This window comes from Pseudomonas sp. I2 (assembly GCF_040984075.1).
Classification (GTDB): Bacteria; Pseudomonadota; Gammaproteobacteria; order Pseudomonadales; family Pseudomonadaceae; genus Aquipseudomonas; species Aquipseudomonas guariconensis_B.
Genome location: NZ_JBCGFQ010000008.1, coordinates 1 through 56,275 on the forward strand (window position 1 = coordinate 1; position 56,275 = coordinate 56,275).

Annotated in this window: 55 protein-coding genes (1 of these 55 cut by a window edge); 9 read left to right on the forward strand and 46 right to left on the reverse strand. The window is 63.3% G+C overall.

Features of this window, described 5'->3' with window-relative positions:
• Nucleotides 1-33: 33 nt before the first annotated feature.
• Entirely contained in the window at nt 34-744 is a 711-nt protein-coding gene (locus WCE05_RS05770; protein WP_368815584.1) for a tRNA-uridine aminocarboxypropyltransferase, read from the reverse strand.
• A gap of 204 nt (nt 745-948) precedes the next feature.
• Between WCE05_RS05770 and WCE05_RS05775 the strand changes: the two genes are divergently transcribed.
• A complete protein-coding gene (locus WCE05_RS05775; RefSeq protein WP_225787372.1) occupies nt 949-1,371 on the forward strand; it encodes a quorum-sensing-regulated virulence factor family protein in 423 nt (140 codons plus the stop codon).
• Between the two features lies 1 nt (nt 1,372).
• Here WCE05_RS05775 and WCE05_RS05780 read toward each other — a convergent pair whose 3' ends face one another.
• Entirely contained in the window at nt 1,373-1,579 is a 207-nt protein-coding gene (locus tag WCE05_RS05780; RefSeq protein WP_225787371.1) for a hypothetical protein, read from the reverse strand.
• A gap of 400 nt (nt 1,580-1,979) precedes the next feature.
• Between WCE05_RS05780 and WCE05_RS05785 the strand changes: the two genes are divergently transcribed.
• Nucleotides 1,980-3,098 (forward strand): LOG family protein, encoded by a 1,119-nt coding sequence (locus WCE05_RS05785; protein WP_225787370.1) that lies wholly within the window; start codon nt 1,980-1,982, stop codon nt 3,096-3,098.
• A 9-nt stretch (nt 3,099-3,107) separates the two neighbouring features.
• On the opposite strand, the gene recX is transcribed toward WCE05_RS05785, so the two are convergent.
• From recX to WCE05_RS05810, 5 genes are all read right to left on the reverse strand, one after another.
• Nucleotides 3,108-3,575 carry a recombination regulator RecX gene (recX, locus tag WCE05_RS05790; protein ID WP_253090633.1) on the reverse strand — a complete coding sequence of 156 codons (468 nt, stop codon included), beginning with the start codon at nt 3,573-3,575 and terminating at the stop codon, nt 3,108-3,110.
• A gap of 8 nt (nt 3,576-3,583) precedes the next feature.
• Nucleotides 3,584-4,651 (reverse strand): recombinase RecA, encoded by a 1,068-nt coding sequence (recA, locus tag WCE05_RS05795; RefSeq protein WP_225787368.1) that lies wholly within the window; start codon nt 4,649-4,651, stop codon nt 3,584-3,586.
• Between the two features lie 103 nt (nt 4,652-4,754).
• The gene (locus WCE05_RS05800; protein WP_225787367.1) at nt 4,755-5,237 is read right to left on the reverse strand and encodes a CinA family protein; all 483 of its coding nucleotides are present in this window, start codon (nt 5,235-5,237) and stop codon (nt 4,755-4,757) included.
• Between the two features lie 123 nt (nt 5,238-5,360).
• Nucleotides 5,361-5,699: a phage holin family protein gene (locus WCE05_RS05805; protein ID WP_225787366.1), complete on the reverse strand. Its 339-nt coding sequence runs from the start codon at nt 5,697-5,699 to the stop codon at nt 5,361-5,363.
• 262 nt (nt 5,700-5,961) lie between these two features.
• A complete protein-coding gene (locus tag WCE05_RS05810) occupies nt 5,962-6,708 on the reverse strand; it encodes an XRE family transcriptional regulator (protein ID WP_225787365.1) in 747 nt (248 codons plus the stop codon).
• A gap of 125 nt (nt 6,709-6,833) precedes the next feature.
• Between WCE05_RS05810 and WCE05_RS05815 the strand changes: the two genes are divergently transcribed.
• Nucleotides 6,834-7,730: a LysR substrate-binding domain-containing protein gene (locus tag WCE05_RS05815; RefSeq protein WP_225787364.1), complete on the forward strand. Its 897-nt coding sequence runs from the start codon at nt 6,834-6,836 to the stop codon at nt 7,728-7,730.
• Nucleotides 7,731-7,763: 33 nt separating this feature from the next.
• Here the strand turns inward: WCE05_RS05815 and WCE05_RS05820 are convergent, their stop codons facing one another.
• On the reverse strand, nt 7,764-9,149 hold the full coding sequence (locus WCE05_RS05820; RefSeq protein ID WP_225787363.1) for an amino acid permease: 1,386 nt from the start codon (nt 9,147-9,149) through the stop codon (nt 7,764-7,766).
• A gap of 197 nt (nt 9,150-9,346) precedes the next feature.
• Here WCE05_RS05820 and WCE05_RS05825 point away from each other — a divergent pair, with 197 nt between their 5' ends.
• Nucleotides 9,347-10,183 (forward strand): phytanoyl-CoA dioxygenase family protein, encoded by an 837-nt coding sequence (locus tag WCE05_RS05825; protein WP_253108005.1) that lies wholly within the window; start codon nt 9,347-9,349, stop codon nt 10,181-10,183.
• A 623-nt stretch (nt 10,184-10,806) separates the two neighbouring features.
• Here the strand turns inward: WCE05_RS05825 and WCE05_RS05830 are convergent.
• The 8 genes from WCE05_RS05830 to WCE05_RS05865 all read right to left on the reverse strand — a co-directional run bounded on the left by WCE05_RS05830 (nt 10,807) and on the right by WCE05_RS05865 (nt 18,277).
• A complete protein-coding gene (locus WCE05_RS05830) occupies nt 10,807-10,995 on the reverse strand; it encodes a hypothetical protein (RefSeq protein ID WP_368815610.1) in 189 nt (62 codons plus the stop codon).
• A gap of 467 nt (nt 10,996-11,462) precedes the next feature.
• On the reverse strand, nt 11,463-13,133 hold the full coding sequence (locus tag WCE05_RS05835) for a hypothetical protein (protein WP_368815585.1): 1,671 nt from the start codon (nt 13,131-13,133) through the stop codon (nt 11,463-11,465).
• A 439-nt stretch (nt 13,134-13,572) separates the two neighbouring features.
• Nucleotides 13,573-14,079, reverse strand: a complete 507-nt coding sequence (locus WCE05_RS05840) for a glycoside hydrolase family 19 protein (RefSeq protein WP_368815586.1) — start codon at nt 14,077-14,079, stop codon at nt 13,573-13,575.
• 22 nt (nt 14,080-14,101) lie between these two features.
• A complete protein-coding gene (locus WCE05_RS05845; RefSeq protein WP_368815587.1) occupies nt 14,102-15,154 on the reverse strand; it encodes a phage late control D family protein in 1,053 nt (350 codons plus the stop codon).
• Nucleotides 15,155-15,208: 54 nt separating this feature from the next.
• The gene (locus WCE05_RS05850; RefSeq protein ID WP_368815588.1) at nt 15,209-15,415 is read right to left on the reverse strand and encodes a tail protein X; all 207 of its coding nucleotides are present in this window, start codon (nt 15,413-15,415) and stop codon (nt 15,209-15,211) included.
• Nucleotides 15,390-16,235, reverse strand: a complete 846-nt coding sequence (locus WCE05_RS05855) for a phage tail protein (RefSeq protein ID WP_368815589.1) — start codon at nt 16,233-16,235, stop codon at nt 15,390-15,392. Before WCE05_RS05855 ends, WCE05_RS05850 begins: the two co-directional genes overlap by 26 nt.
• 9 nt (nt 16,236-16,244) lie before the next feature.
• Entirely contained in the window at nt 16,245-17,171 is a 927-nt protein-coding gene (locus tag WCE05_RS05860) for a hypothetical protein (protein ID WP_368815590.1), read from the reverse strand.
• A gap of 758 nt (nt 17,172-17,929) precedes the next feature.
• Nucleotides 17,930-18,277 (reverse strand): phage holin family protein, encoded by a 348-nt coding sequence (locus WCE05_RS05865; protein ID WP_368815591.1) that lies wholly within the window; start codon nt 18,275-18,277, stop codon nt 17,930-17,932.
• Nucleotides 18,278-18,324: 47 nt separating this feature from the next.
• On the opposite strand from WCE05_RS05865, the gene WCE05_RS05870 reads away from it, so the two are divergent.
• The 4 genes from WCE05_RS05870 (at nt 18,325) to fdxA (ending at nt 22,813) form a co-directional block, all read left to right on the forward strand.
• A complete protein-coding gene (locus WCE05_RS05870) occupies nt 18,325-18,690 on the forward strand; it encodes a hypothetical protein (protein ID WP_368815592.1) in 366 nt (121 codons plus the stop codon).
• A 236-nt stretch (nt 18,691-18,926) separates the two neighbouring features.
• On the forward strand, nt 18,927-19,730 hold the full coding sequence (locus WCE05_RS05875; RefSeq protein WP_368815593.1) for a tyrosine-type recombinase/integrase: 804 nt from the start codon (nt 18,927-18,929) through the stop codon (nt 19,728-19,730).
• A gap of 50 nt (nt 19,731-19,780) precedes the next feature.
• A complete protein-coding gene (gene mutS, locus WCE05_RS05880; RefSeq protein WP_368815594.1) occupies nt 19,781-22,351 on the forward strand; it encodes a DNA mismatch repair protein MutS in 2,571 nt (856 codons plus the stop codon).
• A gap of 138 nt (nt 22,352-22,489) precedes the next feature.
• Nucleotides 22,490-22,813 (forward strand): ferredoxin FdxA, encoded by a 324-nt coding sequence (fdxA, locus tag WCE05_RS05885; protein ID WP_225787361.1) that lies wholly within the window; start codon nt 22,490-22,492, stop codon nt 22,811-22,813.
• A gap of 518 nt (nt 22,814-23,331) precedes the next feature.
• Here the strand turns inward: fdxA and rpoS are convergent.
• From rpoS to WCE05_RS05925, 8 genes are all read right to left on the reverse strand, one after another.
• Nucleotides 23,332-24,339: an RNA polymerase sigma factor RpoS gene (gene rpoS, locus WCE05_RS05890; protein ID WP_253102049.1), complete on the reverse strand. Its 1,008-nt coding sequence runs from the start codon at nt 24,337-24,339 to the stop codon at nt 23,332-23,334.
• A 107-nt stretch (nt 24,340-24,446) separates the two neighbouring features.
• On the reverse strand, nt 24,447-25,301 hold the full coding sequence (locus WCE05_RS05895; protein WP_253090653.1) for a peptidoglycan DD-metalloendopeptidase family protein: 855 nt from the start codon (nt 25,299-25,301) through the stop codon (nt 24,447-24,449).
• Nucleotides 25,302-25,482: 181 nt separating this feature from the next.
• Complete coding sequence (locus WCE05_RS05900) at nt 25,483-26,121, reverse strand: protein-L-isoaspartate(D-aspartate) O-methyltransferase (RefSeq protein ID WP_225787463.1); 639 nt, start codon at nt 26,119-26,121, stop codon at nt 25,483-25,485.
• A 38-nt stretch (nt 26,122-26,159) separates the two neighbouring features.
• The gene (gene surE / locus WCE05_RS05905; RefSeq protein ID WP_225787359.1) at nt 26,160-26,909 is read right to left on the reverse strand and encodes a 5'/3'-nucleotidase SurE; all 750 of its coding nucleotides are present in this window, start codon (nt 26,907-26,909) and stop codon (nt 26,160-26,162) included.
• Nucleotides 26,897-27,955, reverse strand: coding sequence for a tRNA pseudouridine(13) synthase TruD (gene truD, locus WCE05_RS05910; protein WP_253079942.1), 1,059 nt, complete (start codon nt 27,953-27,955; stop codon nt 26,897-26,899). The genes surE and truD overlap by 13 nt, the downstream gene beginning before the upstream one ends.
• Nucleotides 27,952-28,425: a 2-C-methyl-D-erythritol 2,4-cyclodiphosphate synthase gene (ispF, locus tag WCE05_RS05915; protein ID WP_368815595.1), complete on the reverse strand. Its 474-nt coding sequence runs from the start codon at nt 28,423-28,425 to the stop codon at nt 27,952-27,954. Before ispF ends, truD begins: the two co-directional genes overlap by 4 nt.
• Before the next feature lie 131 nt (nt 28,426-28,556).
• A complete protein-coding gene (fghA, locus tag WCE05_RS05920; protein WP_225787356.1) occupies nt 28,557-29,411 on the reverse strand; it encodes an S-formylglutathione hydrolase in 855 nt (284 codons plus the stop codon).
• An 8-nt stretch (nt 29,412-29,419) separates the two neighbouring features.
• Nucleotides 29,420-30,532: an S-(hydroxymethyl)glutathione dehydrogenase/class III alcohol dehydrogenase gene (locus WCE05_RS05925; protein ID WP_368815596.1), complete on the reverse strand. Its 1,113-nt coding sequence runs from the start codon at nt 30,530-30,532 to the stop codon at nt 29,420-29,422.
• A gap of 108 nt (nt 30,533-30,640) precedes the next feature.
• Here WCE05_RS05925 and WCE05_RS05930 point away from each other — a divergent pair, with 108 nt between their 5' ends.
• Nucleotides 30,641-31,537 carry a LysR substrate-binding domain-containing protein gene (locus WCE05_RS05930; protein ID WP_225787354.1) on the forward strand — a complete coding sequence of 299 codons (897 nt, stop codon included), beginning with the start codon at nt 30,641-30,643 and terminating at the stop codon, nt 31,535-31,537.
• A 94-nt stretch (nt 31,538-31,631) separates the two neighbouring features.
• Here WCE05_RS05930 and ispD read toward each other — a convergent pair whose 3' ends face one another.
• The 22 genes from ispD to tsf all read right to left on the reverse strand — a co-directional run.
• Nucleotides 31,632-32,339: a 2-C-methyl-D-erythritol 4-phosphate cytidylyltransferase gene (gene ispD / locus WCE05_RS05935; protein WP_225787353.1), complete on the reverse strand. Its 708-nt coding sequence runs from the start codon at nt 32,337-32,339 to the stop codon at nt 31,632-31,634.
• A complete protein-coding gene (ftsB, locus tag WCE05_RS05940; protein ID WP_225787352.1) occupies nt 32,336-32,617 on the reverse strand; it encodes a cell division protein FtsB in 282 nt (93 codons plus the stop codon). Before ftsB ends, ispD begins: the two co-directional genes overlap by 4 nt.
• 157 nt (nt 32,618-32,774) lie before the next feature.
• On the reverse strand, nt 32,775-34,064 hold the full coding sequence (gene eno / locus WCE05_RS05945) for a phosphopyruvate hydratase (RefSeq protein WP_225787351.1): 1,290 nt from the start codon (nt 34,062-34,064) through the stop codon (nt 32,775-32,777).
• A 152-nt stretch (nt 34,065-34,216) separates the two neighbouring features.
• On the reverse strand, nt 34,217-35,062 hold the full coding sequence (gene kdsA, locus WCE05_RS05950) for a 3-deoxy-8-phosphooctulonate synthase (RefSeq protein ID WP_225787350.1): 846 nt from the start codon (nt 35,060-35,062) through the stop codon (nt 34,217-34,219).
• Nucleotides 35,063-35,065: 3 nt separating this feature from the next.
• Nucleotides 35,066-36,694: a CTP synthase gene (locus WCE05_RS05955; protein WP_225787349.1), complete on the reverse strand. Its 1,629-nt coding sequence runs from the start codon at nt 36,692-36,694 to the stop codon at nt 35,066-35,068.
• A gap of 269 nt (nt 36,695-36,963) precedes the next feature.
• Nucleotides 36,964-38,259, reverse strand: a complete 1,296-nt coding sequence (gene tilS / locus WCE05_RS05960; protein WP_368815597.1) for a tRNA lysidine(34) synthetase TilS — start codon at nt 38,257-38,259, stop codon at nt 36,964-36,966.
• A gap of 235 nt (nt 38,260-38,494) precedes the next feature.
• The gene (locus WCE05_RS05965) at nt 38,495-39,442 is read right to left on the reverse strand and encodes an acetyl-CoA carboxylase carboxyltransferase subunit alpha (protein ID WP_225787347.1); all 948 of its coding nucleotides are present in this window, start codon (nt 39,440-39,442) and stop codon (nt 38,495-38,497) included.
• Between the two features lie 105 nt (nt 39,443-39,547).
• Complete coding sequence (dnaE, locus tag WCE05_RS05970; RefSeq protein WP_225787346.1) at nt 39,548-43,072, reverse strand: DNA polymerase III subunit alpha; 3,525 nt, start codon at nt 43,070-43,072, stop codon at nt 39,548-39,550.
• Between the two features lie 129 nt (nt 43,073-43,201).
• Nucleotides 43,202-43,831 (reverse strand): ribonuclease HII, encoded by a 630-nt coding sequence (gene rnhB, locus WCE05_RS05975; protein ID WP_225787345.1) that lies wholly within the window; start codon nt 43,829-43,831, stop codon nt 43,202-43,204.
• A gap of 1 nt (nt 43,832) precedes the next feature.
• Nucleotides 43,833-44,960, reverse strand: a complete 1,128-nt coding sequence (lpxB, locus tag WCE05_RS05980) for a lipid-A-disaccharide synthase (RefSeq protein ID WP_225787344.1) — start codon at nt 44,958-44,960, stop codon at nt 43,833-43,835.
• Between the two features lies 1 nt (nt 44,961).
• The gene (lpxA, locus tag WCE05_RS05985) at nt 44,962-45,738 is read right to left on the reverse strand and encodes an acyl-ACP--UDP-N-acetylglucosamine O-acyltransferase (RefSeq protein WP_225787343.1); all 777 of its coding nucleotides are present in this window, start codon (nt 45,736-45,738) and stop codon (nt 44,962-44,964) included.
• A complete protein-coding gene (gene fabZ, locus WCE05_RS05990; protein ID WP_225787342.1) occupies nt 45,735-46,175 on the reverse strand; it encodes a 3-hydroxyacyl-ACP dehydratase FabZ in 441 nt (146 codons plus the stop codon). The genes lpxA and fabZ overlap by 4 nt, the downstream gene beginning before the upstream one ends.
• Before the next feature lie 113 nt (nt 46,176-46,288).
• Entirely contained in the window at nt 46,289-47,344 is a 1,056-nt protein-coding gene (gene lpxD, locus WCE05_RS05995) for a UDP-3-O-(3-hydroxymyristoyl)glucosamine N-acyltransferase (RefSeq protein WP_225787341.1), read from the reverse strand.
• 1 nt (nt 47,345) lies between these two features.
• A complete protein-coding gene (locus WCE05_RS06000; protein ID WP_225787340.1) occupies nt 47,346-47,849 on the reverse strand; it encodes an OmpH family outer membrane protein in 504 nt (167 codons plus the stop codon).
• 44 nt (nt 47,850-47,893) lie between these two features.
• Nucleotides 47,894-50,242 carry an outer membrane protein assembly factor BamA gene (bamA, locus tag WCE05_RS06005; protein ID WP_253079938.1) on the reverse strand — a complete coding sequence of 783 codons (2,349 nt, stop codon included), beginning with the start codon at nt 50,240-50,242 and terminating at the stop codon, nt 47,894-47,896.
• A gap of 76 nt (nt 50,243-50,318) precedes the next feature.
• Complete coding sequence (rseP, locus tag WCE05_RS06010) at nt 50,319-51,659, reverse strand: RIP metalloprotease RseP (RefSeq protein WP_225787338.1); 1,341 nt, start codon at nt 51,657-51,659, stop codon at nt 50,319-50,321.
• Nucleotides 51,660-51,743: 84 nt separating this feature from the next.
• Nucleotides 51,744-52,934, reverse strand: a complete 1,191-nt coding sequence (gene ispC, locus WCE05_RS06015) for a 1-deoxy-D-xylulose-5-phosphate reductoisomerase (RefSeq protein ID WP_368815598.1) — start codon at nt 52,932-52,934, stop codon at nt 51,744-51,746.
• Nucleotides 52,931-53,746, reverse strand: a complete 816-nt coding sequence (locus tag WCE05_RS06020) for a phosphatidate cytidylyltransferase (RefSeq protein WP_225787336.1) — start codon at nt 53,744-53,746, stop codon at nt 52,931-52,933. The genes ispC and WCE05_RS06020 overlap by 4 nt, the downstream gene beginning before the upstream one ends.
• Nucleotides 53,746-54,501, reverse strand: coding sequence for a polyprenyl diphosphate synthase (gene uppS, locus WCE05_RS06025; protein ID WP_225787335.1), 756 nt, complete (start codon nt 54,499-54,501; stop codon nt 53,746-53,748). Before uppS ends, WCE05_RS06020 begins: the two co-directional genes overlap by 1 nt.
• A gap of 15 nt (nt 54,502-54,516) precedes the next feature.
• Nucleotides 54,517-55,074, reverse strand: a complete 558-nt coding sequence (gene frr, locus WCE05_RS06030) for a ribosome recycling factor (RefSeq protein WP_253079936.1) — start codon at nt 55,072-55,074, stop codon at nt 54,517-54,519.
• The gene (gene pyrH, locus WCE05_RS06035; RefSeq protein ID WP_225787333.1) at nt 55,071-55,814 is read right to left on the reverse strand and encodes a UMP kinase; all 744 of its coding nucleotides are present in this window, start codon (nt 55,812-55,814) and stop codon (nt 55,071-55,073) included. The genes frr and pyrH overlap by 4 nt, the downstream gene beginning before the upstream one ends.
• A gap of 182 nt (nt 55,815-55,996) precedes the next feature.
• Nucleotides 55,997-56,275, reverse strand: the final stretch of a protein-coding gene (tsf, locus tag WCE05_RS06040; protein WP_225787332.1) for a translation elongation factor Ts. 588 nt of this gene lie beyond the right edge of the window; the window shows 279 of its 867 coding nt (coding positions 589-867); its start codon lies off the right edge, out of view; its stop codon occupies nt 55,997-55,999.

Consider the following 56,275-nt stretch of genomic DNA (forward strand, 5'->3'; position numbering starts at 1 on the left):
GTATGAACCAATCCGCCCCGCCTGCCCCTTGGACTATAGGAAGGTATGCAAACGCTGGTGGATGTCGTCCTGCAGGTCGAGCGGCAGGTGCCGCTTGGCGCTGAGGTAGTGCAGGCTGAACACGTCCAGATAGGCATCCAGCGCCTGGGCGGCGTGCTGATCGCCCGCCAGTTCCAGGCACATCGCCGCCACTTCGGCGGTGCAGAAATGGTCGTCGCGCTTGGAGCGGCGCAGGCGGTAGCGGGACATCTGCTCGGCCTGCAGGCTCAATACCGGGAAACGGTCCAGGTACGGACTCTTGCGAAACATCTTGCGCGCTTCGGTCCAAGTGGCGTCGAGCAGGATGAACAGCGGCCGCTTGCCCGGCTCGCACTGTACATCGCCCACTACCCGCTGCGGGGCGACAAACTCGCCCGGGAAGACAATATAGGGCTGCCACTGGGGCTGCTCGAGCAGCCCCAGCAAGCGTTGGTCGACCTCGGTGCGCTGCCAGCCGAACGCCGAGGTGTCCTCGACCAGGTCGGCGATCAGCCAGCCGGTATTGGTCGGCTTGAGCGGCTCGGTGTCGTGCATCAGCAGGCACACGCCCGAGTTGGCCTGCACCCTGGGCTTCAAGGCACACAGGCAGTGACTGGCGATGACCCGGCAATCCGGGCAGCGGACCGCACGCGAGCCGCGGGCGATGAAGGGTTTGTTGCTGCGGGCCAGGCGTTCGGCGCGCAAGCGCGCTACCGCATGGCTCATGCTTGCAAGCCTCTGGACAGGGAAGGAATGGACACTGCGACGACTCGGCGGGAAACAAAGCGCCAGTCTACCAGAGGCCGAGCCATTTGCCGTGCAGAGCGGCAATCCGGTCCCTTATAATCGCCACCTGGCACAGATGCGCCGTCATGGAACGCAGCCCGCCGGCGCAGGTCAAAGTGCCAGTTATCGAACCAGGAGAGATTCATGCCGCGCCTTATCATCCCGACACTGAGCCTGCTGCTCGCCCTGCCCTTGGCGGCCCAGGCGGCTTCCAAGCAGGAATACGAGCTGAACCAGATGCTGGAGAAGGTTGCCAAGGAAAGCAGTGTCGGCACACCGCGCGCGATCAACGAAGACATCCTCGACCAGGGTTACACCGTCGAGAAGGGCAAGGCGTTGATCAACCACCTGAGCGTGCGCGAAAGCCATGCTGCGCAGATGCGCGCCAATCCGGAGCAGGTGCGCAGCCAGCTGGGTGACAGCGTGTGCCGTAACACGGGGTTCCGCCAGTTGATGTCCAAGGGGGCGGTGATGGTCTACCGCTTCACCGTCTACAAGACCAACCAGCCGGTCATGGACCAGGCCTTCGATGCCGCCAGCTGCGTGGCCGGCAACAAGAGGAAGTAACTCAGGCGATCCGACCGTTGTCATTGGCGCGCCGCTGTTCTTCATCGGCGCGCAGCTCGGCCAGCAGGGCCTGGAGGTAGCGTGAATGTCGCTCTGCTCCTTCCAGCCTGCGCCGGCATTCGGCCTCCAGGCTCAGGTGATTGGCCCGGGCCGCATTCTCCAGCAGCTGGTACAGCCGCCCGTCCACCTCGATGACCAGCCGACGCATACTGCCACCTCCTGCATCGAGACCTTTTCGCACTCCCAGTTAACCAAAGCCCCACGGTAGTTGGATCCCTTCCGACCAGTGGTCAGGGCGACGCAGGTGCCGAAGGTAAGCGCCGTGGTGTCTTGCACACCTTCCCCGGCACGATCAGGTGCCAGGGTCTAGATTGATAGCGAATACCTGTACATTTTCCGGCGTGCGAGGAGACGTCGAGGACGCGGTATGCTGGCCCTGGAACAACGACAACATGATGGACTTCCTACCACTGCACCATGGCCTTGAAGGCCTACTGCAATGCTCGGGATGCACACTCGAGCCACAGCAGCCGGCGACACACGCAGTGTCGCGATCGGAGCACGCCATCGGCCCGGTCAAGAGGTGTTGCTGCAGAAGGAGACGTTGAATGCCTTACCAACCGAACGAACTCTTGTTCAACCATTTCAGGGACAACGGCATCGACCTGAGCAAGATCGAGGAGCAATTGCAACTGGTCGCGCCGAACAGCCCCAACCTGCCGCTTTACCGCGACATGATGCTGACCATCCTGCGCATGGCCCACGACGACAGCAATCGCTGGAACGCCAAGATCACCCTGCAGGCCCTGCGCGAACTGGACCATTCCTTCCGTACCCTGGAGCGCTACAAAGGCCGGCGCAAGGTCACCGTGTTCGGCTCGGCCCGTACGCCCCTGGAACATCCGATGTACGCCTTGGCACGGGAGCTGGGCGCAACCCTGGCGCGCTCCGACCTGATGGTCATCACCGGTGCCGGTGGCGGCATCATGGCGGCGGCCCACGAAGGCGCGGGCACAGAACACAGCCTGGGCTTCAACATCACCCTGCCGTTCGAGCAGCATGCCAATGCCACTGTCGACGGTACCGACAAGCTGCTGCCCTTCCATTTCTTCTTCATCCGCAAGCTGTTCTTCGTCAAGGAAGCCGATGCCCTGGTGCTCTGCCCAGGCGGCTTCGGCACCCTGGACGAGGCGCTGGAGGTGCTGACCCTGATCCAGACCGGCAAGAGCCCCCTGGTACCGGTGGTACTGCTGGATTCGCCGGGCGGCACCTTCTGGCGCGATGCACTGGATTTCATCAGCCGCCAGTTGGAAGAGAACCGCTACATCCTGCCCAGCGACCTGAAGCTGCTGCGCCTGGTGCACAGCGCCGACGAAGCGGTGGAGGAAATCAACCAATTCTACAGCAACTACCACTCCAGCCGCTGGCTGAAGAACCAGTTCGTGATCCGCATGCACCATCCGCTCAGCGAGGCTGCACTCTACGATATCCAGGAAGGCTTCGCCGACCTGCGCCTGAGCGGCAAATACCACCAGCAGCCTGACAGTGGGATCGAACACGAGGTGGGTAATTTCAGCCACCTGACGCGGCTGACCTTCGCCTTCAATGGCCGCGACCAGGGGCGCCTGCGTGAGCTGGTGGACTTCATCAATGTTCCGGAAAACTGGGCCAAACCCCAGCCGATGCATACGACCCAGCGCGCCAGGGAGGCCTTGAAGGTCAGTTGAGCCAGCAGGCTAATCGTCGAAACCTCGGCCGCTGAGCAGGCGGCCGATCATCTCCATGGAAAAGCCACGGTAGGCGAGGAATCGGGTCTGCTGGGCCCGGCTGCGGGGATCATGGGGACGCTGCCCGGCGAACTTGCGCTGCCAGACATCCTGCAACCGGGCTGCCCAGTCCACCCCACTTTCACGCAGGGCCTGGTCGATATCGCCACGGTTCAGGCCACGCTGGCCGAGTTCCTCGCGAATACGCGCGGGGCCATAGCCGGCATTGGAACGATGGGAAATGAAGCTCTCGAGGTAGCGGGCTTCACTGAGCAGCCCTTCTTCGGCAAGCCGATCGAGCGCCTGCTCGATCAGCTCATCCGATGCGCCACGCTGACGCAACTTGCGTGTCAGCTCGACGCGACCATGCTCGCGACGAGCGAGCAGGTCCATGGCGGTCCGCCGGACGGCGACGGGGGTGTCGAGTACGGCGGACATAGGGCCAATCAATAACCGGCGTCGGCGTCAGCCATGTCGTCGGCATCGGCTTCGGCAGCAGCGGCCTTGCCAGCAGCGGCGACGGCACCGGCGTTGAGCAGCTTCTCGCGGATCTGCTTCTCGATCTCGGCGGCGATGGCCGGATTCTCTTGCAGGTACTTGGCAGCGTTGGCCTTGCCCTGGCCGATCTTATTGCCCTGGTAGCTGTACCAGGCACCGGATTTTTCCACCAGGCCCTGGGACACGCCCAAGTCGATGATCTCGCCGTTGCGGTAGATGCCCTTGCCATAGAGGATCTGGAACTCGGCCTGACGGAACGGAGGCGAGACCTTGTTCTTGACGATCTTGACGCGGGTTTCGCTGCCCACCACTTCGTCGCCTTCCTTGACCGCACCGGTACGGCGGATGTCCAGGCGCACCGAGGCATAGAACTTCAGGGCGTTACCGCCGGTGGTGGTTTCCGGGCTACCGAACATCACGCCGATCTTCATGCGGATCTGGTTGATGAAGATGACCAGGCAGTTGGCGTTCTTGATGTTACCGGTGATCTTGCGCAGCGCCTGGGACATCAGGCGGGCCTGCAGGCCCACGTGCATGTCGCCCATCTCGCCTTCGATCTCGGCCTTGGGTACCAGGGCCGCCACGGAGTCGACGATGATCACGTCCACGGCGTTGGAACGCACCAGCATGTCGGTGATTTCCAGGGCCTGCTCGCCGGTGTCCGGCTGAGATACCAGCAGGTCGTCGACATTGACGCCCAGCTTGCCGGCGTACTCGGGGTCGAGGGCGTGTTCGGCGTCGACGAAGGCGCAAGTGGCGCCGTGCTTCTGGGCTTCGGCGATGACCGACAGGGTCAGGGTGGTTTTACCCGAGGATTCCGGACCGTAGATCTCGACGATACGGCCTTTCGGCAGACCGCCAATGCCCAGGGCGATGTCCAGGCCCAGGGAACCGGTGGAGATGGCCGGGATGGCCTGGCGCTCGTGGTCGCCCATGCGCATGACCGCGCCCTTGCCGAATTGGCGTTCGATCTGACCCAGGGCCGCAGCCAAGGCGCGCTTCTTGTTGTCGTCCATTGAAATCCTCACGTGATCGACTGGCCCTGATCGGCCGGAATAACTGTATAAGTAGCCAGTATTATTCCACAGCGGTGCGTTCGAGCAAACCCCCAGTCGACAATTACTCCGCGCCAAGCTGTAACAAGCCGTCTAACGCGGCGATCACCGTCTGTCGGCGTACCGCTTCGCGGTCGCCATCGAAGTGCCGGCGCTCGCTGGTCACGTGCTCACCATCGGCCCAGGCCAGCCACACGGTACCCACCGGCTTTGCCGGCGAGCCGCCGTCGGGCCCGGCCACACCACTGACCGCCACGGCGAAGCGCGCCCCACTGGCGGCCTGGGCGCCGCGGACCATGGCTTCGACCACTTCCTGGCTGACCGCCCCGACCTGGGCGAACAGCGCCTCGGGTACGCCCAGCTGGCGGGTCTTCTGGGCATTGGAATAGGTCACGTAGCCGGCCTCGAACCAGGCCGAACTGCCGGGAATACGGGTGATCGCCTCGGCGATGCCGCCGCCGGTGCAGGATTCGGCGGTGCTCACCTGGGCATTGAAGCGCCGCAGGTGTTCGCCCAGACGGGTGGAGAGAACGGTGATCGGGTCCATGGCGGGCTCCTTGAAGACTGCGCATTACCCTACCACCCTGGCCTCCCCAGGCAAGGGTTCGCCCCTCAGTGGGTAGCGGACGATCTCGCGCAAGCGTCACCTGCCGGCTCCATGGCCTTCCCTCTATGGTTCGTCAGCCTGGGACGCTTCACGCAACCCCAGCCGCCTGGCCACCCAGCGCTCGTAGAACCCAATGACTACATCGGCTCCCGACATGGCGGTCATGCAGCCGAAGGCGCAGGCGGTCCAGGTCGACACGCCGCTGGCGTAGAGCAACATCACCGCCGAAACCCCGCACACCATGCAAGCTCCAGAACGCAACGCCAACCGCCGCACCAGCGACCAGCCGCGCGCACCGGCCTTGTCGGCTCGCCACATCTCGCCGCAAAGACCACCCACCACCGCCAGGACGATTACCAGCCAGAGCGGGAGTTCCAGCAACACCTGCTGCTCGTTCGCCACTGTCCTGCCTCCTTTGCAAGGCCCATCGGCATTGCCCACGGGCCGGTTGTGTTTCGAACTCGGCGTAACGACGCCTGGCCTGTAGCCGAGGCAATTCCCCCAGCGGTCGAGCCCCATGTAACAACCGATGTCAGCTGATGCGAAACAAATCTATGCATTAACGCATATACAGTCAATGCATTTCATCATATTTCCAGGCGCGATATCGGCCCCCTGGAGACGAAAAACCCGCCGAGGCGGGTTTTCAGGAAGTGGGAGGGAGTCAGCGGGCGTACATGCCCCACCAGAATACATGGCCGAGCAGGCTGATCTGCTCCTCCTGCATCTGCTGGAAACTGTAGTCCTCGTCGGGGTGTTCGTCGCGGTTGAAGCTGCGCAGGCGGATGCCCGTTGGCAGGCGATAGACCTGCTTCACGCGCAACTGGCCGTTGTGGTTGATGGCATAGAGGTCGCCATCGATGATGTCGCCGATCGCGCACCTGCCGGTGTTGACCCCCACCGTGGCGCCATCACGCAACACCGGCAGCATGCTGTTGCCCCGCACCGTCACGCACTTGGCCTGGTCGAACTGCACGCCGTTGTGGCGCAGGCTGCGCTTGCCGAAGCGCAAGCGGGCCTTCTCGCTTTCCTCGATGACGAATCTCCCTGACCCTGCTGCCAACTCGACCTCACGAAGAAAAGGAACGGACACCTCGTCATCCTCGACAGGGGTCTCGTCGTCCCACAGGCGAATGTCGCTCAATTGCGCATGGCCATGGATCGGCAGCGCTGGCGCACGGGGCTCGCCCAGTTCGGCACGACCACGCAACTGATCGGTGCTCACGCCGAAGTAGCTGGCGATCTTCGACACATGCCTGTCGGACGGATCGACGATCTTCTCGCTGAGGATGCGCGACAAGGTGGATTGAGGGACGCCCGTGCGCCGGTGCAGCTCCGTCGGTGACAGGCCGTGGCGGTCGAGCAGTGCTCTGAGTACGGTGGCTACGTTGCGTTTTTGCATACCATGCATGATGGATGCGCTGCCGGGCAAATGCAATCCATGCAGGCGATTTCCCGTCTCGCACCCCACAACCGGAGAATTCCCTGTACGCTCGGTACCCGATGCCGTCCCGGGAAGAGAGGACAAGAACAACAATGATCGGCTTTACCTTCCGTCAACTCGAATACTTCGTGGCTACCGCCGAACAAGGCAGCGTCAGCGCCGCAGCGCGAGCCAAGCATATCTCGCAACCCTCGGTGTCGCTGGCGATCTCCCAGCTCGAGGCGCTCCTTGGCGAGAAGCTGTTCCTGCGCCAGGCCAGCCGTGGCCTGGAACTGAGCCCGGCGGGGCGCCAGTTGCTCGAGCAGGCCCGCGAGATCCTGGCCATGGCGGCAGGCATAGGTAGTGCCGGAGACGAGCCGCAAGTGCTGCGAGGCAACCTGAGCCTGATCTGCTTCCAGGACCTCGGCCCCTGGTACGCGCCGCGCCTGCTCAGCGGCTTTCGCCAGCGCCACCCGGACGTCGCCATCACCCTGCTCGAGACCGACCTGGCCGGGGTCAACCGGCGCCTGAACGATGGCAAGGCGGAATTGGCGCTGACCTACGACGTGGGCCTCGATCCACAGGTCGAGCGGCGAGTGCTGGCGCAAGTGGCGCCCTACGCCCTGCTACCGGCCGATCATCCCTTGGCCCGCCAGGAGCAGGTGTCGTTGGCCGACCTGGCCGAGGAATGCCTGATTCTCGAAGACATCGCCAGAACCCGCGAGTACTTCCTCTCGCTGTTCTGGGCCCATGACCTGCAACCACGCTCCCAGCAGTTGACCCAGACCTTCGAGATGCAGCGTGGGCTGGTCGCCCATGGCTATGGCGTGGCGTTGTCGTGCACCCGACCGGCGGGAGACCAGAGCTACGATGGCCGGCCACTGGCGTGCCGGCCCTTGCGCGAGGCGGTCAGCCCGCAGTCGGTGGTGCTGGCGCAATCCGGCGCCATGCGCCCCTCGCCTGCGGCCCAGGCATTCCTGCGCTGGGCCAGCGAGCTGTTCGCGATCTAAGGCCTGTATGGCTGATGCCTGCAGGCTACGCCTTCATGCGCTGGCTGGCGCCGGGCGTGGCTGGCGCGCACCCCACAGCCAGTAACCCAGGGACAACAGGGCCAGCCAGCCAAGGCCGACGTACATGGCCATGCGGGTGTCCGGGAACCAGCCCAGCACGACGAAGATGAACAGCATGAACACGATGGCGCAGGCCGGGCCGACCGGCCACAGCGGCACCGGGAAGTCCAGGGCGGCGACCTCTTCGCGGCTCATGCCACGGCGCATGGCCACCTGGGAAAGCAGGATCATCAGCCAGACCCAGACGATGGAGAAGGTCACCACGGCGGCGAGCACCAGGAACAGGTTCTCAGGCACCAGGTAGTTGAGCACCACCCCCAGCAGCAGGGCGACGCCCATCACCAGCACGGTCATCCAGGGCACGCCGAAGCGCGACAGACGGGCGAAACCAGCGGGTGCCTGGCCGTTCTGGGCCATGCCGTACATCATGCGTCCGGCGCTGAAGATATCGCTGTTGATCGCCGACACCGCCGCCGAGATCACCACGATGTTGAGCAGGGTCGCCGCCGACTCGATGCCCAGGCCGCTGAAGATCTGCACGAAGGGGCTGCCTTGGCTGCCGATGTTGGTCCAGGGATAGATGGCCATCAGCACCAGCAGGGTCAACACATAGAACAGCAGGATACGCAGCGGCACCGAATTGATCGCCTTGGGCAGCACACGCTTGGGGTCCTTGGCCTCGCCGGCGGTGATGCCGATCATCTCGACGCCACCGAAGGCGAACATCACCACGGTGAACGAGGCGATCATCCCGCCGACGCCATTGGGGAAGAACCCGCCATGGCTCCACAGGTTGGAAAACCCTGTCACCGCCTCGGCGCCATTGCCCAGCTGGATGCCGAACAGCAGTACCGCGCCGCCGGCCAGGATCATCGCGACGATGGCCGTGACCTTGAGCAACGACAGCCAGAACTCCATCTCGCCGAACACCTTGACGCTGCACAGGTTCAGCGCGCCGATGAAACAGACGATGCCCAGCACCCAGATCCAGCGCGGCGTATCGGGGAACCACAGGCCCATGTAGACACCGAAGGCCGTGACGTCGGCCAGGCACACCACCAGCATGGAGAACGCATAGCTCCAGCCGGTGAGAAAGCCCAGGTAGCGGCCCAGGTACTGGCTGGTGTACAGCCCGAAGGAACCGGACACCGGGTTGCGTACCGCCATTTCGCCGAGGGCACGCATCATCATGTAGATGGCCGCGCCACCGATCAGGTAGGCCAACAGTACCGATGGCCCGGCCAGCTTGATCGCCGACGCCGAGCCGTAGAACAGCCCGGTGCCGATCGCCGACCCCAACGCCATGAAGCGGATATGCCGGGTGCTCAGGCCCCGTCGCAGGTTGTTGTGCTCGTTCATCCCAGGAGCTCCTCATTGTTCTTGTTCTTGGCCGGCAGCGCGGGCTGCCGTGGAAGGCGTCACGCAAGGCCCGGAAACCGCAGGGCGCAGGGCTATTAACCGGCCAATCGGGAGGCAAGACAACAAGGCGGGGCATACAGAATAGCTATAGTGGCGAATAGGAATTCTGTGATTTACCCAGCCCTCTCCGGCACCCGATGCTGGTGCCACGACCACAACGAGAGGGTTGCCCCGTGAATCCCCATATCGAAGATTTCCAGCGTGATGGCGCAGTGATCCTGCGCGGTGTTTTCAAGGACTGGGTCGAACGCCTGCGCGAAGGCTTCGAGCAGAACCTGGCCGAACCCAGCGCCTTCGCCATCGAGAACGTCGACGCCGGCGAGGGCGGACGGTTCTTCGAGGACTACTGCAACTGGCAGCGCATTCCCGCCTTCACGGACTTCGTGATCAACTCCCCCGCGGCAGCGCTGGCCGGCGAACTGATGGGCGCGCAGCAGGTGCAGGTATTCCACGACCACATCCTGGTCAAGGAGCCCGGCACCGCCAAGCCCACCCCTTGGCACCAGGACCTGCCCTACTACTGCGTCGACGGCCTGCAGACCGCCAGTTACTGGATCCCCCTGGACCCGGTCACCCGGCAAAACACCCTGAGCGTGGTGCTCGGCTCGCATCGCTGGCCCAAGCCGGTGCGTCCCAAGCGCTGGGCCAGCAACCAGGACTTCTACGGCGCCACCGATGCCGACGGCCAGAACCTGTTCATGGACATGCCCGACGTGGAGAACGGCGAATACCAGATCCTCTCGCCGGAGCTGGAGCCTGGCGACGCCATCGTCTTCGACTTCCGCACCGTGCACGGCGCAGCGGGCAACGCCGGGACGGGCAGGCGACGGGCGTTCTCCACCCGCTTCCTGGGGGATGACGTGCGCTATGTACAGCGCCCGGGCCGCACCTCGCCGCCCTTCCCCGGTATCGGCCTTACCGATGGCGAGCGCATGCGCGAGGACTGGTTCCCGGTGGTATGGAAGCGAGGCTGAAGTCTGCTACGGGGTCAGGCTGCAGGTGGTGGATGCCAGGTCTGGCCCTACCTGGCGACGAGGATGCTTTTCTCGTTGCCATCCGCCGCCTGATCCTGATTAGGTGCATAAAAGAAATCCCTGTGCGATCGATGCCCCAGCCCAGGCTGAGGCATTCGCTTTCTTGCCAGGCAGATGGACGCACGCCTGGGTTTCCCGTGCTGAAATTGGCGCTCCCGTGGTAACCTCCCTACCCTGCAAGGCAGCGGAGATAATCCCTCCCGCCATCAGCATCATCGTTGCCTGATGAACCGGCTGAACCCATCATCGTGAAGGGCAATATCGCCTTCGATGCAAAGCCCCAAATTTGCCCCACACATTTGAGACAAGCTTCATAAGCCCTTGATGAACAAAGCAATTTCAGATTTTTCCGCACATACCCCGATGATGCAGCAGTAGCATTAAAATTCGAGTGCAGGCCGCCAGACATGCGGCCTACACTATTTCCACGTCTAATACTTTTTCTCAAGTTTCGTCCGTTTTCGCCCAGTAATGGCAAGGGCCGGCAGCGCTGTTTTAGACGCCTCCCCCGACACTCTGCCAACCTTCAATCCCGCCCCCTGAAAACAATGTCTAGCCACAATCTAGTGGCGAACCAAGTCCTGATGCCCGAGCGCGTACAACTGATAGTCCGTCACGGCCTGATACAGCGACTCAGCCAGCAGCCGTAGGCGCTCGACCTCCTCCGACGCCGCGCCAGAGTCCTCGGCTTCGTGATACCGACGCAACGCATCGATCGCCTGCTGCATTAGCGGTGCGCCGGCGAGAATCATTCCTTCCAAGGTGCGCTTCACGGGTGACTGCTCCGTCCAGACGGTCTGGAGAGTATAGGCTGCGGCATGCGCTCTCAGCGGCCTAAGCTGCTCTCATGCCCAATCAGCTACCGGTGCAACCAACCCCAACACCACCCGCCTCCTAGCGTCCTACGAAACCTCTCCCCCGTGATGGATTGGGCAGGTTCTTTCTAAAGGCATTATTCTGCGTGGCCTCTAGAGCCCCATTCCCTACTTCGTACCATTTTTGTACCACCTTCCCCGCGCCAGACCCCACAAGCAGTGGTTGGCATTGGCTCCTCCTAGAGATGGTCAACTAGCATTTATACCTTTCAGTCCAAGACCCTAGCTTTTGAACTTCAGTTACACACCACTCGGTTCGCTCACTGCTCCAGCATCCACCTGCGGTGGTCCTCACATTGGGACCATGCTCGCCATGGCATCATGGCCCCAATAGGGAAGAGCTATTAAATAGCCCCCTTCTCTGCGGCTCTACGCTTAAAGCGCCTCTTTCCTTTCCGGTGTGGCTTTTTGGGTTTTCTGGGCTCCATTGGGGCCTCCGGCTGATCTTTAAAGCGCTTTCCAATATCTAACGCCTTGGCAATCCCAGGGTTGATCATCAAGTCGTCAACTGGTTTTACTTTAGGCGCTATATTATTCAGCGAGCGCTCTCGATATGACCAATGGTAGTAAGTGCCCGATTGATCATCAGTATCCTCTCTATACCCAATGACATTGACATCGTAGAAGAATTGCAGCAATGACTCTGCGTCTCGCAAATACTGCCTATTGTAGATAGTCTCGCCTTTCGCCCACCGAGAAAAGCCATTAAAATAACTTGAAAACTCAGAGAAAGTAAAAGTAGACTTCCCATCTAAAAATTGGAAGAACTTCAAATAACATCCAAAATCTTCAGGCGTCATATAAAATGCAGCGTAATTTCTAACCTCCCCAAGAAGATAGTCAGAAGCATCATTAGTAAACCCTGGATCACTTATTAGCTTGGGTGAAAACTGAGTTTGCCCCCCTAGCCCCTTGCTCAGGTGTAGACCCCGTAATATTTTTATGAATGTCAAGAAATCCCGAGGCTTTTGAAAGGATCCTCGCAAAAACTTTTTAAATATCTCAAGCGCACCCGGCTGATCAGAAAAATAATTACACCACGCATCACTTGGTGACACATGAGAGCCGTTCTGGCTCGCAAGAAATTTACCGACAACCTCGAAAAGCGGCGATGAAGATGCATTTGCTTCCGTAGTATGCCAAGTGAGGAAGACTGTATTATCTTGTATTCTAGAATTGGAATTGTAGATATTCAAAGAATGGAACACGTCAGGACGAACCAGCAGCACAATTTTTATGCGCCCCTTAGAGTCTCGAATACCGTTAAAAAATTCTGTATTTAACTGCCATGCTGCCTCACCAAGCCCTTTGATGCAGTCCATGTATTCACGATACGTTACAGATGACGGCCTAAAATCGATACCATCGATAAATACGATATGATTATGGCTAAGCGACAAAGAGGCAATTGCTTCCTTTAGAGTCGTCTCATTTTCTAACAGGTGATGCTTTATCTCTTCAGTTCTCGATGAAAGCTCAAGACTACCCTCCGCTGTAACTTTTAGGGGATCAACACCCAGTTCACCGCTGGTCGTTATGCTTTTCAACGATTCAAGAGCGCTATCAATCTCCGGATTAAGCGAGCTGCGATTCCATTTTTTAAGTGCCTCCTCGACCGCCGCAAACTTTCCAGTCATTCTCTGAAGAACGCCCCTTGATTTATCGATAATAACTTGAGAGGTTGCAGACAAAAGTATAGATCGCCAAATATTGGCATAATCACTATAATGAAGTTTCCCATTCTTCTTTAAAGCAATGAATCTTTTATACTGCGTATCTGTTAGCGTTATGGTTTTGCAGTGGTTTTTCTCATATTTATTATTTTCCAAATATGTTGCATATGCTGTTTTTCCGGCACCCTTCTCCCCCATTAAATAATATATCGAGGGCGCCACAAGCCTATCTAACTCCTCTGTGCGCAAAAATAATTTATTAAAAAATTCCTTTTCAATCCGGCTACGGTAATTCACCGCATCGTTGAACGGATCCCTCAGCTCATTAATTTTTTTCCACATGCCCTTTCCCTTAAATGCATTTAGGCTCTCCGGCCGGAAGGTAGCATAAGGCCACTAAAGATTGTAGCGGCTCCTGTCAACACACTCCAATTGTGCTGGGATACTAACCAGAAAAAGCGCCCATGCCCCGTATTCAAAGGGCTTGAGCGCTTTTTCGTATCCACCTGCAAGACGCCTAAAGGGGCATAGAATGGCGCTCGGGTTGCTCCATTTTTGCCCCACGCCTTGCGAGGCATCCTCCAGCTTTGCCAGCGACACGCCACGACCTTACACTGTATGCACGCACAGTTATTTATCGTGAGTTCTCCATTGTCTACTGACGTAATCGATGCCGCCCCTCTTCGATTAGTCCTGGATGACGACCAGCTCGAGGCCATGGAATGGCTGATGGATCAATTGCCGCTTGGCTTCCTGCCCGGGCACCGCGCCAAAGCACGCACTATGCTCGGCTGGAGCGTAGAAGCCCTACCGGTGCAGGTTGGGGTCGCATGAAGTACAACGCGGCGCCGCCGGCGAAGACTTCGACATAGCATTCATGAGGGGGAAAGAGAGGGATCACCGGGTGCTCGAGCAGCTCCGGCGTGCTGAGCAGGCGACTGTCACCGAACAGCGCTTCGCTGCAGGCTTCGTAGTTGGCCCGCCCGGTGACCTGGATCAGGCCGCGACCGCGATACTTCTGGCCATCACCGTCGGCCTCGGGCGTGTTGCCCAGGCGCTGGGCCAGGCGGCCGGTGTCGTACTTCGACAGGTACTTGTCGTTGCCCAGCTCGCGCACGTAGCGAAGCTGGCCCGACTCATGGCCGACCTGGGCGATGAACGCTGCCGTACGCAGGCGGGTAACAATGCCGTACTTGCCCATCGCGGCGTTGAGGCCAGGAACAAAAACGCCGGCTTGGCGGCCGGCGTTGGGGAGGATCTGCTGCAGCTGTTTTTCAGTAATTGCCATGGGTATCTCCTGTGGTGGCCGCTCAGGCCGAATTCAGTTGCACCACTTTCAGTGGCTTGGTTTCTTTCTTCTTTTTGCCTTTGGCCTTGGCCTTGCCTTTCTTGCCGCCGTTGCACTCGACTGCGGTCGTCCAACCAGCCGGGGTGAACACCTGCTCGACTCCATCGACCAGGTACTGGCCATCCAGCCCAATCTTGAAGCCCTGGGCATCGATTACCCGTTCAGCAAACAGGTCGGTCCTACCCGCCATCTCCAGGCGCACTCCGGCGGTACTGCGGTTGAACGCAGCCAGACGAGCCTTGGCAGCGGCCTCGGCAGCGCTCTTGTTGGGGTAGATGTGGCGGTCTGTGTGGACCGCCGGCAGGCCGTCGGGAGCATCTTCGTTACCCAGCTCGATCACCTTCAGTTCGCCGGTCTTCTTGTCCTGGTGCTGGGTCTTCACGGACTTCTGCGTCGAGCGATCACCCAGGCGGAACTCGTAGCGAGCCACATCGGTTTTGTGGATGATCACCGCGCCAAAGGCCTTGCCCGTGGTGCTCACCTGAGCTTGGCGCGGCATGACAAGCAGCTTGCCGTCGGCGACCTTGGCGGTGCAGTCGTATTGCTTAGCCAGGCGGGTGATGAAGTTGAAATCCGACTCATTGCGCTGGTCGGCGCGCTCGACCTTGGTCTGGACTGGGCAGACCGGCTCCCAGCCATTGCGCTTGGCGATTTCGCTGACAATCTGGGAGAGCGGGACGTTTTCCCAACTGCCGCTGCGAATGGTCTTGCCGCTGCCACGCATGTCGCTGGCCTTGCCGCGAATGATCAGCGTGTCAGGCGGGCCAGACAGTTGAACCTGATCCACCAGGTACGAACCCATACGCGTCAGCACCTGGCCCTGGTATCCCATCAGAATCTCAACTTTGCTGCCGCGCCCCGGCAGCGCAACCGCTTGGTCGCGATCATCGATTCGCAGCTCGAATTCATCCGACTCCATCCCGGGCTTATCCGACAGCCGCAGCAACATCAGACGGTCGTTGATCAGCGCAGTGACGTCCTTGCCGTCGGCAATGATGCGATAGGTGGGTTGCATGGTTCCTCCAATAAAAAGCCTCGCACTGGGCGGGGCTCGTAACGTGAAGCGGAATCAGCCGAATATCTGCAGCAGTTCCACGGCCGGTGCGGACAGGTCTGGCAGATGGATGACCAGGCCGGCGCGGTAGGGTTGCGCCTCCCTGGCAAGATCCGGATTTGCCTCGAGCACCGCCTCAACCGTGCCGTTCAGGTGCCCGTAGTACTGCTGACAGATCACATCGAGCAGATCCCCGTCAGACGTTCTGCAGGTCGTTGCCATAGCTCACGAACTCCAACGAGAAGGCTTGTTTTCGAGGAATGCCGCCGGCGAGCAGGTTGCTCTGTTCTTCCTCGACACTGAGCAAGCACCAGTCCCCCAGCACCTCGCCATACCCCGTCACCAGGTTCAGCGGCTGCAGGCTCCGACCGATACTGCGAAGCGTATTGAGCTGGCCAATACCGCCCTTGTAACCCGGGAAGATCACCCCCTTGAGGGTAATCTTCTCCTCGCCCAGGCTGACCGCCTGCTGGGCTACAGTGCGTCGCAAGCGCTCCTGCCCCGCCCAGCGGAACGACGCTTGTCGACGAAGTTCGTCGAATGCCGCCGTGTCCAGGTTGAAGTAGTACGGCTGTGCGTCCGGCCGGTGGGGTTGAATAATCAACAGGTGTGGAAACGGCTTCACCGCCTCGGGCTGCGGCGTGACTTCGGCGGCGAGGCTGGCGGTCGGCACGACCGGGGCCAGCGTCGGGCTGATGGTGCCTGCCACCCGCCCCACTTCCGAGCGGACCTTGGCGGCCTGCTCCTTGAATGCCCCCAGGCGTTCCTGCACTTGGCTAGCCGCGGATACGGCCTGGCCGTACTTGGCAGCCACCTCACCGACGCGGGACTGTGCAACCCCAATACCACGCACTACCCTGCCCAGCTTCTCGCCGATCACCGGCCCCACGAACGGTACGTTTTCCAAGTCCGCCGCCGCGCCGGTGATGTCACTCACCGCTCCCGTCAACGGCCCCAACATGCCATCCAGGCTCTGCCTGCCCGCTTCCCCGGCCGCGACCAGCCATTTCAGCGCAGACTGCAATTGCTCCATGTATGCCATGGTACCTCCTTAAACGTGTGGGGCATCGAACAACTGGACCGCGCTCTGCCGACTCGCGACGTCGCGCAAGATCGCCTCCACCTGACGCCTGATGTGAGGCTCCAAGTCGCTGGCAAACCGAGCCGGATCCTTCATGTCGCCCTGCACTACCACCGGAATGCTCAGCGAGAGCTGAAACGACTGCTCTACTTTCGGCGGCGGCGCCTTCGCGGCCGGGGCCGGCTTGGCCACCTCCAACACCGGCGGCGCTGGTGGCACCGCCTTCACCAAGTCGCGGACCAGGTCTCCGGGAGCCAGCGGTGCCGGTTCTGGCTTGGCGCGCACGGTGTCACCGACAACCGGCGGGACCACCCTCGGCACCACGGGCAGCGCCGTGCGTGTCTCTCCCATCGAAGCGCCTGGTGGATCGGATCTGACCGGCTTGGCGGCTTCAGCAGGCGACTCTGGCTTGGGGCGCACAACATCACCGACCACCGGTGAAACCACCGTCGGTACTACAGCCTTCGTGGTGCGTGAAGCATCCCCCAACGCATTGGACGGATCCGACATGGGCGGCTTGCTGGAAGCCTCGGCACCCGGCAGGACATTGGTGCGCATCGCATCACCGATGGCCGGCGAAGCAGGTGCTTCCCGATCCCTGGCCGGGCCGGCTGGCTCAGCCTCACCGAACAGTTTCTTGCCCAGCCAGCCCCCGAGCGACTCACCTCCCATGCCGCCCAGGACTGCGCCAAGCGCACCGCCGACTGCCGTCCCCAACACCGGGACGACCGAGCCGATCGCCGCGCCTGCAGCTGCTCCCGCAAGCGTCCCCGCAAGACTGCCCGCTGCACCACCGTAGCCCTCGGCTTTTTCGTCCTGAGTCTCGGCATTCAGCGCAACATCAAGCGCTTCCGCACCAGCGTCCACGACGTTGCCGCCCGGCAGGCGCTTGGCCAACCGGGTGACACCCCTGATCGAGCGAGCCACCCGACCAAGATCTTCCGCCCCCGCTGCAGCAGGCACAGCGGCGAAGAGCCCTGCACGACTGAGGGCCGGTACTGCTGGCTTGGTCGACGGCGTGCTCAACGGCGCAGGCGTGCCCCTGGCTCGGGGGCGGACGGTACTGCCCACGGCACGTGCCTGGTGGCGTCGGCGCCGACGCGCCCGTCGGCTACCACCCGCCGCTGCAGGAGCGCGCCTGGCGAGACCAGCGCCCGTCCTGCTGATCGCATCCGCATTGACCACGAAGACGTTCTGCACCTTGGCACTGCGCCCAGCGCTGGGCTCCTTGGTGGCTTCTTCTGGTGACGCCTTCGCGCCCAACACCTGCCCAAGGACACCAATGCCGCTATCGACTACCGGGTTACACCTTCAATGAACAAATGGCGGGGGACCTCGCTAACGAACGAGGCGAGTTCTTCTTAGCCTGTGTCGAATGGCTGGCCGAAGCCGGCTACCTTTGCTTCAGAGATCAGTCGTACGGCAACGGGGTGCTGAATGCTGTGTTGACCGCCAAAGGCTTGGAGGCTCTGAAAGCGGTACCTGAAAGCCTCACCTCAGGCCCATCCTTAGGCGACCAACTCGTTGATGCCACCAAAAGCGGAACCAAGAGCATCCTTGGCAGCTTGGCGGGTGAAGTACTTTCGGTGGGCTCCCGCCTCGTAACCACCCACTTTGGTATACCGGGATAATTCACCACCATACTTACGGTCAGCTCATTGACCCGGTTCGCCACTGCGCGGCGGCATCTCGCAGACGCCCAGGCGCTTGGCGGCCCAGCGTTCGTACAAGCCGATGGCGACATCGGCACCCGCCATCGCAGTCAGGCAGCCGAATGCCGCCGAAGCCCAGATCGATGCGCCAACGGAGTACAGCAACATGATCGTTGCCATCCCGCAGACCACGCAGGCGCCAGACCGCAAGGCGATGCGTCGAACCAGCGCCCAGCCCCGGACGCCCGCTTTGTCCGCACGCCACATCTCACCGGATACCCCACCGACCAGGGCGAGGGTGATCACTAGCCAGACCGGCATCTCGGCAAGCGCTTGTTGCTCATTGGTCATGCGAGGCTCCAATATCCTTCTGATTACGATGATTTGGGGAAAGCAAAATGCAAATTTTCACTGTTGTGATGGCTCTACTTGGCATCATCGGCACTGCCTTTGGAATTTTGGTTGCCTGCATAGCCCTCACGCCCGATAAGCGGGCTGAGCTGAGAAGAATCCTGGGATCAATTTGGAAGCACCTGACCAAAACGGTAATCCCGGTGCTGATGGCATTGGTATGCGTTGTGGCTAACTGCTGGGAGATCTATCTGTTTAGCGTTCCTGACACTGCACCAAGCCGGGGAGAAATCCTGCTCATGTTGGTGAACATCTGGAACGCTGTCGCATACTTTTTCTTTGGCATGGTCCTATTTGTGTTCTGGCTCAAGGACATCATCAAAAAGGATTTCCCCTTTCAGGCGCAAACGTGAGCCATACAACTATGACAAGCCCCACCTGTGGTGGGGCTCGGTGCCTAAGGCACACTTTTCATATCGTGGCGCCTTTTTACCTGCCTCCGGAAAAACCGAAAAGGGGCTGTTTTCGGTTCGTCGCTTCGACGCTACTTCGGCGCATCCTCGGCGCACGCTCGGCGCATACTGACCCGACGAACGGTATGCAGCCGCACCCGCCCCGCACGTGCAGCAAGGATGGACAGCACCTGCAAGTGCAGCGCCTTGACCCAGTTGCGATAGGTACGGTCGCTGAGAACACCATCAAGCAATACGAGGCTGCCGCAGCAAAACTGAAGCACCACCTGGCCGAATTCGAGCCGCGCCAGGTACTTCCTCGGCATGTGGCGGCCCTCAAGCTGCATATGTCCGACACGCCGAACATGGCAAACCGGGTGATATCGTTCCTGCGGATGGTGTTCGCCTACGCCCTAGAGCAGCAGATCGTCGACTCGAACCCCTGCACCGGCATCAAGCGGCACGCAGAAAAGAAGCGGGACCGGTACATCACGGACGAGGAGTTCGCCGCGATCTGCGACGCATGCTCGCCGTACATTCGATCTATCCTGGAAATGTGCTACCTCACGGGGCAACGCATTGGCGATGTGCTGGCCATCAAGCTGTCGGACATCAGCGACAAGGGCATTGCTTTCAACCAGCAGAAGACCGGTGCAAAGCTCATCGTGGGCATGACCCCGGACTTGGAACAGCTAATCGCAAGGACCAAAGCCCTGCCCCGGAAGGTGCGCGGGCTCACGTTATTCTGCACCCGGGGCGGGGGCAAGCCGGTCTCCTACGAGACCGTGAAGGATGCCTTCAGGAAGGCTTGCAAAAAGGCAAAGGTCACCGACGCAACCATCCACGACCTGCGGGCCAAGTCGCTGACCGACACCGATAAGCAGGGCAACGATGCTCAGAAGCTCGGGGGGCACGCGGACGCACGGATGACAAAGCGGTACCTAAGACTCCGTGAAATTGACGTAGCACAGCCCCCAGCAATGCCGAAAAAAAGCCTGTAGTATTAGACGTTTCGCATTTGTCTAATAGACGTACAGCTTCAAGGCCTTGAATGTCTGACCTTTCCCAACATACCCCGATGATGCAGCAGTACTGGAAGCTGAAGAACCAGCACCCAGACCAGCTGATGTTCTACCGCATGGGCGATTTCTACGAGATCTTCTACGAAGACGCGAAGAAAGCCGCCAAATTGCTGGATATCACCCTGACTGCCCGCGGACAGTCCGCCGGCCAGTCGATCCCCATGTGCGGAATCCCGTTCCACTCGGTGGAGGGCTACCTGGCCAAGCTGGTCAAGCTCGGCGAGTCGGTGGTGATCTGCGAGCAGGTCGGCGACCCGGCCACCAGCAAGGGGCCGGTGGAGCGCCAGGTGGTGCGGATCATCACCCCCGGCACGGTCAGCGACGAGGCCCTGCTCGACGAGCGCCGCGACAACCTGATCGCCGCCCTGCTGGGCGACGAGCGGCTGTTCGGCCTGGCAGTGCTGGACATCACCAGCGGTAACTTCACCGTGCAGGAGATCAAGGGCTGGGAGAACCTGCTGGCCGAGCTCGAACGCATCAACCCGGTGGAACTGCTGATCCCCGACGACTGGCCCCAAGGCCTGCCGGCGGAAAAGCGCCCGGGCTGCCGTCGTCGCGCCCCGTGGGACTTCGACCGCGATTCGGCGCGCAAGAGCCTGTGCCAGCAGTTCGCGACCCAGGACCTCAAGGGCTTCGGTTGCGACAAGCTGACCCTGGCCATCGGCGCGGCCGGCTGCCTGCTGACCTACGCCAAGGAAACCCAGCGCACCACCCTGCCTCACCTGCGCAGCCTGCGCCACGAGCGCATGGACGACACGGTGATCCTCGACGGCGCCAGCCGCCGCAACCTGGAACTGGACGTCAACCTGGCCGGTGGTCGCGACAACACCCTGCAATCGGTCATCGACCGTTGCCAGACCGCCATGGCCAGCCGCCTGCTGACCCGCTGGCTGAACCGCCCGTTGCGCGACCTCAAGGTACTCAAGGCACGCCAGGACTCGATCCGCTGCCTGCTGGACGGCTACCGCTTCGAGAAACTGCAGCCGCAGCTCAAGGAAATCGGCGACATCGAGCGGATCCTCGCCCGCATCGGCCTGCGCAACGCCCGCCCACGCGACCTGGCGCGCCTGCGTGATGCCCTCGGTGCCTTGCCCGAGCTGCAGAACGCCATGGCCGAGCTGGAGGCCCCGCACCTGGCACGCCTGGCCGCGATCACCGGTACCTACCCGGAGCTGGCCAGCCTGCTGGAGCGAGCGATCATCGACAACCCGCCGGCGGTGATCCGCGACGGCGGCGTGCTCAAGACCGGCTACGACAGCGAGCTGGACGAGTTGCTGGCCATGAGCGAGAACGCCGGCCAATTCCTCATCGACCTGGAGGCCCGCGAAAAGGCGCGCACGGGCCTGGCCAACCTCAAGGTCGGCTACAACCGGGTGCATGGCTACTACATCGAGCTGCCGACCAAACAAGCCGAGCAGGCCCCGGCCGACTATATCCGCCGCCAGACCCTAAAGGGCGCCGAGCGCTTCATCACGCCGGAGCTCAAGGCCTTCGAAGACAAGGCGCTGTCGGCCAAGAGCCGCGCCCTGGCGCGAGAGAAGATGCTCTATGACGCCCTGCTCGAAACCCTGATCGGCCACCTGGCGCCGCTGCAGGACAGCGCCGCCGCCCTGGCCGAGCTGGACGTGCTGAGCAACCTGGCCGAGCGCGCCCTGAACCTGGACCTGAACTGCCCGACCTTCGTCGACGAGCCCTGCCTGCGTATCGAACAGGGCCGTCACCCGGTGGTCGAGCAGGTGCTGACCACGCCGTTCGTGGCCAACGACCTGGCGCTGGACAACAGCACACGCATGCTGATCATCACCGGTCCGAACATGGGCGGTAAGTCCACCTACATGCGCCAGACCGCACTGATCGTGCTGATGGCGCACATCGGCAGCTTCGTCCCCGCGGCGCGTTGCGAGCTGTCGCTGGTCGACCGCATCTTCACCCGCATCGGTTCCAGCGATGACCTGGCCGGCGGGCGCTCGACCTTCATGGTCGAGATGAGCGAGACAGCGAACATCCTGCACAACGCCACTGACCGCAGCCTGGTGCTGATGGACGAAGTCGGCCGAGGCACCAGTACCTTCGACGGCCTGTCACTGGCCTGGGCCGCCGCCGAGCGGCTGGCCCAACTGCGCGCCTATACCCTGTTCGCAACGCACTACTTCGAGCTGACCGTGCTGCCGGAGAGCGAACCACTGGTGGCCAACGTGCACCTGAACGCCACCGAGCACAACGAGCGCATCGTCTTCCTGCACCATGTGCTGCCGGGCCCTGCCAGCCAGAGCTACGGCCTGGCCGTGGCGCAGCTGGCCGGCGTGCCGACGGCGGTGATCCAGCGTGCTCGCGAACACCTGGGGCGGCTGGAAACCACCAGCCTGCCTCACGAGCCGCCCGCGACCAAGGCCAAGGGCGAGCCGCAGGTACCGCACCAGAGCGACCTGTTCGCCAGCCTGCCACACCCGGCCATCGAGAAGCTGGGCAAGCTGGACCTGGACGACATGACGCCGCGCCAAGCTATCGAAACGCTATATCAACTGAAAAACCTGTTATAACGGCTACCCGCGCAAGCTGGTAGAATCCGCCGCGGTTCCCGCTCGGGTGCAGGTTCATTAGCCTGGCCTGCTGCCACCGGGAACCGCGCTGCCCTGCAAGGAAGGGCACGCTGCCGTCGCCTGAGGAGAAAATTAGAAATGTCCTTCGTCGTCACCGACAACTGCATCAAGTGCAAATACACCGACTGCGTGGAAGTCTGTCCGGTGGACTGCTTCTACGAAGGCCCGAACTTCCTGGTCATTCATCCGGACGAGTGCATCGACTGCGCGCTGTGCGAACCGGAGTGCCCTGCCCAGGCCATCTTCTCGGAAGATGAAGTACCTGCGGGCATGGAACAGTTCATCGAGCTGAACGCCGAACTGGCGGAGATCTGGCCGAACATCACCGAGAGGAAGGATGCCCTGCCGGATGCCGAGGAGTGGGACGGCAAACCCGACAAGATCGAGCACCTGGAACGCTAACGCGTCTGAATCACGAGAAGGCCCTTTACGGGCCTTTTCTTTTAGCTCTTTTGGCCGCCAGGTTTGCCTGGCGATGCTTTATCGCAGGCAAAAAAAAGGGGCGGTTTGACCCGCCCACATTTTTTCCATAGTCCCTGATTGTCCCGTTCATCATCCTGATGAATCGCATCCTGCGATGTCCTTGGCCGTCATCCGTGAAAGCCTGTGCCAATCCGTCGGCACAGTTCGAATACTAGCCATTCCAGCTGGCCAGGCAAGGGTGAAAGCTCTCAAAACAATACGGTGGACATACTTCTTCACATCCAAAATATTCATATTTATCAGCAAGTTAAAAACACTCAACGTTTGAAAACGACAATGATTTACTGATCCCTACGGCAAAGGCTTACACAAGCTGTGAGCAATCTCCTACATGCAACGCCACGAGGGTAGCGAAAGAAACATTGGCTGATAGAGCCGCTGATTGATAGAAACAAAAACGCCCCGTCGTGTCGGGGCGTTTTTCATGACGGTCGCGGTTACTGGAACAGCGACTCGCTGGACAGGCCATTCTTCTCGAGGATCTCGCGCAGGCGCTTGAGGCCCTCGACCTGGATCTGCCGTACTCGCTCACGGGTAAGGCCGATTTCCAGGCCCACATCCTCCAGGGTGCTGCTCTCATGGCCCCGCAGGCCGAAGCGACGTACCACCACTTCACGCTGCTTGTCGGTCAGCTCGCCCAACCACTGGTCGATGCTCTGGGAGAGGTCGTCGTCCTGCAGCAACTCGCAAGGATCGGTGGGACGATCGTCGGTCAGGGTATCGAGCAGGGTCTTGTCGGAGTCCGGCCCCAGGGAAACGTCCACCGACGAAACCCGTTCGTTGAGCCCCAGCATGCGCTTGACCTCGGCCACCGGCTTCTCCAGCAGGCCGGCGATCTCCTCCGGCGAAGGCTCGTGGTCGAGCTTCTGGGTCAGTTCCCGCGCAGCACGCAGGTAGACGTTCAGCTCCTTGACCACGTGGATCGGCAGGCGAATGGTGCGGGTCTGGTTCATGATCGCCCGCTCGATGGTCTGGCGGATCCACCAGGTCGCATAGGTCGAGAAGCGGAAGCCGCGTTCCGGGTCGAACTTCTCCACGGCGCGGATCAAGCCGAGGTTGCCCTCCTCGATCAGGTCGAGCAGCGACAATCCGCGATTGACGTAGCGGCGGGCGATCTTGACCACCAGGCGCAGGTTGCTTTCGATCATGCGCTTGCGACCGGCGGGGTCACCTTTTTGCGACAGGCGCGCAAAATGCACTTCCTCTTCCGGAGAAAGCAGTGGTGAAAAGCCGATCTCGTTGAGATACAGCTGGGTGGCATCGAGCGCCCGGCTGTAATCGATGTACTTGTGTTGCTTGAGCGATGAGCCTTGTTTGGCCCTGGTCCGAACCGAAGGTACAGCAGGTTCGTCTGACACCACATCCGTTTCCAAAACGATGCCCGTCTCCATCAGGAGGACGTCATCGTCGATGTCAAACTCCGGCACTTCTTTGCTGAGAGCCATTGTTATAGTCCTTTGCTGAGTTCGAACTCAGGCTCGAGCGACACCTGTTCCCTGGTAACGCTGGAGCCTGTCCCCTCTACGTCAAAGGAACAGGCTGGGTACAACGATCAACGGCGTGGCAGGAACTGGAGCGGATCGACGGGTTTGCCCTGACGGCGAATCTCGAAATGCAGCTTCACCCGATCAGTGCCCGTGGACCCCATTTCAGCGATCGTCTGCCCTGCCTTGACCTGCTGCCCCTCCCGAACCAAAAGCCTGCGGTTGTGGCCGTAGGCGCTGACGTAGGTATCGCTGTGCTTGATGATGATCAACTCGCCGTAGCCCCTCAAGCCACTCCCGGCGTAGACCACTGTACCACCAGACGCAGCAAAAACAGGCTGTCCCAAATCACCGGCGATATCAATGCCTTTATTCAAACTACCGTTTGAAGCGAATTTACCAATCAGCACACCGTTGGCCGGCCAGGTCCAGCCCCCGGCGGTACGCTCTGCGGCGGGCACCGGCGTCACCACCGGCTTGCTCGCGGCAGGGGGTGGCGTGGCAGGCCTGGCAGTGCCCCCAGACGGTGGCGTGGTGGTCGCGACAGGGCGGCGGATGACGGTGGTCTTGCTCGATGAGGAGGGGCTGGATACCACCCTGGTGCTGCCGCCCACGCCGCTGCTGAAACGGATGGCCTGGCCCGGGCGGATGGTATAGGGCGCACCGATGTTGTTGCGCGCGGCCAGTTCCTTGTAGTCCCAGCCGTAACGGAACGCGATGGAATACAGGGTATCGCCGGGCCTGACGATGTACTGACCCGACGTCACGGTCGGGCGCTTGGGGACCGCGTTGCGATCGACCACACGGGCGCCGTTCGAGCCGCTGCTGGAGCAACCCGCGAGCAAGGCCCCCATGGCCAGCGCAATCACCAGAAGCTTGAAACCCGACCGATCCTTGCGCTGCCGAATGATTGTGTGACCCACCCGCGCTCCCCTTATGGTGCCGATAACCGATATGACGCTACGCAATGCAATATTGTTGCAATTATAAACGAGGCCACCCGGCTTGGGTGGCTTCATGCTCCGGGCCTTCGCCGCAGAGGCAGCCAGATAGACAGGGCCAGGGCCCGAGAATTCGTCGCCGCAGCAAATATTCCGCGTCCCCTCAGGCCAGCGGACCGTTGAGCAGCGGCACGAAACGCACGGAACCCAGGACCCGGCGGGAGAAACCGTGCTCCTCGCGCACGATGAGCATCAGTTGCTGCGCCTCGCCGGCCGCCCCCACTGGAATCACCATGCGCCCTCCCGGGGCCAACTGGTCCAGCAGGGCCTGGGGCACTTCCGCGGCCACGGCAGTGACGATGATGCCGTTGTACGGCGCCAGCGCCTGCCAGCCTTCGCAACCGTCGCCCCAGCGGAACACCACGTTGCGCAGGTTGAGCTCGACCAGGCGTTCCTTGGCCCTGTCCTGCAGGACCTTGATCCGTTCCACCGAGAACACCCGCTCCACCAGTTGGGCGAGGATCGCAGTCTGGTAGCCAGAGCCCGTGCCGATCTCCAGCACCTTGTCCAGCGGCCCGGCCTCCAGCAGCAGCTCGCTCATGTGCGCGACCATGAACGGCTGGGAGATGGTCTGGTTATGCCCGATCGGCAGCGCCGTATCCTCGTAGGCCCGGTGCGCCAGGGCCTCGTCGACGAACAGATGGCGTGGCGTGCGGCGGATGACCTCGAGCACATGGGTGTTCGAGACCCCTTCCTCGTACAGCCGCTGGATCAGCCGCTCACGCGTGCGCTGGGAAGTCATGCCGATGCCACGGCGCAGCAGATCGTCCTGTTCGCGCATCAGAGCAGTCCCTCCAGCCAGCCGTCCAGACGCTCGAAGGCGTCGTTGAAGGTGCGGTCCAGCTGCAACGGCGTGATCGAGACATAGCCCTGCATCACCGCATGGAAGTCCGTGCCCGGCCCACCGTCCTCGGCATCGCCGGCCACGGCGATCCAGTAGCCTTCCTTGCCCCGGGGGTTGACCACCTTGGTCGGCGCCGCCGCGCGCGCGCGGTGGCCGAGGCGAGTGAGCTGGATACCCCGGATGTGCTCCAAGGGCAGGTTGGGGATGTTGACGTTGAGCACGGTACGCGGCGGCAGCTCCAGGCGCGCCTGGGCCTCTACCAGGCGGCGGGCGATGTAGGCGGCGGTGGGCAGGTTGTCCGGCTGGCGCGACAGCAGCGAGAACGCCAGCGACGTGCCACCGAGGAAACGCCCTTCGAGCGCTGCGGCGACCGTGCCGGAATAGAGCACGTCGTCGCCCAGGTTGGCGCCCAGGTTGATGCCGGAGACGACCATGTCGGGCGTTTCCGGCAGCAGGCCGTTGAGCCCCAGGTGCACGCAGTCGGTGGGCGTGCCGTTGAGGCTGATGAAACCGTTGGCCAGGGTCTGCGGGTGCAGGGGCCTGTCCAGCGTCAGCGAACTACTGGCGCCGCTCTTGTCTTGATCCGGGGCAATCACCACGCACTCGGCATGATCCACCAGCGCAGCGTGCAGCGCGGCGAGGCCGGGTGCGGTAACACCGTCGTCATTCGAAATCAGAATACGCATGGGCTGTCCGTCTGCCCCGCCGGCACCAGATCGACAAGCTCGCGCACCACAACGGTGGCGAAGCATCCGGCCGGAAGGACGAATTCCAGTTGCAGGATATCAGGCTCGGGATAATGCCACGTCAGCCCGCCAATAGGGAGCCGCAGGATACGCCGCTCGTGCTTCATGTCCGCCAGGGCCAGCCACTGGCACAACGCCGGGTGCCGCTCGCCGATGGCGGTTTCCAGTGCCGCGCCAGCCCCGCCAGCAGGTGTAGAACCCGCGCCCCAGAGCGGCCCGGTGGGGTGAAGATCGAGAATGTCCAGGCGCGGATCGGCGCACTCCTGTTCGCCTGCCGCGAAGAAACTACGGCTGTCGGTGAAAGCCAGCAAATCACCGACCTGGGCCCGCTGCCAGCTGCCGTCGGCGACCCGTGCGGCCAAGACCTGGTTGAACAGGTAGCTGCGCGCCGCCGACAACAGGCGCGAACGCAGGTTGCGCTGCTCCGGCAGGGCCGCGCGGGCCGCCCAGTCCTGGGCGTCATGGACATTGCCACCGGCATGGCCGAAGCGCTGGCTGCCGAAGTAGTTCGGCACGCCCTGGCGCTTGAGTTGCTCCAGGCGAGCATCCAGGGCCTGGCGATCCGCCACCAGGGCGGTCAGGCGCAGGGTGAAGCCGTTGGCTGAATGGGCGCCACGCTGCAGCTTGCGCTGGTGGCGCACCCGCTTGAGCACGCGCAGGCTGGCGTCCTCGGCACGCGACAGATCAGGGTCGGCCTTGCCCGGCAGGTGCAGGCTGAACCACTGGCGGGTCAGGGCCTGGCGGTCCTTGAGCCCGGCGTAGCTGATGGCGCGCAGGGGCACGCCGGCAGCACGGGCCAGGCGGCGGGCAGCCTCCTCGGTGTTCAGGTCACGCTTTTCGACCCACAGCCAGAGGTGCTCGCCCTGGCCGGACAAGGGAATGTCCAGCACTTCGTCGACCTGGAAGTCTTCGGCCACCGCCTTGAGCACCGCGCTGCCCAACGCCTCGCCCGATGCACGCGGACCCAGCAGTTCCAGTTCGGTCATGCTGGCAGCAACAGGGCCACCGCGTGCACGGCGATGCCCTCCTCGCGGCCGGTGAAGCCCAGCTTCTCGGTGGTGGTGGCCTTGACGTTGACCTGGTCCAGTTGCACCTGCAAGTCTTCGGCGATCAGCTGGCGCATGGTCTCGATGTGCGGTGCCATCTTCGGCGCCTGGGCGACGATGGTGGCGTCGACGTTGCCGACCTTCCAGCCCTTGGCCTGGACGATGCCGACCACATGGCGCAGCAACACGCGGCTGTCGGCGCCCTTGAACTGCGGGTCGGTGTCGGGAAAATGCTTGCCGATGTCGCCCAGCGCCGCGGCGCCGAGCAGCGCATCGCTCAGGGCGTGCAACAGCACATCGCCGTCGGAATGGGCCAGCAGGCCGTACTTGTGGGGGATATGTACCCCACCCAGGGTAATGAAATCGCCGTCGCAGAAACGGTGCACATCGTAGCCGTGGCCAATACGCATAGAAAAACGCCCCGATTTGAGTCAGGGCGTGATTCTACCTGCTTTGCTCGACCTTGCGCGGATGCTCTTCCCTGCTCTGAGCTGCAAGCAAAAGCACATCGGCGGCGGACTGCTTTTCTTGCAGCTCGCGGCTAGACCCGGCCCAGCGCTACGGCGTGGTGGCGCAGGTGCTCGTCGATGAAGCTGGCGATGAAGTAGTAGCTATGGTCATAACCTGGCTGCAGGCGCAGGGTCAGCTCGTGGCCGGCCTTGCGTGCGGCTTGCTCCAGGGCCTCGGGTTTGAGCTGCTTTTCCAGGAAGTCGTCCCGGTCGCCCTGGTCCACCAGCAACGGCGGGCACTGGCCGGACGGTGTCTCGGCCAACAGCACGCTGGCATCCCACTCGCGCCAGCGTGAACGATCCTCGCCCAGGTAGCGGGAAAACGCCTTCTCGCCCCAAGGGCAGTCCATCGGGTTGCTGATCGGCGAGAACGCCGACACCGAACGATAGCGCCCCGGATTGCGCAAGGCGCATACCAGGGCGCCATGGCCGCCCATGGAGTGACCGCTGATACTGCGCTGGTCGGACGCCGGGAAATGCGCCTCGACCAGGGCGGGCAGCTCCTCCACCACATAGTCGTGCATGCGGTAGTGCTGGACCCAGGGTTGCTGGGTGGCATTGAGGTAGAAGCCAGCGCCCAGGCCGAAATCCCAAGCGCCGTCCGGATCGCCCGGCACCTGTTCGCCACGCGGGCTGGTGTCGGGGGCGACGATGATCAGCCCAAGCTCCGCGGCCAGGCGCTGGGCGCCGGCCTTCTGCATGAAGTTCTCGTCGGTGCAGGTCAGGCCGCTGAGCCAGTACAGTACCGGCAGCTTCTCGCCCTGCTCGGCCTGCGGCGGCAGGTAGACGGCGAACACCATGTCGCAGCCCAGCACCTTGGAACTGTGTCGGTAGCGCTTGTGCCAGCCGCCGAAGCTCTTCTGGCAGGAGATGTTTTCCAGGCTCATGGCAGACCTCAGAAGTGGATCACGCTACGGATGCTCTTGCCTTCGTGCATCAGGTCGAAGGCTTTGTTGATGTCCTCCAGGCCCATGGTGTGGGTGATGAAGGTGTCCAGCGGGATCTCGCCCTTCTGCGACATATCCACGTAGCTTGGCAGTTCGCTGCGGCCACGCACGCCGCCAAAGGCCGAACCGCGCCAGACACGGCCGGTGACCAGCTGGAACGGACGGGTGGAGATCTCCTGGCCGGCACCGGCCACGCCGATGATCACCGACTCGCCCCAGCCCTTGTGGCAGCATTCCAGGGCCGCACGCATCAGTTGGACATTGCCCACGCATTCGAAGGAGAAGTCCACGCCGCCGTCGGTGAGGTCGACGATGACCTCCTGGATCGGGCGGTCATAGTCCTTGGGGTTGACGCAATCGGTGGCACCCAGCTGGCGGGCGATCTCGAACTTGGCCGGATTGATGTCGACGGCGATGATGCGCGAGGCCTTGGCCTTGACCGCGCCGATGATCGCCGACAGGCCGATACCGCCCAGGCCGAAGATGGCCACGGTATCGCCGGGCTTGACCTTGGCGGTGTTGAGCACGGCGCCGATACCGGTGGTCACGCCGCAGCCGAGCAGGCAAACCTTCTCCAGGGGTGCGTCCTTGGCGATCTTGGCCACGGAGATTTCCGGCAGCACGGTGTACTCGGAAAAGGTCGAGGTGCCCATGTAGTGGAACAACTGCTGGCCCTTGTAAGAGAACCGGGTGGTGCCATCCGGCATCAGGCCCTTGCCCTGGGTGGCGCGGATCGCCTGGCACAGGTTGGTCTTGCCGGAGCGGCAGAACTTGCACTGGCCGCATTCGGGGGTATAGAGCGGGATCACATGGTCACCGACCGCCACCGAGGTCACGCCCTCGCCCACCGCCTCGACGACCGCCCCGCCCTCGTGGCCGAGGATCGACGGGAAGATGCCCTCCGGGTCGGCGCCAGACAGGGTGTAGGCGTCGGTGTGGCAGACACCGCTGGCCACCACGCGCAGCAGCACCTCGCCGGCCTTGGGCATGGCCACGTCCACTTCGACGATTTCCAGGGGTTTCTTGGCCTCGAAGGCAACGGCAGCGCGGGACTTGATCATCAAGGGTCTCCAGACAAGGGGAAGGATTCACGCTGGCAGTGTAATTCAGGGGCTTTTCGTGAATAATCCGGCTTGAGTCAAAACATTATTGCCATACAGGGATAATCCATGAGCAGTCGCTGGGAAGGCATCGACGAATTCGTCGCGGTGGCCGAGTCGGGCCAGTTCACCAGCGCGGCCGAACGCCTGGGGGTTTCCTCCTCGCATGTCAGCCGCCAGATCGCCCGTCTGGAGGAGCGCCTGCAGACCCGCCTGCTGTACCGCAGTACCCGGCGCGTGACCCTGAGCGAGGCCGGGCAGACCTTCCTGCAGCATTGCCAACGGCTGCAGGATGGCCGCGAGGAGGCCCTGCGTGCCATGGGCGACCTGGCCAGCGAACCCAAGGGGTTGCTGCGCATGACCTGCGCGGTGGCCTACGGCGAGCGCTTCATCGTGCCGCTGGTGACCCGCTTCCTGGCGCTCTATCCACAATTGCGGGTAGAAGTGGAGTTGAGCAACCGCACCCTTGACCTGCTGCATGAAGGCATGGACCTGGCGATCCGCCTCGGCCGCCTGCAGGACTCACGCCTGGTAGCCACCCGCCTGGCGCCGCGGCGCATGTACCTGTGCGCCTCGCCGGCCTACCTGGAACGCTACGGGCGGCCCCACAGCCTGTCGGAGCTGGCCCGGCACAACTGCCTGATTGGCAGTTCGGACATCTGGGTCCTGCAGCAGGACGGACGCGAGCTGAGCCAGCGCGTCCAGGGCAACTGGCGCTGCAACAGCGGGCAGGCGGTGCTGGATGCGGCATTGCTGGGGATGGGGTTGTGCCAGTTGCCGGACTACTACGTGCTCGAGCACCTCAACAGCGGGGCACTGGTGTCGTTGCTGGAGGCGCACCAGCCGCCGAATACCGCAGTATGGGCACTGTATCCGCAACAGCGGCACCTGTCGCCGAAGGTGCGCAGGCTGGTGGACTACCTCAAGGAAGGCTTGGCGCAGTTGCCGGAGTACCGGGCGGCATGAGGTGCCAGGGATTGCGCCTTTGCACAGTTCGGCAAATGCTGCGAAGCGGCCCCAAACGCCGCTAAAGATCTTAACTGACCCGCCAGAGGCTCGATCAGCGCCGGCTGGCCCAGCGCTGGCGCAACCATTCCAGGTCTTCCGGACGGGTCACCTTGATGTTGTCGCTGCGCCCCTCGACCAGTCGCGGTGCGTGGCCGGCCCACTCGATGGCGGATGATTCGTCGGTGACGACCACATCCGCCACCAGGCACTCGGCCAGCGCCCGGTGCAAGGCGCCGAGGCGGAACATCTGCGGGGTATAGGCCTGCCAGATGGTGCTGCGGTCCACCGTGGCGCTGACCCGCCCATTGCCATCGGCACGCTTGAGGGTGTCGCGCGCGGGTACCGCAAGTAAACCTCCCACAGGGTCGCCAGCCAATTCCGACAGGAGCCGGTCCAGATCGCTGCGTGCCAGGTTCGGTCGCGCGGCGTCGTGCACCAGTACCCAATCGTTGTCCGACGCCCCCTGGGCATGCAACAGCAACAACGCATTGAGCACCGAGTCGGCCCGTTCGCGGCCACCGGGCGCTCGCTGGATGCGCGGATCGCCGGCACAGCGCAAGCCGGGCCAGTACGGATCGTCGGCGGCGATACTGACCACCACGCCCTTGAGCGTGGGATGGTCGAGGAAACAGTCCAGGCTATGCTCGAGCAGGGTCTGCCCCCCCAGTTGCAGGTACTGCTTGGGGCGGTCGGCAGCCATGCGGGCACCAATGCCCGCGGCGGGAATCACGGCCCAGAAGGCCGGTAGTGTCTGGGTCATTTCTGCGGCAGCTGGTAGAGGGTTTCGCCCTCCTTGACCATCCCCAGTTCGTGGCGGGCCCGTTCTTCCACGGTTTCCATACCTTTTTTCAACTCCAGGACTTCGGCGTCGAGCACACGATTGCGCTCCAGCAGCCGCTCGTTCTCCGCTTGCTGCTCGGCAATCTGCTGCTTGAGCTCGGCCACGTGCGCCAGGCTACCGTTACCCACCCACAGGCGATACTGCAGGCCACCGAGCAACAGGAGCAGGACGAGGAACAACCAATAGGGACTGCGCATCAAGATATCCAGAGGTAAAAGGCCGCCGCAGCGAACTTCCAATAGCACGAAGCCTGGCCGAGGCCAGGCTTCGTCGACAGAAACCCGTAAGAAGCGTCTGACTGTTCAGTACGAACGTTCAGACAGCCTCGGCTGCTGCCTTTTTACCATCTCTTGCTCAGCCGCGAAACTCGGCACGACCGCGGTACACCGCCTTGGCCCCCAGTTGCTCTTCGATGCGCAGCAGTTGGTTGTACTTGGAGACGCGGTCGGAACGGCACAGCGAGCCGGTCTTGATCTGGCCGGCAGCGGTACCGACAGCCAGGTCGGCGATGGTCGAGTCCTCGGTTTCGCCCGAACGGTGCGAGATCACCGCGGTGTAGCCGGCGGCCTTGGCCATCTGGATGGCTTCCAGGGTCTCGGTCAGCGAGCCGATCTGGTTGAACTTGATCAGGATCGAGTTGCCGATGCCCTTCTCGATGCCTTCCTTGAGGATCTTGGTGTTGGTCACGAACAGGTCGTCACCGACCAGTTGCACCTTGGCGCCGATCTTGTCGGTGAGGATCTTCCAGCCAGCCCAGTCGGACTCGTCCAGGCCATCTTCGATGGAGATGATCGGGAAGCGCTCGGTCAGGCCCTTCAGGTACTCGGCAAAGCCTTCGGCGTCGAACGACTTGCCTTCGCCGGAGAGGTTGTACTTGCCGTCCTCGTAGAACTCGGAAGCCGCGCAGTCCAGGGCCAGGGTCACGTCGCTGCCCAGCTTGTAGCCGGCCTTCTCGACGGCCTCGGCGATGGCGCCCAGGGCGTCTTCGTTGGAGGTCAGGTTCGGTGCGAAACCACCTTCGTCACCCACGGCGGTGTTCAGGCCACGGGCCTTGAGCACGGCCTTGAGGTGGTGGAAGATCTCGGTGCCCATGCGCAGGGCGTCGGAGAAGGTCTTGGCGCCGACCGGCTGGACCATGAACTCCTGGATGTCGACGTTGTTGTCGGCGTGCTCGCCACCGTTGATGATGTTCATCATCGGCACCGGCATGGAGTACTGACCCGGGGTGCCGTTGAGGTTGGCGATGTGTGCGTACAGCGGCAGCTCCTGGTCCTGGGCAGCGGCCTTGGCGGCGGCCAGGGAGACAGCCAGGATGGCGTTGGCGCCCAGCTTGGCCTTGTTCTCGGTACCGTCCAGCTCGATCATGGCGCGGTCCAGGGCTTTCTGGTCGGCCGGGTCCTTGCCCAGCAGCAGGTCGCGGATCGGGCCGTTGATGTTGGCGACGGCCTTCAGCACGCCCTTGCCCAGGTAACGGCTCTTGTCGCCATCACGCAGCTCCAGCGCTTCGCGCGAGCCGGTGGAAGCACCGGACGGCGCGCAAGCGCTGCCGATGATGCCGTTGTCGAGCAGAACATCGGCTTCCACGGTGGGGTTGCCACGCGAATCGAGAACTTCACGACCTTTGATGTCGACGATTTTTGCCATTGTTGTAAGCACTCCAAAATTGACGAAAACAACGCAGCTTAGGAAATCCGGCCGTTCGCCAGGCAGTTCGTGAACGGGCAGGCCTGGCGAAGGCGACCCCTGACTCATCGGTCAGGGGTGGAACGTGCGGTACTTTACCGGAGAAATGGGCTTTACGCGGTTTCTACCGTCGGAAAACTTTTCACCAGGTCGTCCAGTTGCTTGAGCTGGGCCAGGAACGGCTCCAGCTTGTCCAGGCGCAGGGCGCAGGGACCATCGCACTTGGCGTTATCCGGGTCCGGGTGGGCTTCGAGGAACAGGCCCGCCAGCCCCTGGCTCATGCCAGCCTTGGCCAGGTCGGTGACCTGGGCGCGGCGCCCGCCGGCGGAGTCGGTGCGACCGCCCGGCATCTGCAGGGCGTGGGTCACGTCGAAGAACACCGGGTATTCGAACTGCTTCATGAGGCCGAAGCCGAGCATGTCCACCACCAGGTTGTTGTAGCCGAAGCTCGAACCACGCTCGCAGAGGATCAACTGGTCGTTGCCGGCCTCCACGCACTTGTCCAGGATGTGCTTCATTTCCTGGGGCGCGAGGAACTGTGCCTTCTTGATGTTGATCACCGCGCCGGTCTTGGCCATGGCCACGACCAGGTCGGTCTGGCGCGACAGGAAGGCCGGCAGCTGGATGATGTCGCAGACCTTGGCGACGGGCTCGGCCTGGTAGGGCTCGTGCACGTCGGTGATCACCGGCACCTTGAAGGTCTGCTTGATCTCCTCGAAGATCTTCAGCCCTTCTTCCATGCCCGGGCCACGGAAGGATTTGACCGACGAACGGTTGGCCTTGTCGAAGCTGGCCTTGAACACGTACGGGATGCCGAGCTTCTCGGTCACCCGCACGTATTCCTCGCAGACCTTCAGGGCCAGATCACGGGACTCCAGGACGTTCATGCCGCCGAACAGGACGAACGGCTTGTCGTTGGCGATCTCGATGTTACCGACGCGAATGATCTTCTGGGTCATGGATCAGGCCTTGTTCTTCTGTGCCAGGGCCGCCTTGACGAAGCCACTGAACAGCGGATGGCCGTCACGCGGGGTCGAGGTGAACTCCGGGTGGAACTGGCAGGCGACGAACCAAGGGTGGTCCTTGGATTCGACCACTTCGACCAGGGCACCGTCGCCGGAGCGGCCGGACACCAGCAGGCCAGCGTCGATCATCTGCGGCAGCAGGGTGTTGTTGACCTCGTAGCGGTGGCGGTGGCGTTCGACGATCACGTCCTTGCCATAGCATTCATGGACCTTGGAGCCACCGACGATCTGGCACTCCTGGGCCCCCAGGCGCATGGTGCCGCCCAGGTCGGAGGCTTCGGTACGGGTCTCGACGGCACCGGTGGCATCGGCCCACTCGGTGATCAGGCCGACCACCGGATGGCCGCTGTTGCGGTCGAACTCGGTGGAATTGGCGTCTTTCCAGCCCATGACGTTGCGGGCGAACTCGATGACCGCGACCTGCATGCCCAGGCAGATGCCCAGGTACGGCACCTTGTTCTCGCGGGCGTACTGCACCGCGGTGATCTTGCCTTCCACGCCGCGCAGGCCGAAACCGCCAGGCACGAGAATGGCGTCGGCGCCCTCGAGCAGGCTGGTGCCCTGGTTCTCGATGTCTTCGGAGTCGATGTAGCGCAGGTTGACCTTGGTGCGGTTCTGGATACCGGCGTGGCTCATCGCCTCGATCAGCGACTTGTAGGCATCCAGCAGTTCCATGTACTTGCCGACCATGGCGATGGTGACTTCATGCTCGGGGTTGAGCTTGGCGTCCACCACCTTGTCCCACTCGGACAGGTCGGCGCTGCCGCACTGCAGGCCGAAGCGCTCGACCACGAAGTCGTCCAGGCCCTGGGCATGCAGCACGCCCGGGATCTTGTAGATGGTATCGACGTCCTGCAGGGAGATCACCGCACGCTCTTCGACGTTGGTGAACAGGGCGATCTTGCGGCGCGACGAGGCGTCGACCGGGTGGTCGGAACGGCAGATCAGCACGTCCGGCTGCAGGCCGATGGAGCGCAGTTCCTTGACCGAGTGCTGGGTCGGCTTGGTCTTGGTCTCGCCAGCGGTGGCGATGTACGGCACCAGGGTCAGGTGCATCAGCATGGCGCGCTTGGAGCCCACTTCGACGCGCAACTGGCGGATCGCCTCGAGGAACGGCTGCGACTCGATGTCGCCGACGGTGCCGCCGATTTCCACCAGGGCCACGTCGGCATCGCCGGCGCCCTTGATGATGCGGCGCTTGATCTCGTCGGTGATGTGCGGGATGACCTGGATGGTCGCGCCCAGGTAGTCACCACGGCGCTCCTTGCGCAGCACGTGCTCGTAGATACGGCCGGTGGTGAAGTTGTTGTTCTGGGTCATGGTGGTGCGGATGAACCGCTCGTAGTGGCCCAGGTCGAGGTCGGTCTCGGCGCCATCGTGGGTGACGAACACCTCGCCGTGCTGGAACGGGCTCATGGTGCCGGGGTCGACGTTGATGTACGGGTCCAGCTTGAGCATGGTGACCTTGAGCCCCCGCGCCTCCAGGATGGCCGCCAAGGAAGCCGAGGCAATGCCTTTCCCCAATGAAGAAACAACACCGCCCGTGACGAATATGTAGCGCGTCATGAAAAACCCTAGAAGTCTGCGTTAAAGCGGCCAGCGCCGCCGGAGAAAGCGAAGGAAGGCCGAAGCCCCCGATCACCTGCGTCAATCACAGTGCATCTCGAAAAACTGCCGCGTCTGTACAGACCGGGGGCATCCCCGGCATGGAGCTCGCTCGTCATTTTAAGAATCAGCCCAGCAAAAAACTGCTTGGTAATCGGCAACTCCCGTGTTTTCGATGAACCCACAGAAGCTGTATCAAGAAGGGAGGGTAGTCTACCCGAATGTACCCTTCAGCTCAAACCTTGCACGTTCGTCGGCGGCTGCCAGCACAGGCGCACCGCGCCCTGCCCCGGCAAGGGCAGGTTGGCCAGCGCCAGCAGGCGCTCGCCCTGGTACAGCAGCGGCAGGCGCGGGCGCACGAAGTGCGGTACCTGCAGCTCGTTGAGCAGGCGCTTGAGGTCTCGTCGGCCACGGCCAGGCAGGTCGAGCACCTCGCCGCCCTGACGATAGGCGATGGACAATTCGCCAGGCGGGGCCTCGCCTGCCAGGTGCACGCTGCCGTTGCCGGGCAGCGGCAGCACCCCACCAGGATCGCCCCAACCATGCCGGCCCTGCACCGGCGCCAGCCAGGCGCCGCTCAACCACCAGATGCGGCCGTGGCTACGCTGCACCACTCCGTCGGCCAGGCACCATAGCGGCTGGCCGTCCGCCGCAGCGTCACGCAGGCACTCCCAGCCGGCCCAGTGCCGGCTGTCGGGCAGGCGTGTGCGGCTGCTCAGCCAGTATTGCAGGGCATTACGCTGGCGTGCGGGTGACAATGCTGCCAGCGTGGCCAGGTCGAGGGAGTCCAGGCCGAGCCAGGCGAATGGCGCCTGGCCGTGGGCCGCCACCAGGTCGGCGGCGGCCAGGTCGTCCAGCAGACCCAGCGCTTCGCCCAGGTGCTCGGCCGTGCGCGCCAGATTGGCGGCGGCCTGGGGCCAGCGCTGGCGCAGCAGCGGGAAGACCTCGCCACGCAGGTAGTTGCGGGCGAAGGCGGTGTCGGCGTTCGAAGGGTCCTCGATCCATGACAGCCCCCATGTTCCGGCATATTCAAGCAACGCGGCCCGCGTCACCGCCAGCAGCGGCCTGGCCAACCTGCCCTGCCCCAGCGGCCGCTGCACAGGCATGGCCGCCAGCCCGCGCAGGCCGGCACCACGCAGCAGGCGAAACAGCAGCGTCTCGGCCTGGTCTTCGCGGTGCTGGCCAGTGAACAGCACCTCGCCCGGCCCCAGTATTGCGGCGAAGGCGGCATAGCGGGCATCGCGGGCGGCCTGCTCGAGGCTGGCGCCAGGGGCGACCTGGACGCGGATCACCTTCAGTTCGATACCCAGGGCGGCGCAGATTGCCTGGCAATGACCCGGCCAATCGTCGGCGGCGGGCTGCAGGCCATGGTGGACGTGCACGGCACGCAGCGGTGGCGCGTCATGGGTACGGCGGTAGTCGGCCAGCAAGTGCAGCAAGACGGTGGAGTCGAGACCGCCGGAGAAGGCGACGCACCAGGCAGGGGCATTGAGCCAGGGAGAGAGGGAAGCGGTAAGGTCGATCATGAAGGCCTCGCACGTGAGCGGGGTAGCCCCATTACGCTGCCATTGGGGGCCGCTTCGCCCCTCGCCGGCAAGCCGGCTCCCACAGGGGCCAGCGGTGTTCAAACATCATCTGCCTGGCAGAAGCGCTTGTGGGCGCTTGGGGTTCACACATCGAGTGCCGGGTAGAGGATTCTGTGGGAGCCGGCTTGCCGGCGAGGGGCTGCAAGGCAGCCCCAGTGCCGCTCGACGGCTGGCCTTAGACGCCGTAGCTCATCAGGCGCTCGTACCGGCGCTCCAGCAGGGCGTCGTAGTCGAACTTGCCGAGCATGTCCAACTGCTCGACCAAATCGGCGCGGATGCTCTCGGACATCTTCGCCGGGTCGCGGTGGGCACCGCCCAGCGGCTCGTTGATGACTTTGTCGACGATGTTCAGGCTCTTCAGGCGCTCGGCGGTGATGCCCATGGCCTCGGCAGCATCGGCAGCCTTGTCGGCGGTCTTCCACAGGATCGAGGCGCAGCCTTCCGGCGAGATCACCGAGTAGGTGGAGTACTGCAGCATGTTCAGCTGGTCGCACACACCGATGGCCAGCGCGCCGCCCGAGCCACCTTCACCGATCACGGTGGCGATGATCGGGGTCTTCAGGCGCGCCATCACGCGCAGGTTCCAGGCGATGGCCTCGCTCTGGTTGCGCTCCTCGGCGTCGATGCCCGGGTAGGCGCCCGGCGTGTCGATGAAGGTGAGGATCGGCATCTTGAAGCGCTCGGCCATTTCCATCAGGCGGCAGGCCTTGCGGTAGCCTTCCGGACGCGGCATACCGAAGTTGCGGCGCACCTTCTCGCGCACTTCACGGCCCTTCTGGTGGCCGATGACCATCACCGGCTTGCCATCCAGGCGCGCGGTACCCCCGACGATCGCGGCGTCGTCGGCGAAATGGCGGTCGCCGTGCAGCTCTTCGAACTCGGTGAAGATGTGCTGGATGTAGTCCAGGGTATAGGGGCGGCGTGGGTGACGGGCCAGGCGGGCGATCTGCCAGCTGGTCAGGTTGCCGAAGATGCTTTCGGTGAGGGTGCTGCTCTTGTCTTGCAGACGGGCAATTTCATCGCTGATGTTCAGCGAGTTGTCGTTGCCCACCAGGCGCAGCTCTTCGATCTTGGCTTGCAGGTCGGCAATCGGCTGTTCGAAATCCAGGAAATTCGGGTTCATAGGCATCCGTCTTGGGTCTACGGCCAGGCGGCCGGCCGGTTGATCCGTTTGGCGCCCTACCTTAAGGGATCAGGCGCATTCAGGTCGAGATTAAAATTGGTCGATTCAGCGGTATTGCAGGAAGACGTTCTCACGCCCGAACTGGTCACGCAGGGCCTGGATCAGGCCATCGGCCGGGTCGATCGACCACTCGTCGCCGAATTGCAGCATGGCCCGCGCATCGCTGCCGGTGTACTCCAGGGTGATCGGGCAGCCCCCGCGATGGCGGGTGATCAACTCGCCGAGCCAGGCCAGGCGATCGCCCTTGAGGGCATCATGGGCCACCTTCAGGCGCAGGCTCTCGGCCAGCTTGGTGCGAGCGTCCTCCATGGTCATCACTTGCTTGACCCGCAGGCGCAGGCCACCGGAGAAATCGTCGTGGCTGACCTCGCCTTCCACCACCACCATGGCGTCGGTCTGCAGCAGCGCCTGGGCGGCCATGAAGGCATCGGCGAACAGCGAGGCCTCGATGCGCCCCGAACGGTCGTCGAGGGTGATGAAGCCCATCTTGTCGCCCTTCTTGTTCTTCATCACCCGCAGGGCAATGATCATCCCCGCCACCGTCTGGGTGTCACGCGACGGCTTGAGGTCGACGATGCGCTGGCGGGCGAAACGGCGGATCTCGCCCTCGTACTCGTCGATCGGGTGGCCGGTCAGGTACAGGCCAAGGGTATCCTTCTCGCCACGCAGGCGTTCCTTGAGGGTCAGCTCGCGGACCTTGCGGTGGTTGGCATAGACATCGGCGTCCTCCTCGACGAACAACCCGCCGAACAGGTCGGCGTGACCACTGTCGGCGGTGCGGGCGGTCTGCTCGGCGGCCTTGATCGCCTCTTCCAGGGCCGAAAGCAGCACCGCGCGGTTGCGGTCGATATTGGCCTGGTAGGCCTTGAGCTCGTCGTGGAAGTACGGGCCCAGGCGATCCAGCGCACCGCTGCGGATCAAGGCATCGAGGGTACGCTTGTTGATGCGCTTGAGGTCGACCCGCTCGCAGAAGTCGAACAGGTCCTTGAACGGCCCGCCCTCGGCACGCGCCTCGACGATGGCCTCCACCGGCCCCTCGCCGACGCCCTTGATCGCACCCAGGCCATAGACGATGCGGCCATCGTCGTTGACCGTGAACTTGAAGTCGGAGCTGTTCACATCCGGCGCGTCCAGGCGCAGCTTCATGCTGCGCACTTCCTCGATCAGCACCACCACCTTGTCGGTGTTGTGCATATCCGCCGACAGTACCGCCGCCATGAACGGCGCCGGGTAGTGCGTCTTGAGCCAGGCGGTCTGGTAGGAGACCAGTCCGTAGGCGGCCGAGTGCGACTTGTTGAAACCGTAGCCGGCGAACTTTTCCACCAAGTCGAAGATGTTGCCCGCCAGCTCGGCATCGATGCCGTTCTGCGCGCAGCCCTCGATGAAGCCACCGCGCTGCTTGGCCATCTCCTCGGGTTTCTTCTTACCCATCGCCCGGCGCAGCATGTCGGCGCCACCGAGGGTATAGCCAGCCATCACCTGCGCGATCTGCATCACCTGTTCCTGGTACAGGATGATGCCGTAGGTCGGTGCCAACACCGGCTTGAGGCCGTCGTACTGGTAGTCCGGGTGCGGGTAGGCGAGCTCGGCGCGGCCGTGCTTGCGGTTGATGAAGTCGTCCACCATGCCCGACTGCAGCGGGCCGGGGCGGAACAGCGCCACCAGTGCGATGAGGTCTTCCAGGCAGTCGGGCTTGAGCTTCTTGATCAGCTCCTTCATGCCACGGGATTCGAGCTGGAACACCGCCGTGGTCTCGGCCTTCTGCAGCAGGTCGTAGGTCTTCTTGTCATCCAGCGGGATGAAGTCGATGTTGACCTCGGGCAGGTTCTTGCGCGCCTGGTCGCGGTTGATGGTCTCCATCGCCCACTTGATGATGGTCAGGGTTCGCAGGCCGAGGAAGTCGAACTTCACCAGGCCCGCGGCCTCCACGTCGTCCTTGTCGAACTGGGTCACCAGGCCGCCGCCCTCTTCGTCACAGGCGATCGGCGAGAAGTCGGTCAGTTTGGTCGGCGCGATCACCACGCCACCGGCGTGCTTGCCGGTACCCCGGGTGACGCCCTCGAGCTTGAGGGCCATGTCCCAGATCTCACGGGCGTCCTCGTCGCTCTTGAGGAAGTCGCGGAGCATCTCTTCCTGCTCGTAGGCCTTCTCCAGGGTCATGCCGACCTCGAAGGGGATCATCTTCGACAGGCGGTCGGCCAGGCCGTAGGACTTGCCCTGGACCCGCGCCACGTCGCGCACCACCGCCTTGGCGGCCATGGTGCCGAAGGTGATGATCTGGCTCACCGCATTGCGCCCGTAGGCCTCGGCCACGTAGTCGATCACCCGGTCGCGGCCGTCCATGCAGAAGTCGACGTCGAAGTCGGGCATGGAAATACGTTCAGGGTTGAGGAAGCGCTCGAACAGCAGGTCGTAGGCCAACGGATCGAGGTCGGTGATCTTCAGCACGTAGGCCACCAGCGAACCGGCACCCGAACCCCGGCCGGGGCCGACCGGTACGCCGTTGTTCTTGGCCCACTTGATGAAGTCCATAACGATCAGGAAGTAACCGGGGAAGCCCATCTGGATGATGATGTCCAGTTCGAACTTCAGGCGGTCCAGGTAGACCTGGCGCTTCTCTTCGTAGTTGGGCGTGGTCTCCTTGGGCCAGAGCACCGCCAGGCGCTCCTCCAGGCCTTCGTGGGCGACGTGGCGCAAGTAGTCGTCGATGCCCATGCCGTTGGGCGTGGGGAAGTCGGGGAGGAAGTACTTGCCCAGCTGTACCTGGATGTTGCAGCGCTTGGCGATCTCCACGGTGTTGGCGATCGCGTCCGGCAGGTCGCTGAACAGCTCGGCCATTTCCTCCGCGCTCTTGAGGTACTGCTGATCGCTGTACAGGCGCGGGCGACGCGGATCGTCCAGGGTCCAGCCCTCGCCGATGCAGACGCGGGTCTCGTGGGCGTCGAAGTCCGACTGCTTGATGAAACGTACGTCGTTGGTCGCCACCAGCGGCGCGCCGAGGCGATCGGCCAGGGCCACGGCGGCATGCACGTATTCCTCGTCGCCCGCGCGGTTGGTGCGCTGCAGCTCGACATAGAAGCGCTCGGGGAACATGCCCATCCAATCGCGCAGCAGGGCTTCGGCCTCGTCGATCTTGCCCGCCAGCAGGGCCATGCCGATGTCGCCTTCGCGGGCTGCGGACAGGCCGATCAGCCCTTCGCTGGCCGGGGCGATCCACTCGCGCTGGATGACCACCAGACCGTTGCGCTGGCCTTCGACCCAGCCACGGGAGATCAGCTCGGTGAGGTTGCGATACCCCTTGGGGTTCATGGCCAGGAAGCAGATGCGCGAGAGCGGTGCCTCCGGGTCGGTGCCAGCCAGCCACAGGTCGGCACCGCAGATCGGCTTGATGCCGGCCCCCATGGCGGTCTTGTAGAACTTCACCAGCGAGCACATGTTGCTCTGGTCGGTGATCGCCACCGCCGGCATGTTCATCCCGGCCAGGGCCTTGGCCAGCGGCTTGATCCGCACCAGGCCGTCGACCAGCGAGAATTCGGAGTGCACACGAAGATGAACGAAGGAAACCGGCATGGATGATCCTGTGGCAGTGCGGAACGACAAGGGCGGGATTGTAACCCAACAGCCGGTCGAGTGAGTGTCGGGGGGAGGTAATTAGGCAGTGCGCACGGGCTTTTCGGGGGATGGCAATCTTGGGGCCAATCAAGGCTCGAGCAGAGACCCGGTGATACCGTCGCGGGCTTCCCAGGCTGCGCGCACCGGTGCGAAGGAGCGCCGGTGGATCGGCGTCGGCCCGAGCCGCGCCAGGGCTTCCAGATGCACCGGCGTGGGATAGCCCTTGTGTCCGCCAATACCATAGCCAGGGTAGATCAGCTCGAAGGCGCTCATTTCCCGGTCACGGGTGACCTTGGCCAGGATCGAGGCAGCGGCGATGGCCGGGACCTTGGCATCGCCCTGGACCACTGGCGCAGCCGGCACGGCCAATTTTGGGCAGCGGTTGCCATCGATCAACGCCAGCTTCGGCGTGATGCTCAGGCCCTCCACCGCGCGCTGCATGGCCAGCATGGTCGCGTGGAGGATATTCAGGCGGTCGATTTCCTCGACCTCGGCACGGGCGATACAAAATGCCAGGGCCTTTTCGCAGATCTCGTCGAACAGCACCTCACGCTTGGCTTCGGTGAGTTTCTTCGAATCGTTCAGGCCGAGGATCGGCCTGTGCGGGTCGAGGATCACCGCAGCGGTGACCACCGCTCCGCACAGCGGGCCACGGCCGACTTCGTCGACACCGGCGACCAGTTCCTCGACCAGGTTGAAATCCAGTCCCATTTGCATCCTATCGGGCTCCCAGCAAGCTCAACACCGCATCGGCCGCCTGGTTGGAGGCGTCGCGACGCAAGGTACGGTGGATCTGGTCGAAGTGTTCGGTCTGCTGGCTGCCGTCGGTGATCAGCGGCGCCAGGGCCTGGGCGAGGGCTTCGCTGGTGGCGGCGTCCTGCAGCAACTCCGGCACCAGCAAGCGCTGGGCCAGCAGGTTGGGCAGCGACACGTAGGGGCTGCGCACCATGCGCTTGAGAATCCAGAAGGTCAACGGCGCCAGGCGATAGGCGACCACCATCGGCCGCTTGTACAGCAAGGCTTCGAGGGTCGCGGTACCGGAGGCGATCAGCACCGCATCGCAAGCCGCCAGGGCCTGGTGCGACTGGCCGTCGAGCAGGGTCAGCGGCAGGTCGCGGCCTTGCAGCATCTGTTCGAGCTGGGCACGTCGCGCCGGATTGGCGCACGGTGAAACGAAACGCACGTCCGGCACCCGTTCGCGCAGGCGCTGGGCGGTGTCGAGGAACAGTTCCCCCAGGCGCCCCACCTCGCCGCCCCGGCTACCGGGCATGAGCGCCACCAAGGGGCCGTCGCCGAACCCGAGCGCGGCTCGGGCAGCCTGGCGGTCGGCCTCCAGCGGTATGGTGTCGGCCAGCGGATGGCCGACGAAACGCACCGGCACACCCTGCTCTTCGTAGAACTTCGCCTCGAACGGGAGCAGGGTGAGCATCAGGTCGCAGCCTTCGCGAATCTTCAGCACACGCTTCTGCCGCCAGGCCCAGACCGATGGGCTGACGTAGTGCACGGTCTTGATCCCGGCCTGGCGCAGCTTCAGTTCGATGTTGAGCGTGAAGTCCGGCGCATCGATGCCGATGAACACGTCCGGTTTCTCGGCAATCAGGGTCTGGATCAGCGCCTTGCGCCGCTTGAGCAGCTCGCGCAGGCGCCCCAGCACCTCGACCAACCCCATGACCGCCAGGCGCTCCATGGGGAAGTAGGAAACCAGACCCTCGGCCTCCATCAACGGGCCACCCACGCCAATGAAGCGTACGTCGGGATGGCGCGCCTTGAGCGCGCGCATCAGGCCGGAACCGAGAATGTCGCCGCTGGCCTCGCCCGCGACCAGCGCTACGCAGAGTTGGGCCATGTCAGCGCGTGATGCCGCGGGCGGAGCCGAGGATCGACTGGCGGAACAGCTCGACCTCCGGGAACTGGCCGGCCAGCTCCTCCAGTTCCTTGAGCGCCTCTTCCACGGTCAGGCCCTGGCGATAGACGATCTTGTAGGCGCGGCGCAGGGCGTGGATCACCTCGTCGCTGAAGCCACGACGGCGCATGCCTTCGAAGTTCATGCTGCGCGCCTCGGCCGGGCTGCCGAACACGGTGACGAAGGCCGGGACGTCCTTGCCGATCGCCGTGCCCATGCCGGAGAAAGCGTGGGCACCGATATGGCAGTACTGGTGCACCAGGGTATAGCCAGACAGGATCGCCCAGTCGCCCACATGCACGTGCCCGGCCAACGCCGTGTTATTGACCAGGATGCAGTGGTTGCCGATGACGCTGTCATGCCCGATATGGGCATAGGCCATGATCAGGTTGTGATCGCCAAGGGTGGTTTCCGAGCGATCCTGGATGGTGCCCCGGTGAATGGTCACGCCTTCGCGGATCACATTGTGATCACCGATCACCAGGCGCGTCGGCTCGCCCTTGTACTTGAGATCGGGGGTGTCTTCACCGATGGAGGAAAACTGGAAAATGCGGTTGTGCCTGCCGATCCGGGTCGGCCCCTTGAGCACCACGTGCGGACCGATGACGGTGCCCTCCCCGATTTCCACATCGGGGCCAATGATCGACCAAGGGCCCACCTCGACGCCGTCGGCCAGCCTGGCCGCAGGGTCGATGATCGCCCGAGGATCAATCGAACTCATAGTTCACGTTCCGCGCAGATAATCTCCGCCGAGCAGACCTGCTTGCCATCGACGGTAGCCTGGCACTCGAACTTCCAGATCGAACGCTTGCGGCTGAGGAACTTGGCCTCGAGGATCAACTGGTCGCCCGGCAGCACAGGCTGGCGGAAGCGCAGGTTGTCCGAGCCGACGAAGTAATAAAGGGTACCGTCCGCCGGCTTGGCATCGAGCATCTTGAAACCGAGAATCCCGGCCGCCTGGGCCATCGCCTCGATGATCAGCACGCCCGGCATGATTGGATGCGCGGGAAAATGGCCATTGAAGAACGGCTCATTGATGCTGACATTCTTGTAGGCACGAATGCTCTGGGCCTCGAAGTCCAGGTCCGTCACCCGGTCCACCAGCAGGAACGGGTAACGGTGAGGCAGGTATTCGCGAATCTCGTTGATGTCCATCATTTCGGGGGGAAGCCTGTAGTAAGAATAGGGAGCGCAGGTGCTGACCACACGCTCCTTTTACAATCCAAAGAGGAGCCAGCTAGCGACGGTTCACTCTTGCTCAGGGAATGGTATCAGCCTTCTGATGCCGGCTGACCACCTGAGGTCACGGTATCGACACGTTTTTCCAGCTGCTGGAGACGCTTGGACATCTCGTCCAACTGGCGAATACGCGCGGCGCTCTTGCGCCATTCGGCCAAGGGTTGCATGGCCGTGCCGGAGGAATAGGCGCCCGGTTCGGTGATCGAACGGGTCACCATGGTCATCCCGGAAACGAATACGTTATCGCAAACATCGATATGACCGACCATGCCGACACCGCCAGCGATGGTGCAATGCTTGCCGATGCGGGTGCTGCCGGAGATCCCCACGCAGGCCGCCATGGCGGTGTGCTCGCCGATCTGCACGTTGTGGGCGATCTGGATCTGGTTGTCCAGTTTGACCCCATCGCTGATCCGCGTGTCCGACAGCGCACCACGGTCGACGGCGGTGTTCACGCCGATCTCCACGTCGTCGCCGATGGTCACCCCGCCGATCTGGGCGATCTTGCGCCAGATGCCCTTCTCGTTGGCGAAGCCGAAGCCCTCGCCACCGATCACCGCACCCGACTGGATCACCACGCGCTTGCCGATGGTCACGTCGTGGTACAGGGTTACCCGCGGCGCCAGCCAGCCACCTTCGCCGATCACGCAGCGCGCACCGACGAAGCAGTGGGCACCGATGGTCACGTTGGCGGCGATCCGCGCGCCGGCCTCGATCACCGCGAACGGGCCGATGCTGGCACTGGCGTCCACCTGTGCATCCTCGGCCACCACGGCGCTGGGATGAATACCCGCCACAGCCTTGGGCTTGGGATCGAACAGGTGGGAAATGCGCGCGTAGGCCAGGTACGGGTCGGCGACGATCAGGGCATTGCCGGCAAAGCCTTCGGCATCCGCGGCCTTGAGCAGCACCGCGGCGGCCTGGCTGTTGTCCAGGTACTTGCGATACTGCGGGTTGGCCAGGAAACTCAATTGCCCGGGCCCGGCCTCCTGCAAGGTGGCCAGCCCGGTGATCTGCAGCCCCTCGGGCCCCTTGAGGGTGGCCCCGAGGGCCTCGGCCAGTTGGCCAAGCGTCATGGTCACGGTCATATCAACGAGCTTGGTTCATACGCTCGATGACTTGGCGGGTGATGTCGTACTGCGGCTTGACATCGATCACCGCACCACGCTCGAGCACCAGGTCGTAGCCACCACGCTTGATGACCTCCTCGACGGCGCCGTCGAGCTTGGGCTTGAGTTGCTTGAGCATGTCGCGGTCGGCGACGGCCTTGGCTTCGTTCAGCTCCTTGGACTGGAACTGGAAGTCACGGGCCTTCTGCTTGAATTCGAGTTCCAGGCGCTCGCGCTCCTGCTGGGGCATCTTGTCGCCACCCTTGATCAGGCGGTCCTGGATGCCCTTGGCGCTGCTTTCCAGATTCTTCAGCTTGGTCAGCTGCGGGCCGAACTTCTTCTCGGCATCGACCGCGTACTTCTTCGCCGCGTCCGATTCGAGCAGTGCCATCTGGTAGTTCAGCACGGCGATCTTCATTTCGGCGAAAGCCGGGGTGGCGACCAGCGCCGCGGCCAAGATGGCCAGTTGAGTCAACTTACGCACGATGCACTCCTGGATAAACCGTTTTCGTTGAGCGAGGGCCGACCTCAGAAGGTCTGGCCCAGAGAGAATTGGAACACCTGGGTATCGGCATCGTCCGGCTTCTTGACCGGCATCGCCAGGCTGAAGCTCAGCGGGCCCAGCGCAGTGATCCAGGTGACGCCCAGGCCAACCGAGCTGGCCATGCCCGAGAAGCCGACCTTCTCGCAGTCCGGCTTGCTGCCGCAGTTGGTGTCGAACACGTTACCGACGTCCCAGAACACCGAGGTACGCAGCGAACGCTGGTCCTTGACGAACGGCAGCGGGAACAGCAGCTCGACACCACCCTGGACGAGGACGTTGCCACCGAACGGCAGCGGGTCCTGGTCCGGGTCGCGGATGGTACCGGGGTTGTTGCCCTGGCTCGGGGTACTGCGAGGGCCCAGGCTGCTGTCCTTGAAGCCACGGACAGAGTTGAAGCCACCGGCATAGTAGTTCTCGTAGAACGGCAGGCCCGAGGTACCACCGAAACCATCACCATAGCCCAGTTCGGTGTGCAGGCGCAGGGTGTAGTCGTTGGTGATCGGCTTGAACAGCTGGCCACGGTAGTCGAGCTTGTAGAACGACAGGTCGCTGCCCGGCACGGTGGTTTCCAGGGTCAGGCTCTGGGAATGACCACGGGTCGCCAGCACGCCCTTGTTCAGGGTGGACTCGGACCAGCCCACCGACGCCTTGAAGTTCAGGAAGCTGTCGCCCTCCTCCTCGAGGAAGTCGAAGATCTCGTCGACGGTGTAGCGGCCGGTCTTGATCTCGTCCCGCTGCACGGAAAGGCCGTAGGTCAGGCGCGAGGTCTCGCTGATCGGGTAGCCGATGCTGACACCGGCGCCCAGGCTGTCCACCGCATAGCTGGCCACGTCGACGTCGAGGTCGTCGTAGTCGGTGCTGCGGTAGAAGGCGTTGTAGCCCAGGCTGACGCCATCGGCGGTCCAGTAGGGGTCGACGAAGCCGAAGTTGTAGCGGGTCTGGTACTCGCTACGGGTCAGGCCGATGGAGACCTTGTTACCGGTCCCCAGGAAGTTGCTCTGGCTGATCGAGCCACCCAGGATCAGCCCCGCGCTCTGGGCGAAACCGACGCTGGCGGTGATCGAGCCGGAGGCCTGCTCCTCGACGCTGTAGTTGACGTCGACCTGGTCGTCGGTGCCCGGCACCGGCGGGGTCTCGACGTTGACTTCCTTGAAGAAGCCCAGGCGCTCCAGACGGGTCTTGGACTGATCGATCAGGTAGGTCGAGGCCCAGCCGCCCTCCATCTGGCGCATCTCGCGACGCAGCACTTCGTCTTCGGTCTTGGTGTTGCCGCGGTAGTTGATGCGGTTGACGTAGGCGCGCTTGCCCGGGTCGACCACGAACATGATGTCGACGGTATGGTCTTCGTCGTTGGGTTGCGGCACGCCGTTGACGTTGGCGAAGGTATAGCCCTCGTTGCCCAGGCGACGGGTGATCAGGTCGGAGGTGGTGGTCATCACCTTGCGCGAGAACACCTGGCCCGGCTGCACCAGCAGCAACGACCGGACCTGGTCTTCCGGTACCTTGAGGTCGCCGGAGAGCTTCACGTCGCGAACGGTGTACTTCTCGCCTTCGTTGATGTTGACGGTGATGTAGACGTGCTTCTTGTCCGGGGTGATGGACACCTGGGTCGAGGCGATGTCCATGTTGATGTAGCCGCGGTCCAGGTAGTAGGAACGCAGGCGCTCCAGGTCACCGGAGAGCTTCTCGCGGGCGTACTTGTCATCGTTCTTGAAGAACGACAGCCAGTTGGTGGTCTTGAGCTCGAAGAGCTGGGTCAGGTCTTCGTCGCTGAAGACGGTGTTGCCCACCACGTTGATGTGCTGGATGGCGGCGACGGTGCCTTCGTTGATCTTGATCTTCAGGCCGACCCGGTTGCGCGGTTGCGGCACCACCTCGGCGTCGACCTCCGCCGAATAGCGGCCCTGAGCCACGTACTGGCGCTGCAGCTCGTTACGCACCCCCTCGAGGGTGGCCCGCTGGAAGATCTCGCCCTCGGCCAGGCCCGACTGCTTCAGGCCCTTCATCAGGTCTTCGGTGCTGATGGCCTTGTTGCCCTCGATCTCGATGCTCGAGACCGACGGACGTTCGACCACGTTGATGATCAGGACATTGCCGTCGCGGCTCAGCTGGATGTCCTGGAAGAAGCCGGTCTTGAACAGCGAGCGGGTGGATTCCACCAGACGCCGATCGTCGACCTGGTCGCCCACGTTCAGTGGCAGGGCCCCGAACACGCTGCCTGCGGAAACCCGCTGCAGACCATTGACACGAATATCGGAGATGGTGAAGGACTCGGCGTGAACTTCAGCGATCATCAGTGCGGAGAGGACCGCAGTTAGCAGCAGACGTTTCATGAAGTCCTTTTATTCCAACTGGCAATAAACAACCCGCCGCGAGTGGGGCGGCAGGTTCGCAATTGAGCGAAGCTTTTTATAGTCGACCCAGATCGTTGATCAGGGCGAGCAACATCACCCCAATGACTAAACTGATACCGATCTGGACCCCCCAACCTTGCACCCGATCCGAGAGCGGACGACCGCGCGCCCACTCGATCAGGTAGAACAGCAAATGCCCCCCATCCAGTACTGGGATGGGCAGCAGGTTAAGAACCCCCAGGCTTATGCTCAGGTAGGCCAGGAAATTCAGGAAATCCCCCACGCCCGACTGGGCTGAAGCGCCCGCCACTTTAGCAATGGTTATCGGTCCGCTCAAGTTTTTTACCGAGAGCTCCCCGAACAGCATTTTCTTCAGCGATTCGAGGGTCAGGACGCTCATGCTCCAGGTTCGCGACAGGCCCTCGCCCACCGCTTCCAGGGGGCCATAGCTGACTTCGCGAAGCATGCTGGCGGGCCATTCGACGCCCTTGACACCTGCCCCCAGGTAGCCACCCTCGCCCTGCCGGGCCAGGGTGACCGGGACCTCCAGCTGCGCCCCGTCACGCTCCACGCGCAGCAGCACCTTGGCCTCTGGGCGGGCACGCACGCCGTCGACCACCTGCTGCCAGTCGCTCAGCGCGACCCCGTCCAAGGCCAACAATTTGTCGCCACTCTTGAGCCCGGCGGCGGCAGCCGGCCCCTTGGGATCGATCTGCGCCAGCACCGGCGTCACCGCCGGGCGCCAGGGGCGCAAGCCGAGGGAGCGGATCGGGTCGGGCTCGTCGACGCCCTTGAGCCATTGATCCAGGCGGATATCGTGCTGGCGCTCGACCGAGCCGCCCTCGTCACGCACACCGACCCGCAGGGTCCCGCTCTCGCCCAGGCGACGAACCAGCTGCAGGTTGACCGCCGACCAGCCATTGGTCGGCTTGCCGTCGACGGAGACGACTTCCTGACCGGCGGCCAGGCCGGCGGATGCCGCCAGGCTGCCCGACTCGACCGCGCCGATCACCGGACGGACCTGCTGGGTGCCGAGCATGGCCAGGAGCCAGAAGAACAGGATGGCCAGGAGGAAGTTGGCGATGGGGCCGGCCGCGACTATAGCGATGCGCTGGCGCACCGGCTTGCGGTTGAAGGACTGCTCCGCCAATGCCGGCGGCACGTCGCCCTCGCGCTCGTCGAGCATCTTGACGTAGCCACCCAGGGGAATCGCCGCGACCACGAACTCGGTGCCATGACGGTCGTGCCAGCGCAGCAGTGGCGTGCCGAAGCCCACGGAGAAGCGCAGCACCTTGACGCCACAACGCCTGGCCACCCAGAAGTGGCCGAATTCATGGAAAGTGACCAATACACCCAAGGCAATCAGGGTGCCGATAATCATGTAGAGCGCTGTCATATCTATCTCCAAATGACGTTCAGCCCAGCCCTGGACCTTGTACGAAAAGTGCCGGAGCGGCGACTTTTCGTACAAATCTCACCATCAGCGACCGTGGCGCCTCAGCCATTCCCGGGAAAGCTCCCGGGCGCGCTGGTCGGCGGCGAACACCGCGTCCAGCGACGGCAACGGCACCACGGACTCCTGGTCGAGCACCTGTTCGATCATACCCGCGATCTCCGGGAAGCGGATACGCCGCTGGAGAAATGCCTCCACCGCCACTTCGTTGGCCGCATTGAGTACCGCCGGGGCGCTGTTGCCGGCCTCGGCAGCCTGGCGCGCCAGGCGCAGGCAGGGGAAGCGCTGTTCGTCGGGCGCCTGGAAATCCAGGCGGGCGATGGCGAACAGGTCCAGCGGCGCGACCCCGGAATCGATCCGCTCGGGCCAGGCCAGGGCATTGGCGATCGGCGTGCGCATGTCCGGGTTGCCCAGCTGGGCGAGCACCGAACCATCCACGTAGTCCACCAGGGAGTGGATCACACTCTGCGGGTGCACCACCACTTCCACCTTGTCCGGCGCGGCATCGAACAGCCAGCAGGCCTCGATCAGCTCCAGGCCCTTGTTCATCATGCTCGCCGAGTCGACCGAGATCTTCCGCCCCATGGACCAGTTGGGGTGAGCGCAGGCCTGCTCCGGCGTGACGTTCGCCAGGGCGGCTGCCGGCGTCTCGCGGAACGGCCCGCCCGAGGCGGTCAGCAGGATGCGCCGCACACCCACCGGGGCCAAGCCACGGGCGTAGTCGCCTGGCAGGCACTGGAAGATCGCGTTGTGCTCGCTGTCGATCGGCAGCAGCACGGCACCACTGCGCCGCACCGCCCCCATGAACAGCGCACCAGACATCACCAGGGCTTCCTTGTTGGCCAGCAGCACCTTCTTGCCCGCCTCGACGGCCGCCAGGGTCGGGCGCAGGCCCGCGGCACCGACGATGGCCGCCATCACCGCGTCCACTTCGGCCGCGCGGGCCACCTGGCACAACCCCGCCTCCCCTTCCAGCACCTCGGTGGCGCAGCCGGCCGCGGCCAACCCCTCGCGCAGGCGCGTGGCGGCCTCGGCGCTCGGCACCACGGCATAGGCCGGGCGGTGCCGCTCGCACAGCGCCAGCAACTGGTCGAGACGGGAATAGCCACTCAGGGCGAACACCTGGTAGCGCTCAGGATGACGGGCGATGACATCCAGGGTGCTCAGGCCGATGGAGCCGGTCGCCCCCAGCACGGTAATGCGTTGCGCGCGACTCACATCACACCCCACTCGGCCGCCCAGAGCAGCACGGCGAACATCGGGATCGCCGCGGTCAGGCTGTCGATGCGGTCGAGCACGCCGCCATGGCCGGGCAGCAGGTTGCTGCTGTCCTTGATGCCTTCGCGGCGTTTGAACATGCTCTCGGTCAGGTCACCGATCACCGAGGACATCACCACGACCACGGCGCCCAGCAGGCCCAGCAGCAACTGACCGATACCCCAGTCGCGGGCCAGGCCCACGCCCAGGGCGATCAGCAGGCTGACCGCCAGGCCGCCATAGACCCCTTCCCAGCTCTTGCCAGGGCTGACCTGTGGCGCCAGCTTGCGCTTGCCGAACGCGCGCCCCGAGAAGTAGGCGCCGATATCGGCGGCCCAGACCAGCACCATGACCGCCAGGATCAGCCCGTTGCCCAGCGGCCAGTGCTTGAGCAGCACCAGGCCCTGCCAGGCCGGCAGTAGCACCAGCAGGCCGATCAGCAGGCGACAGGCAGCGCTGGCCCACAGCTCGCTACTGCGTGGGTAGGTGAGCACCAGCCAGGTGGCCAGCCCCCACCAGATCACCGAGGCGCCAAGCACCCAGGGCGCAAGGTCCGGCATCAGGTAAAGCAGCATCAGCGCCCCGGCGACCACCGCGGCATAGGCCAGGCGCAACGGCTGGGCCACGAGCCCCGCCAGGCGCGCCCACTCCCAGGCGCCGACGGTCACCACGAAGCCGATGAACAAGGCGAAATCCCCGCCGTGTAGCAGGAAGAATCCACCCAGCGCGATCGGCAGCAGGATCAGCGCAGTAATGATGCGTTGTTTAAGCATTAAGCACGAGCTCCAGCCTCGACCTGCTCGCTGGTCTTACCGAAGCGGCGCTGGCGCGAAGCGAAATCGGCCAGGGCGTTGCGCATGGCCTCGTGTTTGAAGTCCGGCCAGTACAGGTCGGAGAAGTACAGCTCGGCATAGGCCAACTGCCACAGCAGGAAGTTGCTGATGCGATGCTCGCCCCCGGTACGGATGCACAGGTCGGGCAACGGCAGGTCGCCGGTGGCCAGGCAGGTTTGCAGCAGCCCCGGGGTGATGTCGTCCGGACGCAGGTGGCCGGCCTGGACTTCCCGCGCCAGGCGTTGGGCGGCCTGGGCGATGTCCCACTGGCCACCGTAGTTGGCGGCGATCTGCAGGATGAAGCGATCGTTGCCGGCGGTCAGGGCCTCGGCCTCGCGCATGGCGGCCTGCAGCTCAGGGTGGAAGCGCGTGCGGTCACCGATGATGCGCAGGCTGATGCGGTTCTCGTTGAGGCGCTTGGCCTCGCGGCGCAAGGCCGAGAAGAACAGCTCCATCAGGGCACCGACCTCCTCGGCCGGGCGCTGCCAGTTCTCGCTGGAGAAGGCGAACAGGGTCAGCACCTCGACCCCCGCCTCGGCGCAGACTTCGATCACCGCGCGCACGGCGTCCACGCCAGCCTTGTGCCCGGCGACGCCGGGCAGCAGGCGCTTCTTCGCCCAGCGGTTGTTACCGTCCATGATGATCGCGACGTGACGCGGCACCGAAGGCGATGCCGCTGGCTTGGTCTTTTCCATGAAAAAGTCCCGGCCTCAGACGGCCATCAGGTCCTTTTCCTTGGCTTCGAGGGCCTTGTCGACCTCGCCGACATACTTGTCGGTCAGTTTCTGCAGCTCGTCGGCGGCACGACGCTCTTCGTCCTCGCTGATCGCCTTGTCCTTGGACAGCTTCTTCAGGTCGGCCAGGGCGTCACGACGCACGTTGCGCACGGCGACCTTGGCTTCCTCGGCAACGGCACGGGCCTGCTTGGTGTAGCCCTTGCGGGTTTCCTCGGTCAGGGCGGGCATCGGCACGCGGATGGTGGTGCCGGCACTGGACGGGTTCAGGCCCAGGTCGGAGGTCAGGATGGCCTTCTCGATGGCAGCGCTGAGGTTCTTGTCGTGGGCGACGATCTTCAGGGTGCGGGCGTCCTCGACGGTGATCGCGGCCACCTGGTTCAGCGGCATCTCGCTACCCCAGGCCGGGACCTTGACGCTGTCCAGGATGCTCGGGTGCGCGCGACCGGTGCGGATGGACGCCAGGTTGCGGCCAAGGGCCTCGATGGACTTGCCCATGCGCTCCTGGGCGTCTTTCTTGATGTCGTTGATCATGCTTCGCCTTCCTCGATCAAAGTTCCTTCAGCGCCACCCACTACGATGTTCAGCAGGGCGCCAGGCTTGTTCATGTTGAATACCCGCAATGGCATCTTGTGGTCGCGGCACAGGCAGATTGCGGTCAGGTCCATGACGCCGAGCTTGCGATCCAGGACCTCGTCGTAGGTCAGGTGATCGAACTTCTCGGCATGCGGGTCCTTGAATGGATCGGCAGTGTAGACACCATCGACCTTGGTCGCCTTCAGCACGACATCGGCATCGATCTCGATAGCGCGCAGGCAGGCAGCGGAGTCGGTGGTGAAGAACGGGTTGCCGGTACCGGCGGAGAAAATTACCACATCCCCGGAGTTGAGGTGACGAATAGCTTTGCGACGATCGTAATGATCGGTGACGCCAACCATGGAAATGGCCGACATGACGATGGCCGGGATGTTCGAACGCTCGAGGGCGTCACGCATGGCCAGCGCGTTCATCACCGTGGCCAGCATCCCCATGTGGTCGCCGGTGACGCGGTCCATGCCAGCCGCGCTGAGGGCGGCGCCGCGGAACAGGTTGCCACCACCGATCACCAGGCCGACCTGGACACCGATGCCGACCAGTTGGCCAACTTCCAGGGCCATGCGATCCAGGACTTTCGGGTCGATCCCGAACTCTTCCGACCCCATCAGGGCCTCGCCGCTAAGTTTGAGCAAAATGCGTTTATAGCGAGGTTGGCGACCACTCACCTGCTGGGCCATTCGAGTCTCTCCTGCGGCGTTCTTTGAGAAAATTCCGTGCGGGCTGTGTGCAGCCTGCTAACTGTAGCGTGGCGCCGCTTCGGCGCCAGCGGACAGGAGCGGGATAAACCCCCGTCCGGTTTGACAAAGAGGCTGCGCGCGTGAGCGGGCAGCCTCTTCGGGGCGACAGATGAAAATCCGTCTTATTGCTTCTGGGCAGCAGCCACTTGAGCAGCAACTTCTTCGGCGAAGTTGTCTTCTTTCTTCTCGATGCCTTCACCGACTTCGTAGCGAACGAAGGAAACGATCTCGGCACCGGCTTTCTTGGCCAGCTCGCCGACCTTGACTTCCGGATCCATGACGAAGGCTTGCTCGACCAGGCTGGCTTCGGCCAGGAACTTGGTGATACGGCCCTTGATCATGTTCTCGACGATGTTTTCCGGCTTGCCGGCGATCTTGTCGGCGTTCAGCTGCAGGAAGAT

What these genes read in the sequence shown, in the direction of transcription:
- WCE05_RS05865 (WP_368815591.1), bottom strand. Translation starts at nt 18,277, where the DNA reads ATGACCAATGAGCAACAAGCGCTTGCCGAGATGCCGGTCTGGCTAGTG.
- WCE05_RS05820 (WP_225787363.1), bottom strand. Translation starts at nt 9,149, where the DNA reads ATGAACGAGCACAACAACCTGCGACGGGGCCTGAGCACCCGGCATATC.
- WCE05_RS05900 (WP_225787463.1), bottom strand. Translation starts at nt 26,121, where the DNA reads ATGACTTCCCAGCGCACGCGTGAGCGGCTGATCCAGCGGCTGTACGAG.
- WCE05_RS05930 (WP_225787354.1), top strand. Translation starts at nt 30,641, where the DNA reads ATGAGCAGTCGCTGGGAAGGCATCGACGAATTCGTCGCGGTGGCCGAG.
- WCE05_RS05955 (WP_225787349.1), bottom strand. Translation starts at nt 36,694, where the DNA reads ATGACGCGCTACATATTCGTCACGGGCGGTGTTGTTTCTTCATTGGGG.
- ispF (WP_368815595.1), bottom strand. Translation starts at nt 28,425, where the DNA reads ATGCGTATTGGCCACGGCTACGATGTGCACCGTTTCTGCGACGGCGAT.
- WCE05_RS05780 (WP_225787371.1), bottom strand. Translation starts at nt 1,579, where the DNA reads ATGCGTCGGCTGGTCATCGAGGTGGACGGGCGGCTGTACCAGCTGCTG.
- WCE05_RS05770 (WP_368815584.1), bottom strand. Translation starts at nt 744, where the DNA reads ATGAGCCATGCGGTAGCGCGCTTGCGCGCCGAACGCCTGGCCCGCAGC.
- fdxA (WP_225787361.1), top strand. Translation starts at nt 22,490, where the DNA reads ATGTCCTTCGTCGTCACCGACAACTGCATCAAGTGCAAATACACCGAC.
- lpxB (WP_225787344.1), bottom strand. Translation starts at nt 44,960, where the DNA reads ATGGCCCAACTCTGCGTAGCGCTGGTCGCGGGCGAGGCCAGCGGCGAC.
- WCE05_RS05855 (WP_368815589.1), bottom strand. Translation starts at nt 16,235, where the DNA reads ATGGCATACATGGAGCAATTGCAGTCTGCGCTGAAATGGCTGGTCGCG.
- WCE05_RS05870 (WP_368815592.1), top strand. Translation starts at nt 18,325, where the DNA reads ATGCAAATTTTCACTGTTGTGATGGCTCTACTTGGCATCATCGGCACT.
- recA (WP_225787368.1), bottom strand. Translation starts at nt 4,651, where the DNA reads ATGGACGACAACAAGAAGCGCGCCTTGGCTGCGGCCCTGGGTCAGATC.
- fghA (WP_225787356.1), bottom strand. Translation starts at nt 29,411, where the DNA reads ATGAGCCTGGAAAACATCTCCTGCCAGAAGAGCTTCGGCGGCTGGCAC.
- rpoS (WP_253102049.1), bottom strand. Translation starts at nt 24,339, where the DNA reads ATGGCTCTCAGCAAAGAAGTGCCGGAGTTTGACATCGACGATGACGTC.
- bamA (WP_253079938.1), bottom strand. Translation starts at nt 50,242, where the DNA reads ATGAAACGTCTGCTGCTAACTGCGGTCCTCTCCGCACTGATGATCGCT.
- lpxA (WP_225787343.1), bottom strand. Translation starts at nt 45,738, where the DNA reads ATGAGTTCGATTGATCCTCGGGCGATCATCGACCCTGCGGCCAGGCTG.
- WCE05_RS05840 (WP_368815586.1), bottom strand. Translation starts at nt 14,079, where the DNA reads ATGGCAATTACTGAAAAACAGCTGCAGCAGATCCTCCCCAACGCCGGC.
- frr (WP_253079936.1), bottom strand. Translation starts at nt 55,074, where the DNA reads ATGATCAACGACATCAAGAAAGACGCCCAGGAGCGCATGGGCAAGTCC.
- pyrH (WP_225787333.1), bottom strand. Translation starts at nt 55,814, where the DNA reads ATGGCCCAGCAGGTGAGTGGTCGCCAACCTCGCTATAAACGCATTTTG.
- WCE05_RS05830 (WP_368815610.1), bottom strand. Translation starts at nt 10,995, where the DNA reads ATGATTCTCGCCGGCGCACCGCTAATGCAGCAGGCGATCGATGCGTTG.
- WCE05_RS05785 (WP_225787370.1), top strand. Translation starts at nt 1,980, where the DNA reads ATGCCTTACCAACCGAACGAACTCTTGTTCAACCATTTCAGGGACAAC.
- recX (WP_253090633.1), bottom strand. Translation starts at nt 3,575, where the DNA reads ATGTCCGCCGTACTCGACACCCCCGTCGCCGTCCGGCGGACCGCCATG.
- tilS (WP_368815597.1), bottom strand. Translation starts at nt 38,259, where the DNA reads ATGATCGACCTTACCGCTTCCCTCTCTCCCTGGCTCAATGCCCCTGCC.
- WCE05_RS05835 (WP_368815585.1), bottom strand. Translation starts at nt 13,133, where the DNA reads ATGTGGAAAAAAATTAATGAGCTGAGGGATCCGTTCAACGATGCGGTG.
- lpxD (WP_225787341.1), bottom strand. Translation starts at nt 47,344, where the DNA reads ATGACCGTGACCATGACGCTTGGCCAACTGGCCGAGGCCCTCGGGGCC.
- truD (WP_253079942.1), bottom strand. Translation starts at nt 27,955, where the DNA reads ATGACCGAACTGGAACTGCTGGGTCCGCGTGCATCGGGCGAGGCGTTG.
- WCE05_RS05925 (WP_368815596.1), bottom strand. Translation starts at nt 30,532, where the DNA reads ATGATCAAGTCCCGCGCTGCCGTTGCCTTCGAGGCCAAGAAACCCCTG.
- WCE05_RS05810 (WP_225787365.1), bottom strand. Translation starts at nt 6,708, where the DNA reads ATGCATGGTATGCAAAAACGCAACGTAGCCACCGTACTCAGAGCACTG.
- dnaE (WP_225787346.1), bottom strand. Translation starts at nt 43,072, where the DNA reads ATGCCGGTTTCCTTCGTTCATCTTCGTGTGCACTCCGAATTCTCGCTG.
- surE (WP_225787359.1), bottom strand. Translation starts at nt 26,909, where the DNA reads ATGCGTATTCTGATTTCGAATGACGACGGTGTTACCGCACCCGGCCTC.
- rseP (WP_225787338.1), bottom strand. Translation starts at nt 51,659, where the DNA reads ATGACAGCGCTCTACATGATTATCGGCACCCTGATTGCCTTGGGTGTA.
- uppS (WP_225787335.1), bottom strand. Translation starts at nt 54,501, where the DNA reads ATGGAAAAGACCAAGCCAGCGGCATCGCCTTCGGTGCCGCGTCACGTC.
- eno (WP_225787351.1), bottom strand. Translation starts at nt 34,064, where the DNA reads ATGGCAAAAATCGTCGACATCAAAGGTCGTGAAGTTCTCGATTCGCGT.
- mutS (WP_368815594.1), top strand. Translation starts at nt 19,781, where the DNA reads ATGTCTGACCTTTCCCAACATACCCCGATGATGCAGCAGTACTGGAAG.
- WCE05_RS05825 (WP_253108005.1), top strand. Translation starts at nt 9,347, where the DNA reads ATGCTGGTGCCACGACCACAACGAGAGGGTTGCCCCGTGAATCCCCAT.
- WCE05_RS05815 (WP_225787364.1), top strand. Translation starts at nt 6,834, where the DNA reads ATGATCGGCTTTACCTTCCGTCAACTCGAATACTTCGTGGCTACCGCC.
- WCE05_RS05850 (WP_368815588.1), bottom strand. Translation starts at nt 15,415, where the DNA reads ATGGCAACGACCTGCAGAACGTCTGACGGGGATCTGCTCGATGTGATC.
- WCE05_RS05775 (WP_225787372.1), top strand. Translation starts at nt 949, where the DNA reads ATGCCGCGCCTTATCATCCCGACACTGAGCCTGCTGCTCGCCCTGCCC.
- ftsB (WP_225787352.1), bottom strand. Translation starts at nt 32,617, where the DNA reads ATGCGCAGTCCCTATTGGTTGTTCCTCGTCCTGCTCCTGTTGCTCGGT.
- ispD (WP_225787353.1), bottom strand. Translation starts at nt 32,339, where the DNA reads ATGACCCAGACACTACCGGCCTTCTGGGCCGTGATTCCCGCCGCGGGC.
- rnhB (WP_225787345.1), bottom strand. Translation starts at nt 43,831, where the DNA reads ATGCAAATGGGACTGGATTTCAACCTGGTCGAGGAACTGGTCGCCGGT.
- WCE05_RS05965 (WP_225787347.1), bottom strand. Translation starts at nt 39,442, where the DNA reads ATGAACCCGAATTTCCTGGATTTCGAACAGCCGATTGCCGACCTGCAA.
- WCE05_RS05800 (WP_225787367.1), bottom strand. Translation starts at nt 5,237, where the DNA reads ATGGACCCGATCACCGTTCTCTCCACCCGTCTGGGCGAACACCTGCGG.
- WCE05_RS06020 (WP_225787336.1), bottom strand. Translation starts at nt 53,746, where the DNA reads ATGCTTAAACAACGCATCATTACTGCGCTGATCCTGCTGCCGATCGCG.
- fabZ (WP_225787342.1), bottom strand. Translation starts at nt 46,175, where the DNA reads ATGATGGACATCAACGAGATTCGCGAATACCTGCCTCACCGTTACCCG.
- kdsA (WP_225787350.1), bottom strand. Translation starts at nt 35,062, where the DNA reads ATGACCCAGAAGATCATTCGCGTCGGTAACATCGAGATCGCCAACGAC.
- WCE05_RS05845 (WP_368815587.1), bottom strand. Translation starts at nt 15,154, where the DNA reads ATGCAACCCACCTATCGCATCATTGCCGACGGCAAGGACGTCACTGCG.